The organism is Poseidonibacter lekithochrous (genome assembly GCF_018861145.1).
Taxonomy (GTDB): domain Bacteria; phylum Campylobacterota; class Campylobacteria; order Campylobacterales; family Arcobacteraceae; genus Poseidonibacter; species Poseidonibacter lekithochrous_A.
The window spans coordinates 1-44,461 of sequence record NZ_JAHKQT010000012.1; the positions used below are offsets into that span (position 1 = coordinate 1).

The 44,461-nt window shown below is 27.2% G+C and carries 38 protein-coding genes and 1 pseudogene; 5 read left to right on the plus strand and 34 right to left on the minus strand.

Annotated elements, in window-relative coordinates; all coding sequences use genetic code 11:
• From KO488_RS15435 to KO488_RS04810, 18 genes and pseudogenes are all read right to left on the minus strand, one after another.
• Positions 1-164 (minus strand): annotated as a pseudogene (locus tag KO488_RS15435) (sulfate adenylyltransferase small subunit); the annotation flags it as partial.
• Positions 165-189: 25 nt separating this feature from the next.
• Positions 190-1,287, minus strand: a complete 1,098-nt coding sequence (locus tag KO488_RS04735; RefSeq protein ID WP_216057642.1) for a hypothetical protein — start codon at positions 1,285-1,287, stop codon at positions 190-192.
• On the minus strand, positions 1,268-2,326 hold the full coding sequence (locus KO488_RS04740) for an ABC transporter ATP-binding protein (protein ID WP_216057643.1): 1,059 nt from the start codon (positions 2,324-2,326) through the stop codon (positions 1,268-1,270). Before KO488_RS04740 ends, KO488_RS04735 begins: the two co-directional genes overlap by 20 nt.
• Positions 2,323-3,105, minus strand: coding sequence for an ABC transporter permease (locus KO488_RS04745; RefSeq protein ID WP_216057644.1), 783 nt, complete (start codon positions 3,103-3,105; stop codon positions 2,323-2,325). The genes KO488_RS04740 and KO488_RS04745 overlap by 4 nt, the downstream gene beginning before the upstream one ends.
• A 152-nt stretch (positions 3,106-3,257) precedes the next feature.
• Complete coding sequence (locus KO488_RS04750) at positions 3,258-4,253, minus strand: sulfotransferase (RefSeq protein WP_216057645.1); 996 nt, start codon at positions 4,251-4,253, stop codon at positions 3,258-3,260.
• Positions 4,246-5,211, minus strand: coding sequence for a hypothetical protein (locus KO488_RS04755; RefSeq protein ID WP_216057646.1), 966 nt, complete (start codon positions 5,209-5,211; stop codon positions 4,246-4,248). The genes KO488_RS04750 and KO488_RS04755 overlap by 8 nt, the downstream gene beginning before the upstream one ends.
• Positions 5,208-6,404, minus strand: a complete 1,197-nt coding sequence (locus tag KO488_RS04760; protein ID WP_216057647.1) for an ATP-grasp domain-containing protein — start codon at positions 6,402-6,404, stop codon at positions 5,208-5,210. The genes KO488_RS04755 and KO488_RS04760 overlap by 4 nt, the downstream gene beginning before the upstream one ends.
• Positions 6,405-7,478, minus strand: a complete 1,074-nt coding sequence (locus tag KO488_RS04765; protein ID WP_216057648.1) for a DegT/DnrJ/EryC1/StrS family aminotransferase — start codon at positions 7,476-7,478, stop codon at positions 6,405-6,407.
• Positions 7,475-8,761 carry a hypothetical protein gene (locus KO488_RS04770; RefSeq protein ID WP_216057649.1) on the minus strand — a complete coding sequence of 429 codons (1,287 nt, stop codon included), beginning with the start codon at positions 8,759-8,761 and terminating at the stop codon, positions 7,475-7,477. The genes KO488_RS04765 and KO488_RS04770 overlap by 4 nt, the downstream gene beginning before the upstream one ends.
• Positions 8,751-8,876, minus strand: coding sequence for a hypothetical protein (locus KO488_RS15320; RefSeq protein ID WP_266099290.1), 126 nt, complete (start codon positions 8,874-8,876; stop codon positions 8,751-8,753). The genes KO488_RS04770 and KO488_RS15320 overlap by 11 nt, the downstream gene beginning before the upstream one ends.
• Positions 8,877-8,969: 93 nt before the next feature.
• Positions 8,970-10,229 carry a tetratricopeptide repeat protein gene (locus KO488_RS04775; protein ID WP_216057650.1) on the minus strand — a complete coding sequence of 420 codons (1,260 nt, stop codon included), beginning with the start codon at positions 10,227-10,229 and terminating at the stop codon, positions 8,970-8,972.
• Positions 10,226-11,770, minus strand: coding sequence for a sulfotransferase domain-containing protein (locus tag KO488_RS04780; protein WP_216057651.1), 1,545 nt, complete (start codon positions 11,768-11,770; stop codon positions 10,226-10,228). Before KO488_RS04780 ends, KO488_RS04775 begins: the two co-directional genes overlap by 4 nt.
• Positions 11,763-15,221, minus strand: coding sequence for a glycosyltransferase (locus KO488_RS04785; protein ID WP_216057652.1), 3,459 nt, complete (start codon positions 15,219-15,221; stop codon positions 11,763-11,765). The genes KO488_RS04780 and KO488_RS04785 overlap by 8 nt, the downstream gene beginning before the upstream one ends.
• Positions 15,214-17,874 (minus strand): glycosyltransferase family 2 protein, encoded by a 2,661-nt coding sequence (locus KO488_RS04790; protein WP_216057653.1) that lies wholly within the window; start codon positions 17,872-17,874, stop codon positions 15,214-15,216. The genes KO488_RS04785 and KO488_RS04790 overlap by 8 nt, the downstream gene beginning before the upstream one ends.
• Entirely contained in the window at positions 17,874-19,028 is a 1,155-nt protein-coding gene (locus KO488_RS04795) for a sulfotransferase family protein (RefSeq protein WP_216057654.1), read from the minus strand. Before KO488_RS04795 ends, KO488_RS04790 begins: the two co-directional genes overlap by 1 nt.
• 17 nt (positions 19,029-19,045) lie before the next feature.
• Positions 19,046-20,020 carry a sulfotransferase family 2 domain-containing protein gene (locus KO488_RS04800; RefSeq protein WP_216057655.1) on the minus strand — a complete coding sequence of 325 codons (975 nt, stop codon included), beginning with the start codon at positions 20,018-20,020 and terminating at the stop codon, positions 19,046-19,048.
• Complete coding sequence (locus KO488_RS04805; protein ID WP_216057656.1) at positions 20,013-21,887, minus strand: glycosyltransferase family 2 protein; 1,875 nt, start codon at positions 21,885-21,887, stop codon at positions 20,013-20,015. The genes KO488_RS04800 and KO488_RS04805 overlap by 8 nt, the downstream gene beginning before the upstream one ends.
• 6 nt (positions 21,888-21,893) lie before the next feature.
• Positions 21,894-23,495, minus strand: coding sequence for a polysaccharide biosynthesis/export family protein (locus KO488_RS04810; protein ID WP_216057657.1), 1,602 nt, complete (start codon positions 23,493-23,495; stop codon positions 21,894-21,896).
• Positions 23,496-23,699: 204 nt separating this feature from the next.
• Between KO488_RS04810 and KO488_RS04815 the strand changes: the two genes are divergently transcribed.
• Entirely contained in the window at positions 23,700-25,646 is a 1,947-nt protein-coding gene (locus KO488_RS04815; protein WP_216057658.1) for a TonB-dependent receptor plug domain-containing protein, read from the plus strand.
• A gap of 10 nt (positions 25,647-25,656) precedes the next feature.
• On the opposite strand, the gene KO488_RS04820 is transcribed toward KO488_RS04815, so the two are convergent.
• From KO488_RS04820 to folD, 5 genes are read right to left on the minus strand one after another with little or no spacing between them, the layout of a single operon-like run.
• Positions 25,657-26,883 carry an HD domain-containing protein gene (locus KO488_RS04820; RefSeq protein ID WP_216057659.1) on the minus strand — a complete coding sequence of 409 codons (1,227 nt, stop codon included), beginning with the start codon at positions 26,881-26,883 and terminating at the stop codon, positions 25,657-25,659.
• Positions 26,880-27,002, minus strand: coding sequence for a hypothetical protein (locus KO488_RS15325; RefSeq protein ID WP_266099291.1), 123 nt, complete (start codon positions 27,000-27,002; stop codon positions 26,880-26,882). Before KO488_RS15325 ends, KO488_RS04820 begins: the two co-directional genes overlap by 4 nt.
• Positions 27,003-27,026: 24 nt before the next feature.
• A complete protein-coding gene (gene rpiB / locus KO488_RS04825) occupies positions 27,027-27,482 on the minus strand; it encodes a ribose 5-phosphate isomerase B (RefSeq protein ID WP_216057660.1) in 456 nt (151 codons plus the stop codon).
• Positions 27,483-28,265, minus strand: coding sequence for a signal peptidase I (gene lepB / locus KO488_RS04830; protein WP_216057661.1), 783 nt, complete (start codon positions 28,263-28,265; stop codon positions 27,483-27,485).
• Positions 28,265-29,125 carry a bifunctional methylenetetrahydrofolate dehydrogenase/methenyltetrahydrofolate cyclohydrolase FolD gene (gene folD / locus KO488_RS04835; RefSeq protein WP_216057662.1) on the minus strand — a complete coding sequence of 287 codons (861 nt, stop codon included), beginning with the start codon at positions 29,123-29,125 and terminating at the stop codon, positions 28,265-28,267. The genes lepB and folD overlap by 1 nt, the downstream gene beginning before the upstream one ends.
• A gap of 158 nt (positions 29,126-29,283) precedes the next feature.
• Here folD and KO488_RS04840 point away from each other — a divergent pair, with 158 nt between their 5' ends.
• Genes KO488_RS04840 through KO488_RS04855 form a run of 4 tightly spaced genes read left to right on the plus strand, consistent with a single transcriptional unit; the run spans position 29,284 to position 31,912 of the window.
• Complete coding sequence (locus KO488_RS04840) at positions 29,284-29,820, plus strand: 50S ribosomal protein L25/general stress protein Ctc (RefSeq protein WP_216057663.1); 537 nt, start codon at positions 29,284-29,286, stop codon at positions 29,818-29,820.
• Between the two features lie 12 nt (positions 29,821-29,832).
• Entirely contained in the window at positions 29,833-30,384 is a 552-nt protein-coding gene (pth, locus tag KO488_RS04845; protein ID WP_216057664.1) for an aminoacyl-tRNA hydrolase, read from the plus strand.
• A 1-nt stretch (position 30,385) separates the two neighbouring features.
• Entirely contained in the window at positions 30,386-31,453 is a 1,068-nt protein-coding gene (locus KO488_RS04850) for an LptF/LptG family permease (protein WP_216057665.1), read from the plus strand.
• Positions 31,454-31,465: 12 nt separating this feature from the next.
• On the plus strand, positions 31,466-31,912 hold the full coding sequence (locus tag KO488_RS04855) for an NUDIX domain-containing protein (protein ID WP_216057666.1): 447 nt from the start codon (positions 31,466-31,468) through the stop codon (positions 31,910-31,912).
• On the opposite strand, the gene KO488_RS04860 is transcribed toward KO488_RS04855, so the two are convergent.
• The 11 genes from KO488_RS04860 to KO488_RS04910 form a co-directional block, all read right to left on the minus strand.
• Complete coding sequence (locus tag KO488_RS04860; protein WP_216057667.1) at positions 31,909-33,537, minus strand: N-acetylmuramoyl-L-alanine amidase family protein; 1,629 nt, start codon at positions 33,535-33,537, stop codon at positions 31,909-31,911. The two genes, KO488_RS04855 and KO488_RS04860, sit on opposite strands and share 4 nt — an antisense overlap.
• A 101-nt stretch (positions 33,538-33,638) precedes the next feature.
• Positions 33,639-34,721, minus strand: coding sequence for a nitronate monooxygenase (locus tag KO488_RS04865; RefSeq protein WP_216057668.1), 1,083 nt, complete (start codon positions 34,719-34,721; stop codon positions 33,639-33,641).
• 10 nt (positions 34,722-34,731) lie between these two features.
• The gene (gene tyrS / locus KO488_RS04870; protein WP_216057669.1) at positions 34,732-35,937 is read right to left on the minus strand and encodes a tyrosine--tRNA ligase; all 1,206 of its coding nucleotides are present in this window, start codon (positions 35,935-35,937) and stop codon (positions 34,732-34,734) included.
• A gap of 20 nt (positions 35,938-35,957) precedes the next feature.
• Positions 35,958-38,102 carry a RelA/SpoT family protein gene (locus KO488_RS04875; protein ID WP_216057670.1) on the minus strand — a complete coding sequence of 715 codons (2,145 nt, stop codon included), beginning with the start codon at positions 38,100-38,102 and terminating at the stop codon, positions 35,958-35,960.
• A gap of 36 nt (positions 38,103-38,138) precedes the next feature.
• Positions 38,139-38,354, minus strand: coding sequence for a DNA-directed RNA polymerase subunit omega (locus tag KO488_RS04880; RefSeq protein ID WP_216057671.1), 216 nt, complete (start codon positions 38,352-38,354; stop codon positions 38,139-38,141).
• Positions 38,355-38,375: 21 nt separating this feature from the next.
• Entirely contained in the window at positions 38,376-39,083 is a 708-nt protein-coding gene (gene pyrH, locus KO488_RS04885; protein WP_216057672.1) for a UMP kinase, read from the minus strand.
• Positions 39,084-39,146: 63 nt separating this feature from the next.
• Complete coding sequence (locus KO488_RS04890) at positions 39,147-40,214, minus strand: ATP-binding protein (protein ID WP_216057673.1); 1,068 nt, start codon at positions 40,212-40,214, stop codon at positions 39,147-39,149.
• Between the two features lie 16 nt (positions 40,215-40,230).
• Positions 40,231-41,154, minus strand: a complete 924-nt coding sequence (pdxA, locus tag KO488_RS04895; protein ID WP_216057674.1) for a 4-hydroxythreonine-4-phosphate dehydrogenase — start codon at positions 41,152-41,154, stop codon at positions 40,231-40,233.
• Between the two features lie 22 nt (positions 41,155-41,176).
• Entirely contained in the window at positions 41,177-41,956 is a 780-nt protein-coding gene (locus KO488_RS04900) for a pyridoxine 5'-phosphate synthase (protein ID WP_216057675.1), read from the minus strand.
• A gap of 41 nt (positions 41,957-41,997) precedes the next feature.
• Positions 41,998-43,407: an anthranilate synthase component I family protein gene (locus tag KO488_RS04905; RefSeq protein WP_216057676.1), complete on the minus strand. Its 1,410-nt coding sequence runs from the start codon at positions 43,405-43,407 to the stop codon at positions 41,998-42,000.
• Between the two features lie 13 nt (positions 43,408-43,420).
• Positions 43,421-44,320, minus strand: coding sequence for an SPOR domain-containing protein (locus KO488_RS04910; RefSeq protein WP_216057677.1), 900 nt, complete (start codon positions 44,318-44,320; stop codon positions 43,421-43,423).
• Between the last annotated feature and the right edge of the window lie 141 nt (positions 44,321-44,461).

A 44,461-nucleotide genomic window follows, 5' to 3' on the forward strand; every position in this document is an offset into this window, starting at 1 on the left:
GGGTAAAATGCTTTTTGTAATATATGTAACATTACTGAGCTATCTTTCCCTACACTATAAAGCATTCCAGGGTTTTGAAACTCTGCTACTACTTCTTTCATAATGTGCATAGATTCAGCTTCAAGCTGTTTTAAATGTGTTAATCTTTCTGGGCTTATTTCCATATTTATTTTCCTATTCTTTATTTACTTATTCTTTATGATCTCTAATAATTGAACCTAACATTGCAAATATACCATATAGTAAAAGTGTTAATATTAGTATGGTAACAAATACTTTTGGTTTATCTGGATATGTATATCCATCAGGTAGGTTAGCTTTACTTAAAATACTAAGTGTTTTATTGTTTTTCATCACATCTATCTTTGTAGTTTCAAGTTGTATTAATACATTTTTATATACTTCTGTATCAAACTCTGATTGAAGTTTTAGTTTTTCATAAGCAAAAAGAACTTTGTTTAGTCTATTGTCTTGATTTCCTGATAATTTACCTTTTAGGTTTTTCATCGAAGCTTTCATTTCATTGATTTCATTTTTCAAAGATAATAACTCATAACTATTAGTGTTTAAGTAGTTTTTCTTTGTAGAATACTCAATCGTTTTCTTTGTGATTTGAGAATCCAATTGTGAAAGGATACTATTTGACGAGCTAGCTTGAGTACTTGGATCTAGTAAAAGATGCTTGTTTTGATAATCTTCTAGTTTTTTAGAAGAATCTTCCATTTTCTTCTTTGCTGCTAAAAACTCTTTTTGGACAAACTCTAACTCTTTTTTTGCTTTTATTCTATTGAATTCATTGATTTGAAATTCTACATTTTCTACTAAAAACTCTAGTATCTCTTGAGTTCTTTTAGGTTCTATATGACTAAATGAAATATTTAGTATTCCTGATATTTCATCATAATTAACATTTAAGTGATTATTATAATACTCAAGTACTTTTTCAACAGTAGCATCACTAGATAAACGTCCTATAAAATCAATATCATCACTCTTATAGTGTTGTGTTAAGTTGAACTTTTCATCTAGCATTTTAAATACTTCAAGTGATTTTAGATACTCTTCAACTATTTTTGAATCTTGCAGTTGTGATGAGGGTTCATTTATTCCTAAAAGAGAAAGACCTAAGCTTGAGCCTGCAGTATTTTGAGACATATCTCTAACTATTAGAGCTGTTCTTGATTCATATAGTTCTGTTTTGATTAGTAAATAGTATATATTTAAGATGATAAATATAAATATAAATAAATACTTGATTCTGTTTTTTTTAAAGTTTGTGTTTTTCATAATACTCGCTTATATATTGGAATTTTGTGTTTAGTAGTTTGGAGTCGCCATCTCTTTGTATTACTTCATCTATATGGTGTAGATCTAAGTTGACATTTGGGAAGGCATTTTTGTAAAAATAGTAAGCTTCTTTTGTACTTGTGAAGACTAAACCATCAGATGCAATAATAGCTTCTTTATCATCTCTTAGCTTTTCCCATACTTTAAACTCTATCTTTTCTGAACCTTCGTACCAAAATACTTTTTTTAACCATAAATGAGAACCATTTTTTGTAAGAGCTTGTTGGATACTTTTTGGTCTTACTTTATAGTGCTTTGCTACTTCTTGAATATTTGCAAAGACTAAATCATCGTTAGAGCATATCTTTTTTGCTTGGAGTTGATTTAGTTTATTATACGCTTGAATAGCATCTTCTATATGATCATAGTAAGTAACTTGACCTTTATCTATAAGCAGTCCTACATCACAAAGTTCTCTTAGTTCGTCCATTGAGTGACTTACCATCAATATATTTGAATGTAGCATTTTTTCTTCTAGGGCTTTTCTAGATTTTTGTTTAAATCCTGCATCACCAACTGAAAGTATTTCATCTATTATTAGATAGTCAAAATCAAAGGCTAAACTCATACCAAATGTAAGACGGGATTTCATACCATTTGAGTATAAGTTGATAGGCATTTCAAAGTAGTCTTCTAACTCTGAAAACTCTTTTACATAGTTACAAACCTCTCTTATCTCATCTTCGTCTTTGCCGTAGATTCTACAGATGAATTTGACATTTTGTCTACCTGTCATAGCTGGCTGTAAACCTTTTGCTAGACCCATAACCCATGAAAAAGAGTTGTTTGATACTATATGACCTGATGTTGTGAAATCTATACCTGCTAGGATTTTTAGAAAGGTAGATTTTCCCATACCATTTTTACCGACTATTCCTACATTTACTCCACTTGGGATTGTTAGGCTTACATCTTTTAGGATGTATTTTTTCTCACCTTGAGTTTTGTAGTATTTTGTTGCGTTTATTAGTCTAATCATGATGCTATAATATTCTCTTCACTTTTTGCATATAAGTATAATCCTAAAAATAGAGGAATAACAGTCCAATAGGTCATGTATATATAATCAACATACTTAGTATCTAAAACATGAAAATAACTACCATGAAGTAGTTCCATAAAATGTACTACAGGATTATACAAGATATATACTCTAAACTCAGCAGGTAGCGAATCAACAGTATAAAAAACAGCCGAAGTAAAAAGCAAAGGAAGCATCATAAATCCTAAGATTTTTTTATATGCTTCAAAAAAGTTTCCAAGAACTGCACTAAGCATTCCTATACCAAAGGAAAAAACAGCCAACCAAAGAACTGCAAGCATCACCATGTTGAAGTCTTTGATACTCAAATCAAACTCAAAGTACCAACCTATAAAAAGTAGTATAAAAACTGCAAGTATTCTTATGAAGGTATTAAATATAAACTTTGAAATCACTATATCTATAGGCTTAATCTGTCTATAATCAAATAGCTTTTTACTAGCTCCTCCAAAAGAGCTCATTAGCATTTGAACTGTGGTTCTAAAGTAGAAAAATGCAGATACATTTATAGCTAAAAAAACTATACTATCAAGTCCTGGTATATGAAGACCTCGAAGAAAGCCACGAACTCCTGCGAAAATAAAAACTATAAATAGTACATCAAAAAAAAGCCAAAAATATCCTGACTTTTTGATACCTACTGAGTCGTACATCTCTATAAGAAATAGTGCGAAGATAGAAGACTTGAAAATGGTGAAGGGTTTTCTTTTTGTCATATAAGAACCTATTGGGAGTTATTATGCTACTTCAAGTTTTAAATATAAAACTTGAAGTTATTTTATCTAAAATAGGCTATAATATTAATTAATTGATATATATTTCACTCTGGTCATAATTATATCTAAAAAGTTTTTTATAGATATAATATTTATTTACAAAATTTATTATAAGCTTCGATTATATTTTTATCTTTCACATCTTTACGAGTCACATTAAATTTATATTCACCTTTATATTCACCTTCTAAACTATACCCTTGCATTTGTAGTTTCTTTTTTAATTCATTATAAAACTTCTTAGGATTTTCACAAAACTCTTCATAATTTACAATCATCTTTTTGTTCTCTGATACATTATTAAGTCCCGATTCTAGAGCTTTATTTATATGATAAATTTGTCCAGCAACTTGTTCATATGGATTTAACTCTTTAAGCTCTTCATATTCTGGTATTTTAAATGAGTACCATTCTTCAATGCTTCCTAATTGTTTTTCTCTTGCTTTTAGAGCTGATTCTATATTTGTAAGGGGATCTCTCTTTGTATATATAAATATTGCTTTTTCAAATATTTTGTCTAAAAAGTCAATATTATAGTTTAATATCATTCCTTTCAAAGCAAAAGGTTTTTCAAATACATCTACTATTCCTGCAAATTCTGACTTTAAAATATCTATATCTACTTTTTCAAAAAGTTCCTCTGTTGGTAAATAGTCTAATTCTTTAAAAGGTAAAAATCTTCTCCAAAAATACCAAAATTCATTGGGTGCTAATGCTCCTTTTGTTTTACCATTTTCACTGCTAAAATTAATATCACTATTAAAGTCTCTTATTTCATTTCTGTAGTTATATTCTTCATCTGTTAAAAGTCTTTGTATTTTACTAGCTATTATAGGTGTTTTATAAAACCTTGACATCATATTTGTAGGATATGCCAAGTTTAAGTTTGCTATCCATTGTAGGAATAATGTACTCCCACTTCTATGTGGTCCCATTATAAAAATCAGTGGATACTTCGGTTCTTTTATATCTAAAAGGTTCTTTTCTGTATTCCATAAATCATTGTTAACTTCTAAAAGGAAATCTTCTAAAGAACTATTTCTTTTGAAACCTTTAACTCTTTTAATCTCTTCATCATTCTTATACATTTTTATAACTTCCTTTTATAACTTCTACTATTTTATTCATATCATCTAACCTATATCTATTATCACAAGGTAAAGGTATAATTTTATTTACGAAACTTTTTTCTATTTCAGAAATATTTTTTCTTTCTAAAACTTCATTCCAATATTTAGCTATGTAAATTTTATTTTTAATAAGTTTTTCTCTTAAACTTTTATCTTCTATCATCAACGGATACACAAATGGAACAAAATCCAAATTATTTTCAATATTCAAAAGATTTATTCCTTTTAACTTATTATGTAAAAAATCAAAATTTTCTCTTCTTATTTTCTTCGCATTTTCATAATCAATAGAAGATAGAATTTTTTGAGTAAGCTTTGAGATGATTTTAATTGGTTGGTTTATTAGTTTTTGTTCTGCTTTTTGATAATTATCATAAAATGAACTTGCATCTTTATCAAGTCTACCTAAAAGTTGAATTGAATGGTTATAAGATTCATCTTGTTCTAAATCTTCATTTAGAAGTTTATTTGTACTTAAATACCCCCCATCGCAAACACCAAAAAACTTTCTTGGGCTATATATGGTATCTATATTATTTAAAGGTTTTTCAAAAAATGCTTGCGTATTGTCTATTATCAATTTATTTGAATATCTGTCAGCTAATTTTTTTATATATTTTGATTTTAAAGCAAAATAGTTTACATAAAAAAGATTTTCATCTTCTTTTAGACTTATATCTTGGATTATTTCAAAGTTTTCATCTATATTATAAAATTCATATTTTATATTTAGTTCTTCAAGTGGTTCTATAACACTGTCACATATATAGTTTGGTATATAAACTTTATTTGGCTTTTGAGCTTTTAGAATATATTTAAAACAACTTCTTCCACTATTTAGTTTCATTAAATTATTATGATACTCATCACCATTTGGTAATTCTAATTCGAAATATCCACCAATTTCTTTGATCATTCTACTATTACCTTAAGATATTTTTCCATATTATCCATTTTTTCAAGCATTTCTTCTTGAGTTTTAAATTTCATTATCATTGTTCCCAGAGTATGATTTGAACCATTAAATTTATAAACAATATCACCAATTTTTACATCTATCATTTTTTCAATAATATTCGATTTTATTTTATCACTATACCAAATATCTTTTATAATTCCATCTGTTAAAGAATGTAGCATATAGCTAGAATAAAAACTTTTTGTTTCTTTCATTTCTAGATCACTACAATCTAATCCTAAAGCTGAATCCACTGTATATTTTATTAAATCTACATTTGTTGAATATTTTATAACTTCTGGAATTAGGTTACCACCATTTCTAGGTCCAAGTTCTAAAAATGAAAAATCTCCATTTTTATTGTAATGAAAGTCAAAATTCAAAGCACCTATTTTTATGCCAAGTAAATCTAATAACCTTTGAGTTTCCATGTGACATTGTTCTAAAGTATAATTATTCATAATAGAAGGAAAACTTTCTCCAATAGGTACTAAAGGATTACATAATTTATCAAAGTGTTCATTAGCCCAACATCTAAAAGCTAATTTACCATCAACTACAAAACCATCACCTGCAACTTGATATCCATCTCTTACAAAAAATTCTTCTAATACAATTTTTTTTTCTCTTGAAAATGTAAGTGCATATTCAAAAGCTTTTGAAAGATCATCTTTATTTTCTACTTTTGTTACACCTTTACTTCCTGAAGAATCAACTGGTTTAACAATGATAGGGAAAGTTAACTCTTCTATCCAATCTTTTCCATCTTTTAGTTTATAAAAACTTTTTGATTTAGGAACAAGAAAATTATGCTTTTCTAAAAAATCTCGAAATAAATCTTTTCTAGCTAGTATTTCTACTGATTTATATGGATTTGAAGGAAGACCTAATTTATTTCCTACATATGCTTGGGTAGGAGCTGCTGGATCTGATGCATAAGCTACTATTCCATCAATATTAAGTTTTTTCGCTAACTCTAATATTGCTTCTTTATCTGTTGTACTAACATTATGATATTCATCTGCATATTTATGACCTGGATTTTCAGGAAGATAATCACAAGTTATTACATAGTGACCTTGTTCTTTAGCATATTTGATTGGTGGTATTTGAAATTTTGATCCACCTAAAAATAAAATTTTCTTTTGCATTTAGATATTTTCCTTTATTGTTTTTATAATTTTTTCATAAATCTCTTTTTCAAGTTCAAAATAAACAGGCAAACAAAGTATTCTTTTACTTATATCTCTTGATATTTTACACTCTTGTTTTGGCTCTATATAATTTAAGGTATCAAGTGATGGATAAAAATATCTTCTTGGGTTTATATCTTTTTCATTTAGTGCTTTTTGCACTTTTAAAAGTTCTGTTTCACTTTTGAATACTACGGGAAAGTAACTATAATTTTCTGTAGCATTTTGATTTTGTTCTTGAAACTCTACTAAACTTTCTAACTCTTTTTGATAATATACTATTACCTCTTTTCTACTTTGTTTTATTTTTTCTATATCATCTAAGATACATAATCCCATAGCTGCTTCAAATTCATTCATCTTAGCATTTGTTCCTAAGTGTGGAATAGATTCTGAATTTTGTATACCAAAGTTTATAAGGTATCTTGCTTTTTGAGCGAGTTCATCATCATTGATGATTAAGGCTCCTCCTTCTATTGTGTGAAATAGCTTTGTCGCATGGAAACTAAGAGTTGATATATCTCCATAATTTAGTATACTTTTATCTTTGTATTTTACATCAAAGGCATGAGCTGCATCGTATATAACTTTTAGGTTATGTTTCTTTGCTATTTGTTCTATTTCTTCTACTTCACAAGCATTTCCAAATACATGAACAGGGACTATAGCACTAGTGTTTGGAGTGATAAGTTTTTCTATATTTTTTGGATTTAGATTTAGTGTTTTTTTATCTATATCTGCAAATATTGGTAAGATATTATTTGTCACAAGAGAACTAGTAGTAGCAACAAATGAAAAAGGAGTAGTAATAGCAAAACCTTCTATATCAAGTGTTCTATATGCTATCTCTAATGCTACTGTACCATTTGAAACTAATACTACATTTTTTACACCTAAGTGCTCGGCAAGTCGTCTTTCTAGTTTTTTTAGTATTGGACCATTGTTTGTAATCCAACCACTTTCAAATATCTCATCTACATATTTTTGATATTTTTCTTTGTTTGGTAAATAGGTTTTTGTTACGTTTATCATTTTAAACTTTCCTTAAATTTCTCGTGTTTATTTATAAATATCTTTGAAAGAAAGTCATTAAACAAGGTATCATTTAGATTAGTTTGAGTAAGTAAATGTTTATAATTCTCCATACCTTTTATTTCTATTAAATCAGGATTATTTAATAACTCTTCTAATAAGATGATTCCATCTTCAAAGTTTGGTGCTTTTTTTAGTAATGGTAAACGAGCCTCGCAATCAGCTTTGTTAAACAGAACAACAGGCATTTTTGCGAGGGAAGCATTAACTCCAGCAACTCTTCCTCCTCCAGATAGAGTTGGTGGCTGAATATAAATATCAAACCTTGATATATATTCTTGTATATTTTGAATAGAACCTTTAATTTCTATAATATTATTTAATATGCATTTATCAAGTAAAGGGTTTATATTTAAATAATCACTAACATTACTATTGCCAACAATAGTCCAACTGACAAGTTTATTGGAGATTATTAAGTTCAATAATTTGTTCAATAATCTTTTATCTAGTTTTTCTAATGCTCTTGCAATTCTATTTGATCCGATAACTGATATTAACTTTATTTTATTTGAAGGCTTAGATTTGAATAGCTTATTATAGTGTTCATAATTTATTTCATACTTATTTAAGACTAAATTATATATACATTTGTATATATATTTATTACCTTTAAATTTTAAGTCAAAATGAGTGAGAACTCCATCAGAATAACTGCTCAACAAATTTTCTCGATTAAATGGAATATCAATTATTGGGAAACTTTGAAAAAGCAATGCATCTAAATATAATGTTCTTATATTGTCTCTTGCTAAAAGCAAGGTTCCAATATTAGATTCTTTTATAATTTCTATTGCTTTAGAATATGCATATGATATAGGTTTCTCATTATTATAATTTTTTATTTTTATTATTGATAATCTTAATATCTCTTCAAAAGTAAAATAAGATTTTAATAAGTAAATGGATTCTTTATCTGTCATTTTTAATTCATTTGGTTCAACAAACTTTTTATTTTTATATGAACCTGTCATAATTATTAATATTTCATTTTGTTTAGAAGCAAGCAATATTTTTTTAACAACTGAAAGAATAACCATCTTAAATGCAGAAAAATTTGAAAGAGGGATATATGACAGAATAAATGCAAATTTGTGCTTATCATGATTCATATCTTGTAAATAAGAATGAATTTTTTTTTGTGTATTTTTAAGTAACTCTTCATCTTCAAATTTATTTGAAATTGGATTATTTAATAAATGGTTTTCAATATCAATAAGCATTATATTCTCTTTTTAAATTTATTTCTTTTCTAAAGTATGATAACAGTTCTAATATAAACTCTTCTTTAAAGTTACTATTTATAGTATCTAAAAGTTTTTTAATCTTGATTTTCATATTTAATTCCTATATTTTGTGATACGATTTTCTTTTGATATCGGTATAAATTCATCTCTTTTTTTAATTATATGAATATGATTTTCAGAGATCTTATTTAAATCTAGCCTTGATTTCCTCAATTCTATTTTTTTGATTATTATTACTTTTTGAATATATGGATTCAAGAATTTCTAAACCTTGATTTAACTCTCCAATTTCTAATAATGATTCTCCTAAAAGAAGTTTTGCATGATGATGATTAGGACGATATTCTAAAAAATAATTCATATACTTAATTGTATATTCAAAATTCTTTGTTAAATATAAATTTACTGCATGTTCATATAATAGTTCAATTGAAGAATCTAAAATATCAGGGGAATGTAATGTATCTACTAAACTACTGTATTTTAAAGACTCTTCAATATTTTCTTTTCTTAATAATCTTACAAGTTCTGGATAAGATTCTGATAAATGCAAGTTATACTTTATTGATTGCATTAAGAAGTATATTGATTCAGAAGGATTTATTAACGCAAGCGATTTTCCTAACCAGCAAGCTACAAGTGATTTTATACTACGAGATTTAGTATTCTCAAAAACACCAATAGCTTGAGCTTTTGTATGATTTTTTAATATAGACATATGATATTCCATCATTAATCTATATAAAATCTCAATTTCATTTAAATTCGAATTAACTATACTATCCCCAATTTCAAATGAACTTTCTATCTTTTCTATTAAATTATTAGTTAAAAATAAGTCAGATAGTTCAAATTTATTCATAAGTACAGGGGGTATTGAATGAGTATGATTTTTTAATGGAATAATTTTTATTCTATCATCATGATTTATTTTTGCCGCAGAGAAAATATCAATTATATCTCTCTCTCCAAATATAAAAATAGCTTCTTTAAAGCTTGAACAACAAATCAAGTTATTTAAATCAGGTATCTCTAGTCCCTTCTTTTTTAGAAAATATTTTTTACTATTGCTATTTTCTAGAAATAACTCGGTTTCAATTCCTGTGCATATAATACGATCAAAATTTAAAGCTGTACCAACCAATAATGCTCCATATGCTCCCATAGAACCACCTAAAGCTATTTTTGTACCTTTTAAATTGTATTCTTTTATTATATTTTCAACAATATTGTTATAGTACTTAATCCCATCATTTTTACCTAATGGTGATTTTAAATACCATGTATTTTCTGGACAATTAAGATATAAAATATTTAGGTTAGCATCTTTAAATTGATTGCTAAATGAAAATTTACCAATAGGAACAGTTGCTGCACTAAAAACTACAAGAATATCATTAGATTCATTTTTTTTAAAAAGAAAAAAATCTTCTTTTTTAATCATGATATTTTCCACTTCTCATGCCAAATCCCAATTTCTTTAAGTTGTTTCATTTCATCTGAAAGTTTTATTTTCATATATTCCATCCATTCTTCAGGTAACTCAAACTCTTTGGTTTTATTTACTTTCTTTTCTAGATTTTCTGTAGTTGGTTCTATTTCTTCGACACCTAAAAACCTTTGTACTTCTAAAAGCATTTTTACAGGGTCTTCTCTAAAGTCTTCAAAATAAAGTATCATCAACTCATCATCCTTTAGATTTTCTTTGAGTAGTTTATAGTTTCTTGTATACTCAGCATTTATCCAAAAAAAGTGTTTGTCTAAAAGTTCTTTAAAGTGTTCAAACCCAACTTCAAGTGCTTCGTCCTCTCTATTTACCCATTTCATGTGAAACTTATAATGTGACCATAATCTTTTTAGTGGATCTCTTAGTGTATATATTACTTTTATATTTTTCCCAATTTTTCGTACATTATCCCAACCATCTTTATCCATTTGGCAATAAAGATTAGAAAAATCTGCATTAAACTTCCTGTCTTTATTTAGTGAAAAAAGACTTTGATACCAATCATTATCTATCTCTTTTGGTCTTGCATAATTAGAATACCAATAAATCTCTTCCATATTTTGAGAAATAAAAGCTGGATTACCTTTTGCATATTTCTCCATTATGGGTTTAAATTTTAAAATTCTATTACGATGATTTAATTGATTTTCTATACCTACTTTATTTGCAAAATAGTGTATCTCTTTTTCTGGCGTAAAATAAATCTCAGGATGGTCTTTTAGTTGCTCATACAACCAAGTTGTTCCAGCTTTCATCGCACCAACACTTAAAAATAAATTTTCAATCATAACTTCCCTTTTTTCTTTTATTTTATATAAAACACTAAAACGATTATATTTATCATGTTTACAGTTTATCTCTTCTCTTTGTTCCAATTTATCTTTCGAAAGATCATATGGGCTAATATCCAAATTTATAAGATGAAAATACCAATTTGGGATATTATTATTTTTTTTTATATTTTCTTCATCATGATTTTTATCAATATCATAAGTAGTTGTAAGAAAATATTTTGAATCTGCTGAATATATTTTATCTAATACTTCTGTTATTATGCTAGGTTTCATATGAAATAAAACATCCCTACAAATAATCAAATCAACTTTTGGATACTCTTCAGTAACAATATCTTTTAGTTGAAAAGTAGTATTTTTATTTCCATACTTTTTATTTAATTCGTCTATTAATTTAGGATGAGAGTCCCAACCAATATAATTAAAATCTTCAAATCCTTTTTCTTTACGTATTTGGTCTATAAGTATAGAAAACCAATTCCAATCTCCACAACCTAAATCAAGAAGAGATTTAATATTATATTTTTTTACAATTTGAAGTATAAATTCTGATACTTCTTTTGTGTTATTTATATAACTTCCTGGTCCAGATGCAGATTCTCTATGTCCGACTTTTTTTTCATTTAATCCAAATTCAACAAATTGTTTTGCAGAATCAAAATTTGTATTGTTTTTTTCAATCATTTAAAAATTTCTCTAAACTTTTCACTTGTTCTTCTACTATAGATACATTTCCTTTTGGTGCTAGGCTTTTGTATCTTATCCAATCTTTATCTATCTCTTCTAGTGTATTTTCTATTGCTGTTTGTGTTGGTTCTATGACAAAGCCATTTTCCCCATCACTTACATCTTCCCCAATTCCACCTAAGTTACTAGCTACTATCCAACATCCACAAGCGGCTGCTTCTCTTGTAACTAGTCCAAAACTTTCAGGCCATATAGAAGGTGCAAAAAGTACATCTATTTTACTATATAAAGCTACCATTTCGTCTTGATTTTGTCTTCCTATAAACTTCACATCTACTTCACCCCATTTTTCAAAAGAGATATATCCTTCATCTTTTGAGTGGTCTACTATAAGGTATTCTTGGTTTTCAGGTTGTAGTTTGATAACTGCTTTTTTAAGTATATCAAAACCTTTATGAGAACTCATACCTCCTATATGACCACATACTACTTTTTGAGTATTTGAGGTGTCTTTTTCTAGCCATTTTATCTTACTAGAGATTCCATTTTTAGTTACTTTTATATCTGGTATTCCATTTTTTCTATATATATCTGCAAAAGATTCAGATACAGTTAGTATATGCTGTGCATCTAGTAAAAGTGACTTTAAATATGCAGATCTTTCTATAGACATATCCAAAGTCATATTTTCATTAAGTACTCTTTTGTAAAATGGATCTGGATGACCATCTGGATAGACTTTGTCATTTTTATCTACTAAGAACTGATGGTCAGATATCCACCATGCATCATGAGCTGTGATTATATATGGTATTTTCATATCTTTTGTAGCTTCTACTATAGATGCAGTTAATCTTTGAACACAATGAAAGTGAACTTTATCAGGAGCTTCAAGCTCTAAAAACTTTGTAAACAAATCATACATATTTTCATCTTGTGGGTGCCAATCCATATGTTCTCTATATAATATATTTGCTTTATAAACTCTAGCACCTTTGTAGTTGTATGCAGACATTTTATATGGTTCTAAACACTCAATTTCAGAGGTAAATACACATATTTCATACTCGTCTTTGTATTTGTCTATTAGTAAATCAAAGTTATCAGCTACTACTCTTGTAGCTCCACCGATTGATTCAGGTGGGAAAAATACATTTACCAAGGCGATTTTTTTTCTTTTTTTATCACGTTTTGTGTAGTTTTTATCTACTAATAAGTTTAAGTTTTCACTTAGTTCTAATCCTAGAGATTCTATACTATATTCGTCTTTTATTCTTTTTGCTACATTTGAGCCTATATTTTTTCTAAGTGTTTTATCTTCTATTAGTTGTTTTATATTTATATACCATTCTTCAGGTGTATTTGCTATAAAGCCATCTTCTCCTTCTTTTATGACATCTAAATAATTTTGTGTACCACTTACTATAGAAGGTATATAAAAACATCCCGCTTCAAACCATTTAAGCTCACTTTTTGTATCTGTTATCTCATCTTTATGTAAGACTGCAAGATTTATATCTGCTTGTTTTAAGTAGTTGTAGTATGCTTTTATATTAACTTTTGGCAAAGTAACAACTTGCTTAGTGTATTTGTCTAAAAATTTTTTTGGAAGAGTTAGATGTCCTACTATTACCATTCGTAGATGTTTAAACTCTTTGAAAAGTCTTTCCAATGCTGGCACAACTAAGTCAATAAAGTCTTGATTATGTGCTAGGGTACCACTTCCATAAAAAAGATCAATTGTGTTTTTATTAGCTTTCTCTATCTCGCTCACTGTTGAAAAAGAGTCTAATCCATTTCTATGAAGTAAGCAAACTTTTTTACTCACAATACTTTGAAGTTTTTCTTGTAAAGGTATAGTTGAAGCCATACCATATTGACAAAGCTTAGCTATTGAGTTCATCTTTGTCATACCTAAAGTTAAACTATGATAGGCATCTATATCAACATTTCCTCCGTAATTTTTAATATCATCAGGATAAATAGGATCAAATAGTAAATCATCTATTTCATATATTGAGATTTTATTTAGAGCATTTACCTTTGCAAGTGTTTTGATGATATTAACTCTTGAAGGAACTCTGTAAAATATCACTATATCAAAAAATGGAACGATATCTTCCTTTTCATGAAGCTTTGTCCAGTCTATTGTCTCTACATTGTAATTTTGTGCTTCTAACTGCTCAACTTTTTGATCTATTCTATATCTTACACATTGTTCTACATGATAATCAGCTATTATTAAAACATTTTTTTTGTTTATAGTGTTATATTCTTCTAGTTTATCTTCACCTTTATATAGCTTAAAATATGTTTCATAAGTATATTTTGTCACATCGTTAATACTATTTAATAACATCGTTCTATCTTGGTTAATAAGATAATTATTGTAATAACTATGTTTTTTTTCTTGATAATATTCTTCCAATAAAAAACTAATTTTTTGTTTATAGTGTTCTGCAGATGTAGGTATAGCTAATACACCTTCTAATAGTGTGTCTATAGCATTTTCTAAATCGTTTAAATTTTCATAACAAACAGCAAGGTTTTCATAGACAAATTTTAATTGTTTATTAAGGGATAATGCTTCTTTATAATAAAGAATTGCATCTTTATAATTTTGATGTTCAAAATTTATATTACCTTTGTATTCTAAGACTTTATGGTTTTTTGCAAAGTATAAAGATAGATTAAGATACTTATCAGCTACACTTATATTTTTCATAATAAGAAAGTTTTCTGCTAAAAGTAAATAAAATTCGCTATTGATTATATTGTTATTTGAAATCTTTAATGGATTAAAGTTTATACCAGTTATATTATCTATAAATGATTTCATATTAATATCTATAGTATTAAAACTTTGTAATGTTTTATAAAAATCATTTTTTAAATATCTATTTAATTTAATAATTATTTCATCATTAAAATTTCTAGATTTTAATAAATCTATAAAACTGATAGACCTATGCTCTTTTTCTCCATATCTTATATAATGAAATAAAAGATCAAAGTTTTCATCATCTATTGCTTCTAAATCTTCATAATAGTTTTTATAAAACTCTAAATCAAAACCATTTTTTTGTAGTTTTTCGTAGTATTCTAATTCTTCATCACTATATTCATCTTCTGTATCTTCAATATCTTTATCAGGATTAGATTCCTTTTCATTTACAAACCTATTTTCATCTCTTCCAAATAAAATATAATGAATAAAAGGATAGCTTTCATCTTCTTTTACATCAGTGTAAAACTCTCGATACCAAATAGGATCAAAGTGTTCATTTGGTTTTCTGTCTTCTTTCATACCTTTTTGAATATAGTGCTCCAATGGTGTTATATCTGCTAATCTAACATCACGATATGTTTTTAAGTAAAAGTTTTTATCAAATAATCCACTTTTCTTTATAAGAGTTTTTATATCTACTTGTTCTTTATTTTTAGGCATGTATTTTCCCTTTTATCTCAAAGTTTTCTTTTGTCAAAGTTAAGTTGATATTATAAAATGGATCTCCATTTTCAAGTATATCTTTATGTCTGTTTTGCATAAATTTCACTTCCTTATTAAATCTTTCTACTTTTTCAGGATTGTCTTCTGTTCCTCTTGATATTGATTCATGATGATAAGCTTCACAATAAGGAGTATAAATATTTTTATATCCTTTTTCTTGCACTCTTAGACAAAAGTCTACATCATTGAAAGCGATTTTTAAATCCTCTTGATTTAGTCCTTTTACTTCGTCATAGATTGATTTCTTTATCATTAGACAAGCTGCTGTTACTGCTGATATATTTTGAATTATAGATTCTCGTCCCATATATCCAGGAGTATTTTTATCTAAATGTTTGAAATTATGCCCTGCTAAAGTCAATATACCCATTGTAACACCTGCATGTTGAATAGTATCATTTGGATAGTAAAGTTTCGCTCCAACACATCCTATATCTTTTCTTTGTGCATGCATTAGCATTTCTTCTATCCAGTTTGTAGAAATGATTTCTATGTCATTGTTTAAAAGTAAAATATATTCACCTTTTGCATGATTGTTAACGGCATGATTATTAATATCTGAATAATTAAAAGGTACATTATACTCATAGAAGTTTATTCTTCTATCTAGTTCTTTTATTCTATTCATTTCATCAAATGTTTCTTTTTCTTGACTATTATTACTTATTCCAATTATTTCAAAATTTTTATATGTAGATTTTTCAAGAATTGACTCAATACACATTTTTAATAATTCTGGTTTATCTTTAAAAGGTATGATAATACTCACTAGTGGATCATCTATGATTTTATACTCAACTTTATAAGTCCCTGGATATTTTCCATTAAATACTTCTGCTTGTATATTTCTTCTTTTCATAGCATTTTCTAGTGCCTTTTTCCCTGCTTCTTGAGCATAAGATTTATCACTAAATTCAGCAGCAGTAGATCCTGGAACCTTTCTCCAATGATATAGTACTTTGGGAATATGAACTATATTATTTGTATGTTCTAATACTTTTAGATATAAGTCATAATCTTGAGATCCTTCTAATCCGACAGCCCATCCTCCAACTCTTTCAATAAGTGACTTTCTTATCACCCCTAGATGACTTATATAGTTTTGAGATAAGAACATATCAGGAGCAAAATCAGGTTTAAAATGAGGCTCTGAATATGAATCATCCATTTCTAACTTATCTTCATCACTATAAATAAAGTCAGCATTTGTTTTATTTATAGTTTTTACTACTTCATATAGTGCATTTGGTGTTAGTTCATCGTCATTGTCCATTAGAGCTATATACTCACCATTTGCAAGTTTTAACGCTGCATTTGATGCACCTGATATATTTACGTTTTTTTCCAAAAACTTAATCTTGATTTTATCATCATTTATATTTTTTAGATAGTTTATCGTCTCTTCTTTTGTACTTTTATCATCTGCTATACATAGTTCCCAGTTTTTATACCACTGATTATGAAGTGATTTAATAGCTAAATCAATCCATTTTTCATCTACATTATATACAGGCATGATAATTGATATTAGAGGTTTACTAGAAAAACTGTTTATTTCACTAATTATTTTATTGTTTATTATAGGTTCTTTATATATATATGTATATGTATTATTAGGAATAGGTCTTATTCCATTTAACATTTCTTTTAAACCATGGAGCAAAAAATGCTCGTATGGAGAAGTTATAGTATGACTTTTAACAGCTTCTAAAACATCCTCAAAATATAATAAATAGATTGATTCACTAATCAATGGAAGTTCTTTATGAATTTTTCTTTTCCCAAATCTAACTTCTGTTATACCATGTTGAATAAAATGCTCAAAGCCATTTTGTATTTCTTTTTTTTCTATCGCTTTTTTTACATCATTATTTACCATTAAATATGATTCTTCATCAAAATTGTTTTTTAATTTTTCTATTAATTCTTTTGTTAATTCAAAAGGATAATATCCCCCAATTTCTCTTTCTAATAATAAAAATTCTTTGTGTCCATATTCTAGAAAATGGTTAAAAGCAGAAGTATAAACATCATTTTTATTATTAGTTATATATTCTTCTTCATTAAAAAATGGATACTCTATACCTAGTCTTCTTTTTCCTGATTTTATTTCATCATATCCAAATGATATAAAGTGAGATTGTGCATCAGGTATAAGACCTTTTTCTATATCTTTTTTTATATCAGGATTAACAGATAAATAGCTATCACTATTTATATTTTGAAATAATTCTTTTTTTATAGAAGATTTTATCTCTTCTTGCTTATTTATCTCATCTTTTTTTTTGTTTAAAAATTCTTTTTCATTTCTTGCTCTATTTTCTTTTTGACCAAAAAGTACATAATGATTAAAAGCATATATATCGCTTTCTTTTACATCTTTATAAAATTCTTTATACCAAATTGGATCAAAATCTTTATTTGGTTTTCTATCTTCTTTTATTCCATATTTAACATAATGGTCAATTGGTAGAATATCAGCAGCTCTAACATCATGATATGTTCTAAGATAAAAAATCTTGTCAAATAAATTGTTTTTTTCAATACGTTTTTTTAGATTTTTTAATCTTTTCTTTTCCTTGTTAAACATTATTTACCTCTTAAAGATTTCTGTAATTTTCTAATAGGCTTTGTATATAGCCAAGATTTAGATTCTTTCATTGATAGAAAGTCTTTTAGTATTTCATCAATATCTTTATTTAAACTTTCTATTTCTTGTACTAGTTTTATATTTATATCTTCTTGTGTACTTAGTTTGTTTTTTAGATCATTTATTTCTTGTGTTTTGTTATTTATTATTGATTGTTTTGATTCTTTTATTTGTTCTAGATCACTTAATATTTCATTTATAGTTTTATTTAAATCAGCTACTTCTTCAGATTCTAAATTGCACTTATTTTTAAATTCTTTCTTTGCTTTGTTTAAGTTTTGGATATCAATAAGAAGATCTGAATTTTCTTTTTTTACTTTTTCTGAATCATTTTGTATTTTTTTTAAATCATTTAGTAGTTCATCTATATTTTTATTTAGAGCTTTAATCTCTAAAACTCTTTGATTATAGTCGTTTTCTAGATTATCTTTTGAAATATTGTGCTTAATATTCTTATCTAAAAACTGTACTATTTCTTTTTTCGTAGTATCTTCAATATCAAAATTTGTAAAACTTAAAAGTTCTTTTATTGTAGCATCTTGTTTTTTTATAAGATCATCGAAGAATATAGTTATTCGATTATATTTTCTACTTAGATACTCTGCATTTAAAAAATACTTACTCCATAGTAGTAGGGATTTTTCTTGAGAAAAATTATTTTTTGTTTTTAAAGATTGTGCCACTTCTATTGGATTTTTACGAGCTAGGATTACTTTTATATTTATATCTTGTTTACTACAAGCTTCTTCCCAAAGAGGAAATAATAGGCATATTTTTGGATCTTTTATTACGAAGTTTTCACTATATTTAAACTCATTATCTAAAAGTTTTGTTATATTGTTTATATATATTTCTTTTTTTTCTATAGATATTTCATTTATATTAAAATTATAATCATCCCATGATGATTTATTTTCTTTAAGTATATTTTCATTTAGTTCATAGATGAAGTTGTTTTCATAATACCCTTTTGGATTATTTTTATCGCCTTGCATTAAATTTGAGCCAAAATCTAATCCCATGATATTTAAAACACCACTTAAAGATGATGCTCCACTTCTATGCATTCCTAATATAAAATATGCTGTTTTCATATACTTTCACCTATCTCTTATTTTTTAATATTATTTATTTTATATTCGAAACCTACGAAACCATCTCTAGGAAGGTTATGTTGTACCATACCAGGTCTAAAACTTTTAGCTTTTATATTAGAAGTATTATTTTCTATTTTTATTGTAACTTCTTTGTTATTATCTCTTTGAAAAGCTATTCCTCTTGTCAGCTCTGGAGTTTTACTTTGTATATATTTATATGTATAAGGTTCTCCCTTTTCTAAACAGTTTTTATGGTTTTCAAAAAGTTCTTTTGCTTTTTTATAAAGTTTAATATCTTCTTTATTAAGCTCTTTTATTCTTTCAATTATTTTATCATCTAGTGACTCTTTGAAAGTGTTTGATTGTTTATTTATATTTGTCTTCAATAGTTTTATATCTGTATTAAAATAATGATTTATTATTTTTATTGATTCATCATACTCTTCTGTCAATCCTATAAAACCAAAAAGCTCCAATGGCTTCGCTGCTAAGTATTTTGACTGTATGTTTTGAAATCTTTTTTCTTCTATAAACTCTTCAATACTTTTTTTATAATTATGACGTGTTTTAAAATGTGTAAAATGAGAAACCACTTGAGATATAGGTTCTCTTACAAATGTAATCACATCTAAGGTATTAAATATATGCATATATTTACCAACTGAGATATGTCCTGATAAAAATACATTATTATGCTCTTTAAAACATTGTTTTAATTTATAAAAATCATTTTCTTTATATACAAGATTTTTTATTAACTCTGAAGTATCAGTAACTTTTTCTCCATAATCAAAAAAAGTATTTTCAAAACCAAATTCTACTTCTGCTGACTTACGAAAGCTTGTGCCTGCAGTTTTTGGAATATGTACAAAAAAAATATTTCTATTATATCTAGGTTCTATTTCTTTTTCTTCTTCTTTTTCTTCTTCTTGTATTACATCTGAAGTTTCTATTTCTATTTCTTTCTTTTTAAATATTTTTTTAAACAAATTTTTCACCTATTTTTAGAGTAAAGTTTTCATGTTTTAGTGTAAGGTTATTATTATAATACTTATCTTTTAACAAAATATTTTCCCACTTATTTTTCATATATCTTACTTCTTTATTGAATCTTTTTATTTTCTTAGGATTGTCTTCTGCACCTCTACTTAAAGATTCATGATGATATAGTTCAACATAAGGAGTCCATAGATTTCTATATCCACATTCAAGAAGTTTTAGACAAAAGTCTACGTCATTGAAAGCTACTCTTAGATTTTGCTCTTCAAGACCATTTACTTCTTGGTATAATTTTTTTTCTACTACTATACAAGCTCCAGTTACTGCAGATAGATTTTGTATTATTTTAAGTCTTGAAAAATATCCATTGTCGCCTTTTTCAAAATATTTATGGCTATGTCCTGCAACTCCACCAATACCTAGTATCACTCCTGCATGTTGAATTGTGTTATTATCATAGTATAACATCGCACCAACTGCTCCTATCTCTTCTCTTGTAGCATGTGATACCATTTGTGTAAGCCAGTTTTCACTTATAACTTCTACATCATTATTTACTAAAGCTACAATTTCCCCAGAAGAGTAATTTACCGCGTAGTTATTTATTGCTGAGTAGTTAAATGGTTTATCATATTTTATAACTTGTACATTTTCAATATTAGAAATGTCCTTTAAATACTTTAATATCTTTTTTCCATCACTTCCATTATCTACAATTATTATCTCATAGTTTTTATAAGTTGTTTTTTCAAAAATACTTGAGATACACTTACTAAGTAAAGTGTATTTATTTTTTGTAGGTATTATAATACTTACTTTTGGTTGATTTTCAGCAATTGGATAAGCTATTTTATATGTATTTACAAGTAATCCATCTTTTACAAGAATATCTTTATCTTTTTTATGAAAATAGTCTTCTAGTGCTTTTCGTCCAGCTTCATGTGAATAGTCTTTTTCATTTGCATTTAAAGCTGTTGAACCCTGTATAGCTCTCCAATGATATAGCACTTTTTCAATTCTATCAATTTGATTATAATTTATTTGATTTATGTATCTTAAAAATAAATCATAATCTTGACTTCCTTCATATCCTTTTCTAAATCCACCTATACTATCTACTATACTTTTTTTAAGTAATACTAAATGGCAAAGATAGTTTTGAGAGAAAAACAAATCAGGGTTCCATCCTGATTTAAAGTGAGGTGAAAATCTATTGTTTTTTTCATCTATTTTATCTTCATCACTATAGATTAGTTTTAAATCATTATTTTCATTTAGTTTTTTTGCCATTTCATATAAGGCATTAGGTGAAAGTAAATCATCATGATCTAATAAAACTATATATTCTCCCCAGGCTAATGCTAAAGCACTATTTGAAGCTTCAGATATATGGCCATTTTCTTTTCTATATGTTACTTTTATATTAGGATATTTTACTTCATATTCTTTTAGGGTTTTGATTGTATTTTTATTTTGTGACGCATCATCTGCTATACATAACTCCCAATTTGTATATGTTTGTGCTAACACAGATTCTATCATTTCTACTAGATATTTTTTTTCTGTGTTGTATGTTGGTGTTATTATTGAAATAAGGGGTGTATATTCTAATTTACTTGTTTCTAAAATATCTATTTCATTTGTTTCTATCCAATTATCATAGGTATTTCTTTCTTTTGTAGGATTAGCTACTATTGTATTTGAAGATTTTTTATATTCTACATTTAATCTACTCATCATAGGCTTTAGACCATCTTTTTTGTATTTTATATATGCTTTCTTATAAATACAAAAAGGATCACCTTTAAGAGTATCTTTATATACTATATACAGAACCTTTCCAATAGTCTTTATCATATCTTATTATAACCTTACTAGTACACCAGCACCAACAGCTATTTGGTACAGTATTTGAGTTATACTTTTTATGATTGGTACACTTTTTGAGTCTAATTTGCCTAGTACTAGTACACTATCTCCTGGTTCTATAGTAAGTTCTTGATTTGAAAATAAGCTATTATCATAAGTACTTACACTTCCATCTTGTTTTATCACTAATATATTGTCTTCATCTGCACGAGAACTAAGTCCTCCACATTGTTCTAAGTACTTTTCTAAGCTCATTTCTTTTACATAAGAAAGAGATGAAGGTATTTTTACTTCACCTTGTACTGTTACTACATGGTTTCTTTTTGGTATATATATTTCATCTTCATCTTCTAAAACTATTTGAGAAAAGTCACTGTTTTTATTTAGGACTACTCGTCCTTTTGGTTCAACTTTTTTTGCTCTTTCGATAAATTCAAGAACAGATTTTGATTCTTGTATTCTTATAGTAGATTCTTCAGTAGTGATTGAGCCTGTTTTTAAAACTGACGATTCTAATTCTTGTAAGCTAGCATCGATTAGTTCTTTTTGTAGTTTAGCTACACTTTTTCTAAATAAGTTTATATTTTGCTTTGAAGATAATTCTGAGAAATTTAATGTAGAAATTAGTTCTTCTAGAGTTGTGCCTTTTTTTACTATGATATTATTAAGACCGTTGTGTTCACCATCTATTTTAATTTCTATTGTTTTTGTATTATTATTTGATACAAACTTTATGTGTTGGTTTGCCTTTATTTTGATATTTTTATTATTTATAGCGTACATTTTCAATATTTTTTCATTTTGTGCATCAAAATCTGATATTATTACATCACTAGCTTCTGTATAAGGTTGTACAAGTTTAACTATAGTTCTAATATTTAAATAACCATTAGTTTCTATTTTTAGTGGTCTTTGAACATCTCCATCAACTGTAATATATCCTTTTAGATATTCTATATTTACAATATCTCCTGTTTTAAACTGTATTAAGTCTAGTTTACCACTTAATAAGTATTCATAAAGGTCTATATTAGAAATTACTTTATTGTCTCTAATTATAGATATGTTTCTAAAACTTCCGTTTGGTGCTATACCTTTTGCTTTATCTATAAATTGTAATATAGAATCAGATGATAATCCTTGATAAAGTCCAGGTTTTACAGCTGCACCTGATACGAAAACAGATACAGGTTGAAAATTGTCAAGATTTGCATAGATATATACATTGTCTTTATACGTTTTTTTAAGAGTTTTTTTGATTTTTCCAGATAAGTCTTTATTTTTTACACCTAATAGCTTAATCGCTCCTACTTTTGGTACGAAGATATTACCTTGTTCATCAATAGTAAGCTTCATATCTAAATCAATTGCACCCCAAAGTTTTAGGTTGATAGTATCTGAAATATTTAGTAGATACTCAGGGTTATATCTGTGTTGTGAAGATTTTGAAAACTCGCCGTTGAAAAGATTCTCACCAAATGTTCTTATTTGTTTGTTATCTTTTAGTATTATTTCTTCTTTTTTACTCTCTTCACTTGGTATTTCAAGTGCATTTGAAAAGTAGATTAAACTTAGTATTAAAAATATTATCTTCATATTACTCCCTATGATTTTGTAGCTAAAAGCTTGATGATATAAGCCATTATATTATTGTGATTAATAAGCCAATTATAGAGGATTTATCGTTTACTTATACTTAAGTAATGGGAATGTTTATTAAATAATCACAAAAAATCATAAGTTAACAAAAAATTAACAGCTCTTTGCAATAATTACACAAAATTATTTTAAGGAACCTTTATGAAAAGAATTATCTCTTTATCTTTATTATCTGCTAGTGTTGTATTACAAGCAAATGAAACAACTGTTTTAGATCAAATTAGTGTAGTTGAAAAAGCTAATGGTAAAATAGTAAAAGATATTAGTAACGAGCAAATTAAAAGTGCTGATTTAGCTGAAGCTTTAACAAAAAATATATCATCTATTTCAATAGTTAGAAGAAGTGGTATTGCAAATGATATCATTTTAAGAGGGCAGAAAAAGGATAATATTAATATTCTAATAGACAATGCAAAAATATATGGTGCTTGTCCAAATAGAATGGATCCTGTAACTTCTCATGTTTTATCAAATAATATTGAAAGTGTGAAAGTTATAGAAGGTCCTTATGATGTTGAAAACTTCGGAACCCTAAGTGGAAATGTAATAGTAAAAACAAAACAACCAAGTAAAGATTTAAAAGCAGAAGTAAATTTAGGTGCTGGAAGTTTTGGATATAAAAAAGCTAGTGCAATGCTTAGTGGAGGAACAGATAAGTTTAAACTTCTTGTATCAACTTCAATAGAGAAGGGTGATCAATACGAAGATGGAGATGGAAATGACTTCTTAGAACAGCAACTTGAAAAAGGTGTTATGACAGGGAATCAATACTCAAAAAGTGATTTAGAGGCATATGAAAAAAAGACAGTTTTAACAAAGGCTATCTTTAATATTACTGATGATCAAGATATAAAACTATCATATACAGCAAATAGAAGTGACAATGTACTTTATCCAAATACTCCAATGGATGCAGATTATGATGATTCAGATATTTATACTATTGGATATACAGCAAGAGATTTAGGTGCTTTTTCAAAAGAATTAACTTTAGATTATTATTATTCTCATGTTGATCATCCAATGAGTACAAAGCTAAGAAATAGTGGAAGTGAAAAATATATGACAAATCATATGAAATCTTCTATTTGGGGAAGTAAATTAAAAAATAGTCTTGAAGTTGCTGATTCATTAGTAACTATAGGATTAGATACAAGTGTTAGAAATTGGAGAGGTAAAAAGTATATGACTTCTTCAATGACTGGAATGCAAATGCCATCATTTGCTAGTTTAGATTCTACTGATACTACAAATAAAGCAGTTTTTACAAGTATTGAAAAATCATTTGGTAAACTAGACTTAGAGATGGGTGCAAGATATGATTATACAGATATTGATTCAATAAATGCAGATAAAACAGATAAAAAATATACTTCTTTAAATGCAAATATCTTTGCTATTTATAATGCAGATGAAAATACAAAATATTTTGCAGGTATTGGAAAGTCTTCAAGAGTTCCAGATGCAAGAGAACTTTATATGGGTGCAAATAATGATTTGGATGATACAAAAAACTATGAAGTGGATTTAGGGTTTGATAAGACTATTGGCAATTTTAATATTAAATCAAAGGTATTTTACTCAGTATTAAAAGATTATATTTATAATACAGGAACTTTTGAAAATATTGATGCAAATATTTATGGATTAGATATTAGTGGGTTTTATTATATGAATGATAAGTTTTCTATTGATTATGGAGCATCTTATCAAAGAGGGGAAAAAGATGATTCTGCTATTGATAAAGATTTAGCCGAAATCCCACCATTAAAAGCTAATATCGCTTTTAACTATGAAGAAAAAAACTCTAGATACACAGCTGAAATCATGGCAGTTGATAGATGGAATACTTATGATAGTAGTGCAAAAGAACAAGAATTAGCAGGATATGCACTTGTAAATTTAAAGTATAGTAATCAACTACATAAAAATTTTGGTTTAACATTTGGTGTTGATAATGTATTTGATAAAACATATGCTTCAACAAATACATATCAAGATGTTACATATGTTGAAACAGGTGGAGATAGAGTATTATTAAATGATCCAGGAAGGTATTTCTATGCAAACTTAAAATATAGCTTTTAAAAGCTATATTTTAATCAAAATCCATTCTAACTTGAGTTTGACCAGTTGTTCCAAAGTCATGGTCTATTTTAGTGGCAATCTCTTTAAAATCAATTCCTTGAATTTCTTTCAGACTTTTTAAAATCTCTTTTTTACCATTAATTAATTCTTTAGATTTTATTCCATGTGAAAGAGAAAGACTAGCTTCCACAAAAGCTGATAATTTATCACATTGTTTTAAAGCTAAACCATCTATTGCATTGTATTTATCTTGATTGTATTTTGATACATCTTCTACTATTTTGATTTTATCTTCATATATTTTATTTTCAAACTCTTCTTTTTTACCATCATAAAGTCCTAAAATATACGAAAATTCATCATGTAATTGCTCTGGTATATTTGGCAAGATATCATCTTCTATTTTTTCTAATTCATACTCAGCAATAATATCAGATAATTCATCTACACAGTATTTTACAGGAGTGATAATATCTCTTGTTAAGGCTTCTGGTAAATCATGAAATAGGGCTGTAAAAAAGTTGTTTTGGATTCTTTTATCACATGCATTTACATCAATTGAGAAGAAGTATCCAAAAATAGCAACGGTTAACATATGACCTAAAACAGATGTTTCAGGAACTCTTGGAGTTTGAGCCCATCTTTTTTGAAATCGCAGTCTGCCACTTAAATCTATAACTTTTGCAAGTTTTTTATTTAGTGCAATTTTTCGCACTCCAATTAATTCATAATAATCTTCAATCTCTTCATCAACACTTTTTTTAACATCTTCAATATCTGTTAAAAACTGGCTTGTTTGATAAACTATTGAAAATTCCCATTTTGTAGCTAAATAAGAAGCTGCTTTTAGGATAAATCTTTCTTTTTTGTATATTTCAGGATTTTCTAAATACTCTTGAAACTTTTGTAAAAAAGTTCCATTGTCTATACTTTCAAGCGATGGAGATAGTTTTGAGATGACCCAAGTATTTATTTCTTTAGATTTTTTTTGTAAAGCTTTTCTAAATACATCAGGTCTTATATCAGTTACAACTACACGTCGTAAAAACTCAAAAATACCAGCTTCTATTAAGTGTGTATAATTTATATTTTTTTCTAATTTTGCAATAAAATATGCAATGATAAATTTATGAGCTTGTTTATCAAGCTCAACTAATTCTACCATTCTTGGATAATCATTCCATCTTTGAATTGAAGCAGATGAAAAAATAGAGTCAATAATTTTAGAATTTATCAACTCTTATCCTTTGGCTTTTTATCATCTTTTTTATCAGAAAAAAACATCATTTTTTTCCCAAGAAGCATCAATGCTACAATAATAAACATCATTAAATATATTTGCCAAGGCTCTCTCATGATAATCCTTTATTTTAAATATTATTAAACTCTACAACTTCCTATTTTACTAATTGCATTAATTTTTTCAACTCTACCTTCATGTCTTCCACCTGCAAATGATGAATCATTCCATGCATCTACAATAGCTTCAACCATTCCAAATCCTGAAACTCTCTCACCTAAACAGATAACATTTGCATCATTATGTTCTCTTGCCATTTTAGCTGAGTATTCATTATGACAAAGTGCAGCTCTTATTCCATCAAATTTATTTGCAGCCATACTCATTCCAATTCCTGAACCACAGATTAAAATACCTTTGCTTCCATCTTCTTCTAGAACACTTTTACATACTTTAGAAGCATAATCAGGATAATCAACTCTATCTTTTGTATTTGGTCCTAAATCAATTACTTCATGACCTCTTTTTTCAAATAATTCTTTTACGTATGCTTTTATATCTATTCCTGCATGATCTGCGCCAATATAATATTTCATCTAATATATTCCTTTTTCATGATCAAGTTTGATTTTTGTATCCATGTTTTCTTCAATAGTATCTACTTGTTTTAACACTCTATCCCATCTAATTTCTTTATCTTTATCCCAAGAAAAATAGATAAGCCATGGAGTTCCAACTACATATTTATAAGGAACCGTTCCCCAAAATCTAGAATCATTTGAATGGTCTCTATTATCACCCATCATAAATGTTTCATCTTCAGGTACTAAAATAGGTATCATATTAAATAGTTCTTGTGGATTCAAGCCATTATTTACAACTGTTGGATCATTATGAATTCCAGGATGGTCTTTTTTATATGGATTTACAACCCATAATTTATCTCCAATTTCAATAATACTATCTTTATCAAAATTAGCTTTAACATATTCATTTCCTTCTTTTGGATGAAGTAATAAATTTTTATCTTTTAATGCAACAATATCACCACCCGTCGCTACTGCTCTTTTTACATAGTGAATAGTTTCATTTTTTGGATATCTAAAAACTACTATTTCTCCACGTTTAGGTCTTGGACCTTCGATTAAGTGTCCATTGTCATTAAAATCTGGAAGCATTTTTACTTCTAACCATGGAATTCTAGGAACTGGTAATCCATAAGAGAATTTTTTAACAAAAAGCATATCCCCAATTAAAAGAGTATTTTTCATACTTCCACTTGGAATTACAAAGGCTTGAGCAATAAATGACATAATAACAAGAACTATTACAATAGTTCCAGTCCATGACGAGGACCAGTTATAAAATTTTTTAAACATTATTTACTTTCTCTAGTTTTTCTCAAATTTGCAGCTTTAACTGTATTTTTAAGAAGCATTGCAATTGTCATAGGTCCAACTCCACCTGGAACTGGTGTAATAAACGAAGATTTAGTTTTACAATCTTCAAAATCTGCATCACCTGTTAATTTTCCAGTATCAAGTCTATTTATTCCTACATCAATAACTATAGCACCTTCTTTAATCATATCACCTTTTAAAAGATGAGGAACACCAACCGCGATTACTACAATATCAGCAGCCAAAGTATGTGCTTTTAAATCTTTCGTTCTTGAGTTACACACAGTTACAGTTGCTTTTGCATTAATTAAAAGTGAAGCCATTGGTTTTCCTACAATATCAGAACTTCCAATTATACATACATTTTTTCCAACTACATCAATACTATATTCTTCAAACATTCTCATTACACCAAAAGGAGTTGCTGGTAAAAATGTATCAAGGTCTGAAACCATTCTTCCTACATTGTAAGGATGGAAACCATCTACATCTTTTAATGGATCTATTGCTTCAAGTACAGTTGTTGTATCAATATGTTTAGGTAATGGTAATTGAACTAAAATACCATCTAATGATGGATTTTCATTCATTCTTTTAATAGTTTCAAGAAGTTCTTCTTGAGTAATACTATCTGGCATTTCATGTACTACTGAATAAATGCCTGCATTTTTACACGATTTTGCTTTACTTGCTACATATGTTGCACTTGCTGCATCACTTCCAACTAAAATAACAGCTAAACCAGGAGTTACATGCTTTTGTTTTATAAGTTCTTCAACTTCAACTTTTACTTCGTCTTTAATTTTATTAGATAATGCTTTTCCATCTAGTATTGTCATGGGATTTGAACCTTCTATTAATATGTTTTATATGTAGAGATAATATCTAAATTACATTTACAAAAAGTTAAATTACAAATATCTTTAAGTATTAATATAAAATTTAGTAAAACTTAAATATAATTGCGCCCTAAAATAAAAATACAAAAGGATCGTTTATGTTAGAGGGTATCGTTAGAGATAGTATGACAAAACAAGCAACTAAAACTTTAAGAAGAGATGGATATATTATTGCAAATATCTATGGAAAAGGTTTAGAAAATGTTTCAACTGCATTTAAAAACAATGAGTTTATCAAGTTTTTAAGAAATAAAGAAACAATCGCATTTGATGTAACTGTTGCAGGAACAGTTTATAAAGTAGTAGTACAAGAGTACCAAAAATGTCCATTAACTTCAACTTTATTACACGTTGATTTAATGGTTGCACAACCAGGAGTAAGAGCATCTTACAAAATTCCTGTTGTTACTACAGGTTTAGCAGTTGGGATTAAAAACAAAGGTCTTTTAATGATTCACACTAAAAGAGTTCCAGTTAAATGTACAATTGAAGATTTACCAGAAAACATTACAATTGATGTAACTGATTTAGATGTTGGAAACAATGTTTTAGTTAGAGACTTAACTTTAGGTGATTCAGTTGAATGTTTCTTAGACCCAAGAGTTCCAGTTGTTGGTATTATTAAAGCTAAGTAATTTAACTTTATAATGCATTTAATAATTGGTCTTGGAAATATTGGTGAAAAATACCAACTAACAAGACATAATGTAGGATTTATGGTTATCGATGAGATGACCAAAAATCTTACAACTTCAAGTATAAATAAATCAAACTTTCAATCTACACTTTTAAAATCAGGTTATAACTTATTTTCTAAACCTACTACATATATGAATAATTCAGGTGAGGCTGTGGGCTCTATTATGGATTATTATAAAATACCTCTTGAAGATATTATTGTTATACATGATGATTTAGATTTACCATTTGGTACAGTTAAGTACAAAATAGGTGGAGGTCATGGTGGACATAATGGATTAAGATCTATTGATGCACATTGCGGAAAAGATTATATTCGTGTACGAATTGGAATTGGAAAACCTCAAAATAAAACTGATGTTGCAAATTATGTATTAAGCAACTTTTCAAAAGAAGAATTGAATAAACTACAAGATATAATAACTCATACTATTAAAGCAATCACTGCGCTTAAAACTGAAGAGATTGATCAGGTAAAATCCAAATTTACATTGAAGTAAAATGAGCATATTAACACAATATATTTTAAAAAAATATTTACTAAATTTTGTCATTGTTCTAATTTCTTTAGAACTATTTTTTGTAGGAATAGATTTTTTACAAAACTTTAAAAAGTTACCAGATTCTGCTAACTTACAACTTTTATATTTACTATATAATGGATTCTTTACATTAACATTAGCATTACCTTTGTCTATTGTTTTTGGCTGGATAGTTACACTAGTAATATTTATTAAAAACAATGAATTAGTTGCTTTTAATGCACTTGGAAGTAGAAGTAAAGATATTTATGCACCAGTTGTTAAAATATCAATATTTTTAATTACTTTATTAATTTTATTACAAATTACTCCTTTGGCTTATTCCTATGAGCAAAAAAGAAAAATTTTGCATAATGAATATTTTACAAGTACAAAAGCAGATATTTTTTTAAAATATAATGATAACTATGTATATTTCAAAAAACTTTTACCTTTAGAACAAAAGGCTGAAGATATACATATTTATAAGGTTGAAAATAGAGATATTGTTCAATCAATTGTTGCAAAAAATGCATATTTTCAAAATAATAAATGGTATATTGTAGATGCTAAAATAATGAATAAACCATCCAATATGGATGGAGAAACTGCAAAACTTGAGATTAGATATGAAAAGTTTTTGAATACATTAGAAGGGTTTAAACCTAAAATTCTTGATAATGTTTATGAATCTAAATCAAACTTCTCAGTTCTTGATGCCGTTTCTGCATTGATATTATTATCAAACCAAGATATAAATACAGATAAAATTAGAGGAGCTTTATACAATCAAATAATAGTTTCATTCTTTGTAATTCCCATACTATTACTTGTATTTGCATATGCATCATTAAATAGTAGATTTTTTAATGTTGGAAAGTTTACCTCATTTTCAATCTTTGGAACACTAATTGTTTGGGGCGTATTTTTTATGCTTTTTAAGTTTACAAGCGGTGGAATAGTTATACCAGAAATTTCAATTTTATTGCCATTTATTCTATGGATAATTGGTTCTTTAATATTTTATAAAAAGAAAATAGATTCTTAAAAAAGGTTGATTGTGAAATCTCATACAAAAGCATATGGCGTTGTTCCTTACTTAGTTAGTAAAAATGATATAAAAGTATTATTATGTAAATCAGTTTTAAGTAAAAATAAATGGGGTTGCTTAAAGGGCATGAAAGAAAAAGATGAAAATCCATTTCAATGTGCTCAGCGAGAACTATTTGAAGAGAGTAGTATTAAAGTTGAAATAGGCCTTTTTGAAGACTATTTTGAGCAAGTAAACCTAGAAAAAGATATTGCTGTTTGGTTGGTAAATGCTTCAAATATTGAAGGTTTAGATGAGATGTTTTTTGAAGAAAAATTAAAAAGTAATTATCTCTCTTGGGAAAATTCAAAAGTTAAGTTTTTTTCTTTAGATAAGTTACCAACTATAAGAAAAAAACAAATAAATTTAATAAATGATATTAAAACCTTTTTAGAAAATAATAAACTGTCTTTTTAGTCAAATCTTGCTTTCATTTGAAAGTATGTATCAATTCCATTAGCCATACCTTGTGCTAATAGTTTTTGATAAGAACTGCTGTATAAACGCTTACTTTCAATAGGATGTGAGATGTAACCCACTTCTACAAGAATTGAAGCTTGTGGAGCATCTAGAAGTACCCAAAATGGTCCTGGTCTTGAACCTTTATCATTTACCTTATATTTTTTACCTACAGATGCTAGCATCTCTCTTTGAACGTCTATTGATAAAAGTCTTGAATGTGTAATTTTTGGTGCATTTAATGATGAAAGAAAAGCCTGAGTACTTGAGTTACTCATTTTTCTTATATCAGATTTATTTTCTTTTGCTGCAACTCTTTTAGCCCTTTCTGTTTTTGCTGGACTTAAATAATATGTTTCAATACCACTTACCTTTGCTGCATTCTTTTTTGCTACAGAGTTTGCGTGAATTGAAATAAATACATCTGCATTTTTCTTTAAGGCTAAGTCAGTTCTTTTACCAACTTTTATAAAAGTATCTTTATTTCGAGTAAGATAAACTTTATGACCTCTTTGTTTTAAAATATTATATAAATATTTTGCAATTTTTAGTGTTACTACTTTTTCATATCTTTTATTTGGTCCTACAGCACCTGGATCATGCGCCCCATGTCCTGGATCAATTACAATAGTTTTGCTATGAAAATTTGGGTAAGGTTGAGTATTATTTATTTTTTGAGAATTAGTAATACCAGAAATTTTTATTGTTAATTTTCTTTTATTTAAAATATAATATACTTTTAAATCTTTTTTATTAGAGATTCTAATTCTTGTTGTTTTACTATTTTTATCTGAAACAATAATTCTATTTATTCCATCTATACTTAGTTTTATCGGTTTTGTATATTTAAATTTTCCAGTTAAATCAAAAACATCTTCATAGTTACCATTGTTTTTATACGCAACATATGACAAATCTTTTTTTGAAAAGTTTTTATTAAACTCTATTTCAATTGAATTATCTTTTGTATTTATTGATCTGATTTCATTTTTTGTATCTATATAATTATTAGATAGAGTTTCTTTTGTAGTAGTTTTAGGTTTTACAACTTTTTTTACTTCTTTTATTGTTTTAGTGGCCTTTGTTGCATTTAAATCACGTATATTTATAATAAGTTGTTTATCTTTGATTGTATAGTATGTCTTTAGATTCTTTTCATTTGCTAGTACAATTCTTAATGTTTTTGCTTTAAATTGACCTATAGTGATTTTTTTTATATTATTAATTTTAAGTACAGTTGGTTGTGCATCTTTAAAATTACCATTAATATCAAAAACATCTTTATATATATTTCCTTGATGAAGTTCAAAAAATTTAACATAATCTTTTGATATCTTATTATTAAAATTTACAATTATTGAATCATTTTTAGTATAAACGGAATTTATTGAATAATTAGAATTATTTGATACTTTTGGTATAGATTGTTTTGTAGTTTTGTTTTCTCTTTTAAGTAAAATTTCTAATTTTTTTTCATCTGGAGTAGTGTTTTTTTTAAGTTTTTTACCTAAAACAATAATTTTTTCAAGCTGATTAATTTTTTCTTGAGAGTCTTTTCTTAAAACTGCTTTTAAGTAGCTCATTTTGGCCGAACGATATTCTTCTTTTAAATCAGCAGCACAAAGCGCTGAGATTGAAAAGCTAATATATAGAAGAATTAGAATAAAAAATTTATTAAAAATTTTTATTCTCCTTGCGTTAATTTTTCGATTAATTCTTTTACTGAAATAATTTTATTTATTCTATATCCATTTGCGCCAGTAAAAAACAGTCCGGTTTCTTCATCGCCATTATAAGCAGCGCCTAATCTATCTGCAATACAATATCCTACTGCTTTTGCTTCAACACCTCTATTACAAGGAGCTACACAGTTAGAAATACATTGTACTTTTGGTGCTGTATTATTTTCCATAGAGAATTGTAAATTAGTTTTCACAGATCTAGCTGGTAATCCAACAGGAGATTTCCCTAATTTAATATCTTCTTCTTTTGCATTTAATAATACATTTTTTAAATTTGGATGGGCATCACATTCGTATGTTGCAATAAATCTTGTAGCCATTTGTACACCAGTACAACCCATAGCAAGATATTTATCAATATCATTTTTATCCCATACTCCACCAGCTGCAATAATAGGAATATTCTCTCCCCAGTTTCTTGATTCTTCAATAACAGGGCCAACTATATTTTCTAGTTGGAATTCTTCCTTAAAGCAATCTTCGTATTTAAAACCTTGATGACCACCACTTAATGGACCTTCAACAATAATTGCATCAGGAACTCTATTATATTTTTTCCATTTCTTACAAATTAATTTTAATGCTCTTGCACTTGAAACAATAGGAACTAGTGCAACATCTGGATACTCTTGCGTAAATTCTGGCATATTTGTAGGAAGTCCTGCTCCTGTAATAATAATATTAATTCCAGCTTCACAAGCATCTTTTACCATTCTTCCATAATCATTACATGCATGTAAAATATTACAAGCTAATGGAGCATCTCCACAAATCTTTCTTGCATTTGCAACAATTTCAAAGAATGATTCTCTTGAGTAAAAGTTTAAAGCATCTTTTGGTTTATCTTTTCTCATTACAACGTGAACATCTTCACTTTTATTTCTGTAATAACCTGTACCAACTGAAGAGATAACACCAAGGCCACCTTCTTTAGATACATTTCCAGCTAATTGATCCCAACTTATTCCTACACCCATTCCACCTTGGATTATAGGGTGTTTTATTTCATATTTACCTATTTTCAAAATTAGCCCTTTATTTTATAATTATCTTAGCGAAATTCTTTTTACCTTTTTGTAAAATATACTCACCGATTTGTAAATTTAATTTCTCATCTACAACTTTTTCTTGATTTATTTTAACTGCACCTGCTTTTACATCTCTTCTAGCTTGAGATGTAGAATTTACAAGTTTTGCATCAACTAGTGCTTGACAAATCCAAATTTCACCTTCAAAAAGGTACTCATCTATATCTGTAGGGATATCTTTTTTAGCAAAAACTTTTTTAAATTCGGCCTTTGCTTCTTCACCCATTCCAGCTCCATGAAATCTATCAACAATTTCCATTGCTAAAGAATCTTTAACATCTTTTGGATGTAAAGTTTTATTCTCAACTGCTATTTTTAATTCTTCTATTTCTTTTAATGACTTTGAAGATAAAAGTTCAAAATATCTCCACATTAACTCATCTGAGATTGAAAGTATTTTTCCGAACATATCAAAAGCTTCATCAGTAACACCAATATAGTTACCTAATGATTTAGACATTTTTTGAATACCATCTAAACCTTCTAATATTGGCATCATTAACACAGCTTGTTGTTTTTGATTATATGCTTTTTGCAAAGTTCGTCCCATAAGAAGATTAAACTTCTGATCTGTTCCACCTAACTCAATATCTGTTTTCATAGCAACAGAATCATAACCTTGAAGTAATGGATATATAAACTCACTTACTGCAATTGGCGTATTTGATTCATATCTTTTTGAAAAATCATCTCTTTCAATCATTCTAGCAACAGTTAAATTTGATGCTAATGAAATTAATCCACCTGTTCCTAATTCTTTTAACCATTTAGAATTAAACATAACTTCTGTCTTTGATTCATCTAAAATTTTAAATACTTGTTCTTTATAACTTTGTGCATTATCTAAAACGTTTTGTTCACTTAAAACTTTTCTTGTTTCACTTTTCCCTGTAGGATCTCCAATTGTTGCTGTAAAATCTCCAATTAAAAATTGAACAATTCCTCCGAATTTTTGAAATAGAGCTAGTTTTTGTATTAAAACTGTATGTCCTAAATGCAAATCTGGAGCAGTTGGATCAAATCCTGCTTTAACATAGAAGTTTTCACCTGTTTGATAATATCTAGTAATCAATTTTTCAATTGCCTCGATGTCAATTATTTCAGATGTACCTCTTTGAATTTCTTGTAATGCTTCTTGAACTTTATTTTCCATTAATTATTATAACCTTTATACTACTTATTATAGGCATCTTTTTTTGAGAAAAATTCTATAACTTTTACTTTTTTTTCTACTATTCTTCTTACTTCTTCAATATTAGATTTATTTATTTCAAATTCAATATCACAATATTGTCTATATGAATGTTGTTGTCTACCATATTCAACTGAAAGAATATATCCTTCATATTGTGACATATAAGTAAGAACTCTTGCTAGTTCACCTTTTGTATTTGGCATACTAACTACCATTTTGTATTGATACAATGTATCTTTTGTCCATTTACAAAATAGCATTTGATGTTTTGTTTTTATTTTATCATAGGCTTTATCACACATTTTGTGATGTATAACCGCTTCATTTCCATTTCTAAATGCTACCATATCATCACCAAACTTAGGGTGACAACAATGGTCAAATGATACAGAATTTATACTAAAATTTGAATATATTAGGATGTTATCAAATTTAAATTCTTTAACTTTACTAGTTAAGATTTTAAACCTTGTCATAATCCCTCTGTCTTTTATAATCTTTTTCTCAATAATCTGCTTTGTATGCTTAAAATAATCAAGAACTTCAGCGATTTTATGAGGAGTATCAAGCTCATATTTTCTAGAAACATCTACATTATATCGTGAGAAGACAGTATCAATTATATTTCTTCCATACATATCATCAATCTCTTTTTGTCTTTGTGCACATAAAAGTTTGATTTGTTTTTTTGCTCTTGATGTTTGTACCATATCAATCCACGAACATCTAGCTATTGGTATATCACCTGTTTCAATATTTACAATATCAGTACTTTTTAACTCGGTTAACAAAGGTTTTCTGATTTTATTTATAATACAAGATGTAGCATGTTTTCCAACATCACTATGAACTGCAAAGGCAAAATCATAAGCCGTTGAACCTAGAGGTAAATTATAAATAGCACCTTTAGGTGAATACACAACTATTTCTTCTGTATATAAATCATCTTTTGTTTCTTGATAGAATTCTTCAACATTTTCATTAGAAAATTCTAGTGATTTTAACCAGTTTAAGTTTGTTGTTTGTTTTGCTCCTGATTTATACTTCCAGTGAGCTGCAATACCAAATTCAGCTACTTCATTCATTTCAAATGACCGTATTTGAATCTCATATATTTTAGAATTATAAAATACTGTTGTGTGTATCGTTTGGTAACCATTTTCCTTAGGAGTTGATACATAATCTTTAAATCTAGAGATTAATGGCTTATATTCAATATGAATAGAACCTAATACTTTATAACAGTCAATATCATCATCAACTAAAATTCTAATAGCAAAAAGATCGAGTACTTCATCAATAGAAATACCTTTTCTTTGCATTTTTAGATAAATAGAATAATGATGCTTGATTCTACTGTAGATTTTAATTTTGTCTAAATCAAATCCATTCTTTTCTAACAGTTTCTTTGTTGTTGAAATAAAACTATTAAAAGTAAGTTGCATAGCATGCTGTTCTTCTATTAAGAAATCATCAATTTTTTTATACTCTTTTGGGTAAATATAATAAAAAGCTAAATCTTCTAGAGCATTTTTTAAATTAGAAATTCCTAATCTATTTGCAATTGGAACATACACAACGAGTGTTTCTTCGGCTATTCTTTTTTGTTTATTGCTTGGAAGGGCATCAAGTGTAAGCATGTTGTGTAATCTATCGCATAATTTTACTATTAAGACTCTAACATCATCAATTGATGCAATTAGCATTTTTCTAAATGTAAGTGCTGAAGAGATTAATTTTGAATCATTTGTACTATCTGATGCAATAAATTCAGTTTCTCGTATTTCTACAATTTTAGTAAGCCCATCAACCATATGAGCAATATCACTTCCCCATCTATCTTTAACATAATCAAGTGAAAAGTTTGTATCTTCAACGACATCATGAAGTAGGGCAGTTGCTATTATTGATTCTTCATTTGAAAAGTGAGCAGTTATACTTGCTACTAATATTGGATGAACACAATACGGTTCGCCACTTTTTCTATATTGACCTCTATGAGCTTCAATAATAAAATCAATTAAATCTTTTAATTTGGGAGTTAAGGTAGTTTGAGCTTCAAGCTCTTTGATAGCATCTTCAACATTATTTATATGTTGAACTTTTTTAATAAACGGATCCATAGTATATGACAGGTTATAAAAGCTAAGCTTTTATAACTAATCTCTGTCTACTAAACCTTCAATAACTAATAAACCACTTGCAATTTCATCAATAGCAATATCAGTATATTTCATTTTTTGAGTGTTTTGTTCTAATAAAGGTTTAGCACCTTTACTTAATTCGTCAGCTCTTTGACCAACAGCAATAGCTAAAATATATCTATCATTATCAACTTTTTTTAAAGCTTTTGACATTCTTTCTTCTAATCTCATATTATTTCCTTTTTATAAGTTCTATTTTACGATTGAACACTTACTTGTATCACCATTGATGATTTTAAGTAAATTTCCTTTTTCACTCATGTTTGCTACAACGATTGGTAATTTATTATCTTTCGCTAATGCGATTGCTGTATCATCCATAACCTTGATATGGTCTTCTAAAGCTTGATCATAAGTAATTGTATCTAGTTTTACTGCATCATCAAATTTCATTGGATCTTTATCATAAATTCCATCAACTTTTGTAGCTTTGATTAATAAAGAAGCTCCAATTTCTGTAGCTCTTAATGTTGCTGCTGTATCTGTAGTAAAGTATGGGTTTCCCGTACCTGCACTAAAAATTACAACTCTATCTTTCTCTAAGTGTCTCATTGCTTTTCTTACAATAAATGGTTCAGCTATTTGTTCCATTTTAATTGCAGTTTGAAGTCTTGCACTTAAACCTTTGTGTTCTAATGCTTCTTGCATTGCAATACCATTAATAACAGTACCAAGCATTCCCATATAGTCACCACTAGTTCTTTTTATAATACCATCAGCTGCTGCAGTAACACCTCTAATAATGTTTCCTCCACCAATTACGATACCAACTTGCACACCATTATCTATAAGTTCTTTAATCTCTTCAGCAATATAATCTAGTATTTTTGTATCAATACCATAACCTTCTTCTCCAGCTAGCGCTTCGCCTGAAAATTTTACAAGTACTCTTCTATCCATCGTGTGTCCTTTATAGTTTTGCGATTTTATCTTATTTTTGTTTAATTTCTAATTAATATTAATTTAACTAAGGGCCCATTCATAAAATGGTATAACATTTATTTTAAAATTTGAATGATTAATTTTCTCATCATTTGATACAGTGATGATATTTAATTCTTTAATTTCATACTCTTCCATGATTTTATATATCTTTTTTAATGTTGCATTTACTAAAAAAGTATTGAAAAATGGTATCCCAACTATGGCTATTTTCTTTGATTTAATATAAAAATCAATATTATCTAGGTAATAAATTTCTTTATATTTATCAACTAATTCTAAAAAAATCATATTTGCAAATTCATTTTTAAACTTTTTATTATGAGAGATTGCATTTAAAAAAGAGTGATTATATGAATATATTTTTTTTGTAGCTTTTTCTTGATTATATTTCTTTAGAAAATAAATTGTTTTATTATTTTCAAGAAGTTTGCAAGTTTCATAAAACTTATCTTTTGATATTTTTATCTTTGTTTTTAATGTTGAAAATAGTTGGTATAAAGATTTTTTTTCATCAATATTTTCAAATAAAAGCTTTAGTATCTCAAAATGTGTATCATTCAAAGCTTGTAATTTAATTATTTCTTGTAGCCTTTGAACTTTTTTATGTTCATCTATATTTATTATTTCAGGTAAGTTCCCATATTTAAAAAAATTATTAAAACTTTGTGTAATATTTTGATGTCTAATATCTTGAAGTAAATATTCTTCAAAATCTAAAGCACTAACTGTGATATTTTTAAAACCACGTATACTTTTTGGTATATCAGTAGAGATAATGATATTATCGCAATAAGGTAAATCAAATTCAAAAGAGAAGTTTTCTAGAACTAAAACTTTAATTTGATTTTGTCTTAAAAATAAATCAATATTTTTAATTACTTCATTTATATCATTTCTTGAATCATTGAAATCAATATAAATATAATCTTTAGTTTTAAAATTTGACAAAAAATCGTAAATAAGATAACTTTTTCCTGTTTTACTAGCACCTGTAATAATAGTTTTAGGATGAGTTATTCTTATTTTTCTTTCCATAAAATTAATTTTTGAAAAGTTTAATTCATAACAATTTTCAAGTGTTTTCAATTATAATCACTTAATATTATTTATTTTCTGCTAAAGATATTGCCTCTTTTATAGCATTTATGTAACTTTTTAAGTTGATTTTTTCATTTTTATATGCAATATTAAACGCAGTTCCATGATCAACTGATGTTCTAATAATTGGCAAATTTAAACTTACATTTATACTTTCATCAAAATAAAGAGCTTTTAAAGGAGCTAATCCTTGGTCATGATACATTGCCACAAAATATGTGTAGCTTTTTCTTGACATTGGTGAAAATGCGATATCTGGAACTAGGGGACCTATAAATATTTTTTTATCAAGTTCTTTATTTGCATTTTTAATAGCTTTAAATATTTGTACTTCTTCATCACCTAAAACGCCATTATCACTTGCATGTGGGTTAAGCCCTAAAACACCAATTTTTTTAGATTTTACACTTTTTTGGAAATCAATTAAAAATTTAGTTAAATCTTCTTCTATAATTTTTTTTGGAACCTTCTTCAAGGGAATATGCTCCGTAAACAATCCTACAAACATCTTTTTACAACCAAGCATCATTATTGCATTTTCACCAAAATAATCTCTTAGTACTTCTGTATGGCCTTTATATGATATCTTTGCTTTATTCCATGCTTCTTTATTGATAGGAAGTGTACATATAGCATCAACTTCTTTTTTATCTGCAAGTTTAATTGCATCCATAAAAGAATCAAATGAATACTTACCTGCTTTTTTACTTACAAGCCCTGGTTTTATTACAAAATCACCTTTTGTATCAAAAGTTTTAAAGTCTTTTGGAATATCTATTTTTAATTCTTTGCAAGCTACTTTAAGCATTTGTTTATTTATACAATAAATAGGTTTGCAAATTTTCGTGATTTGAGTATGAGCTTTTATGGCAATCTCAATTCCAATACCATTCAAATCACCAATACTGATTGCTATTTTTGGTTTCATTTTGAACCTTTTATATTATTTATTATTCTATTAATTCTTTCATATCTAGTATTGCATTTTCTAATCCTGTAAATACAGATCGTGCAATTATACTTTGCCCAATATTTAATTCACTTATATGTTTTATTGATGAGATTAATGTCACATTTTGGTAGTTTAATCCATGACCAGCAGCTACTTTTAATTTCTGTTTTGTTGCAAACTTTGAAGCTTTTTTTAATTCTTTTATTGAACTTTTTAATTTCTTTTTTAATTCTTTTCTTGGAAGTTCTAATTCTTTAATTGTATGATGAGTATTTCCAAGTTGTGAATTTAACATCGCATAAACATTTGCAAATGAACCTGTATGAAGTTCAATCCATTCTACATTTAAATGTGCAGATAGTTCAATAACTTCTTTGTTAGGGTCTATAAATAAAGATACTTCAATTTCATTATCATGTAATTTTTTTATTACATTTTGTAACTTTTCAAAGTTACCTTTTACATCTAATCCACCTTCAGTTGTAACTTCTTCTCTATTTTCAGGAACTAAAGTAACACGTGCTGGTTTCATTTTACAAACAATATTTATAATATCACTATTTATTGAACACTCTAAATTTATAGGAAGTGTAGATTGTTTACATATAATTTTTGCATCATTATCATGAATATGTCTTCTATCTTCTCTTAAATGTATAGTGATTTGATCTGCACCTGAAAGTTTACAAATACTTAATGCATCAACAGGGTTAGGGTCGTTTATTTTTCTAGCTTCTCTTAAAACTGCAATATGGTCTATATTTACGCCAAGTAACATATTATTTCCTTTAGTTTGTAAAATTTAAATTAAAAAGTATGTTAAGCTAGCTCTTTTAATGTAGCAATATTTGCAGCTAGCTTATTATGAACTTCTTGATATTCATCTTCTGGTTTAGAATCAGCAACAACTCCAGCTCCAGCTTGGAAAATCACAGTATCATCTGTTAGCATTGTAGTTCTAATTGTAATTGCAGAATCCATATTTCCATCAAATCCAAAATACGCGATACTTCCTGAATAAAAATTTCTTTTTATTCCCTCAAATTCGGCAATTAATTCCATAGCTCTAATTTTTGGAGCTCCTGTCATCGTACCAGCTGTAAAAGTTGCTGCAAATAAATCAAACATGTCATATTTATCATCAATAATTGCTTCAACATCAGATACAATATGCATAACATGTGAATATCTCTCAATTCGCATTAAGTCAGTTACTTTTACAGTTCCTGGTTTTGCAACTCGTCCTACATCATTACGTCCTAAGTCAACAAGCATTAAGTGTTCAGCTCTTTCTTTTGTATCATTAATAAGCTCTATTTCCATTTCAATATCTTTTGATAGTGTAGAACCTCTTTTTCTTGTACCTGCAATGGGTCGTAAAAGTAAGTGTCCATCTACAAGTTTAATCATAACTTCAGGTGAAGATCCTGCAATTGAAAAGTTTTCAAACTCCAAAAAGAAAAGGTATGGACTAGGGTTTTTACTTCGTAGTGATCTATAAAAACTAAAGTGATCAACTTTTGCTTTTTGAATAAATCTATTAGACATTAAAATCTGGAAAACATCTCCTGATTTTATCATCTCTTTTGATTTTGCAACCATTTCAAAGAATTTCTCTTTAGAGAAGTTAAACTTTCCTTCATCTAGAAGAACAGCTTTTTTAGGTGCTTTATATGAATATGGAGTATATAAAGATTGTTCAATTTTTTCTAATTCATCTTTTTTATCTTCAACTGACGTAAGCATTACAAGCTTTGAAGTTTTATGTGAAAATCCTAATATAATATTAGGTCTAATTAAATCTAAATCAGGAATATTTAATTGATCTATTAGATTATTCATAGGTTTTTTTAGTTTTGGTTCAAACTCTTTACCTATGTCATATCCAATATTTCCAATAAAGCCATCAACTAAACCAATTCCAAGTTCTTTTGCTTTTATTTTATACTCTTCTTTGTCAAACTTCTTATAATATTCTTGTAAAAATTTTAATGGATTAAAGTTTACTTCAGTAACTTTTCCTTCTTCATTTTTATAAAAACATATATTATTCTCATACCAAACTCTCTCTCTAGCTCCAATTACTATAAAAGAGTAGTTCCCATCACTTGAGTTAATTGTACTTTCAAAAAGAAAAGTAATTTCATCTTTGTAAGATTCTTTTATCTTTTCATAAATTGAAACAGGTGTAAATTGGTCTAAAAAAAGTTCTTTACTGTAAAAATTCATATGTTTTCAACTTTTAAAATTTAAGAATATAAGCACTTGATAAGTTAAGCTTTTTCTTAATGTTTTCTATATTACCAGTTGCACTTGCTCTTGATGAATATGGGCCTATTAAAACTTTATTATAAAGTTTTCCTTTTACTTCAACTTGATGAATCTTATATTTTAAATTTGCATTCTTGATTTTTGAAATATATGAGTTTGAAGGTTTTTTAGAAAATGCTCCAATTTGAACAAAATAGCCTTTAGGAGAACTACTTGAAATATCATTTACTAAATCCTTAACAGATTGTTTTGGAGCTTTTTTAACCACTGGTTTTTTAGGAGTAACTTTTTTTGGAACTACTTTTTTCACTTCTTGTTTTTTAGGTTTTATTTCTGCTTCAATTTTTTTGATAGTTTCATCTAAAATATCATTCGATGTTTGTTCTTCTTCTTGAATAGGTTCTTTTTTCTCATTGATTGCATCAATTTTTTCTTCAGAACTTATTTCTTCATTTTGAGTATTTTTTTGAATTCTTTCATTCATTATTTTTTGAAAGTTTTCTTCAATATTACTATCATCATTTAATGTTTTAGTTTCTATTGGATTAGTTTTATTTGTAGTAAAAGAATCTTCTTTAGAATCATCAGTTAAAAGGCGAATAACTATAATTGTAAGTAAGAATAAGATTACTAGAATAAGACCTAATATTAAATATTTTTTCTTATTATTCTCTTCATTAGAACTTGGTGTATCAAGCATAATATTACCAAGTTCTGTATCAACAGGTTCATTAACACTTTCATTATGAATAGTAGTGTTTTCACCTATTGTAGTTTGAACTTCTTCTAATTCATTTAACTTTTGTTCTAATTCTTCTCTTTCTTGTTGAAGTTGAACTTTTTTTATAAACTCTTCGCCTTTTATTTCCATAACTGATCCTTATTGAATAAAAATTTTAATAATTAATTATTAGTAAGTAGACTGATTGTAAATAACAAAATCAGAAGCTAAAACTTTTAGTTCAGCTTTGATTGTTTTTTGTAATTCAGTATTCTCAATATCATCTAATAC

What these genes read in the sequence shown, in the direction of transcription:
- KO488_RS04810 (WP_216057657.1), bottom strand. Translation starts at nt 23,495, where the DNA reads ATGAAGATAATATTTTTAATACTAAGTTTAATCTACTTTTCAAATGCA.
- lepB (WP_216057661.1), bottom strand. Translation starts at nt 28,265, where the DNA reads ATGTTTAAAAAATTTTATAACTGGTCCTCGTCATGGACTGGAACTATT.
- KO488_RS04760 (WP_216057647.1), bottom strand. Translation starts at nt 6,404, where the DNA reads ATGCAAAAGAAAATTTTATTTTTAGGTGGATCAAAATTTCAAATACCA.
- pyrH (WP_216057672.1), bottom strand. Translation starts at nt 39,083, where the DNA reads ATGGATAGAAGAGTACTTGTAAAATTTTCAGGCGAAGCGCTAGCTGGA.
- KO488_RS04860 (WP_216057667.1), bottom strand. Translation starts at nt 33,537, where the DNA reads ATGAGCTACTTAAAAGCAGTTTTAAGAAAAGACTCTCAAGAAAAAATT.
- KO488_RS04850 (WP_216057665.1), top strand. Translation starts at nt 30,386, where the DNA reads ATGAGCATATTAACACAATATATTTTAAAAAAATATTTACTAAATTTT.
- KO488_RS04790 (WP_216057653.1), bottom strand. Translation starts at nt 17,874, where the DNA reads ATGTTTAACAAGGAAAAGAAAAGATTAAAAAATCTAAAAAAACGTATT.
- KO488_RS15325 (WP_266099291.1), bottom strand. Translation starts at nt 27,002, where the DNA reads ATGAGAGAGCCTTGGCAAATATATTTAATGATGTTTATTATTGTAGCA.
- rpiB (WP_216057660.1), bottom strand. Translation starts at nt 27,482, where the DNA reads ATGAAATATTATATTGGCGCAGATCATGCAGGAATAGATATAAAAGCA.
- KO488_RS04880 (WP_216057671.1), bottom strand. Translation starts at nt 38,354, where the DNA reads ATGAGATTAGAAGAAAGAATGTCAAAAGCTTTAAAAAAAGTTGATAAT.
- folD (WP_216057662.1), bottom strand. Translation starts at nt 29,125, where the DNA reads ATGACAATACTAGATGGAAAAGCATTATCTAATAAAATTAAAGACGAA.
- KO488_RS04735 (WP_216057642.1), bottom strand. Translation starts at nt 1,287, where the DNA reads ATGAAAAACACAAACTTTAAAAAAAACAGAATCAAGTATTTATTTATA.
- KO488_RS04805 (WP_216057656.1), bottom strand. Translation starts at nt 21,887, where the DNA reads ATGATAAAGACTATTGGAAAGGTTCTGTATATAGTATATAAAGATACT.
- pdxA (WP_216057674.1), bottom strand. Translation starts at nt 41,154, where the DNA reads ATGAAACCAAAAATAGCAATCAGTATTGGTGATTTGAATGGTATTGGA.
- KO488_RS04770 (WP_216057649.1), bottom strand. Translation starts at nt 8,761, where the DNA reads ATGCTTATTGATATTGAAAACCATTTATTAAATAATCCAATTTCAAAT.
- KO488_RS04775 (WP_216057650.1), bottom strand. Translation starts at nt 10,229, where the DNA reads ATGATTAAAAAAGAAGATTTTTTTCTTTTTAAAAAAAATGAATCTAAT.
- KO488_RS04840 (WP_216057663.1), top strand. Translation starts at nt 29,284, where the DNA reads ATGTTAGAGGGTATCGTTAGAGATAGTATGACAAAACAAGCAACTAAA.
- KO488_RS04815 (WP_216057658.1), top strand. Translation starts at nt 23,700, where the DNA reads ATGAAAAGAATTATCTCTTTATCTTTATTATCTGCTAGTGTTGTATTA.
- KO488_RS04745 (WP_216057644.1), bottom strand. Translation starts at nt 3,105, where the DNA reads ATGACAAAAAGAAAACCCTTCACCATTTTCAAGTCTTCTATCTTCGCA.
- KO488_RS04750 (WP_216057645.1), bottom strand. Translation starts at nt 4,253, where the DNA reads ATGTATAAGAATGATGAAGAGATTAAAAGAGTTAAAGGTTTCAAAAGA.
- KO488_RS15320 (WP_266099290.1), bottom strand. Translation starts at nt 8,876, where the DNA reads ATGAAAATCAAGATTAAAAAACTTTTAGATACTATAAATAGTAACTTT.
- KO488_RS04795 (WP_216057654.1), bottom strand. Translation starts at nt 19,028, where the DNA reads ATGAAAACAGCATATTTTATATTAGGAATGCATAGAAGTGGAGCATCA.
- KO488_RS04900 (WP_216057675.1), bottom strand. Translation starts at nt 41,956, where the DNA reads ATGTTACTTGGCGTAAATATAGACCATATTGCAGTTTTAAGAGAAGCT.
- KO488_RS04780 (WP_216057651.1), bottom strand. Translation starts at nt 11,770, where the DNA reads ATGATTGAAAAAAACAATACAAATTTTGATTCTGCAAAACAATTTGTT.
- KO488_RS04765 (WP_216057648.1), bottom strand. Translation starts at nt 7,478, where the DNA reads ATGATAAACGTAACAAAAACCTATTTACCAAACAAAGAAAAATATCAA.
- pth (WP_216057664.1), top strand. Translation starts at nt 29,833, where the DNA reads ATGCATTTAATAATTGGTCTTGGAAATATTGGTGAAAAATACCAACTA.
- KO488_RS04910 (WP_216057677.1), bottom strand. Translation starts at nt 44,320, where the DNA reads ATGGAAATAAAAGGCGAAGAGTTTATAAAAAAAGTTCAACTTCAACAA.
- KO488_RS04905 (WP_216057676.1), bottom strand. Translation starts at nt 43,407, where the DNA reads ATGAATTTTTACAGTAAAGAACTTTTTTTAGACCAATTTACACCTGTT.
- KO488_RS04740 (WP_216057643.1), bottom strand. Translation starts at nt 2,326, where the DNA reads ATGATTAGACTAATAAACGCAACAAAATACTACAAAACTCAAGGTGAG.
- KO488_RS04875 (WP_216057670.1), bottom strand. Translation starts at nt 38,102, where the DNA reads ATGGATCCGTTTATTAAAAAAGTTCAACATATAAATAATGTTGAAGAT.
- tyrS (WP_216057669.1), bottom strand. Translation starts at nt 35,937, where the DNA reads ATGGAAAATAAAGTTCAAGAAGCATTACAAGAAATTCAAAGAGGTACA.
- KO488_RS04755 (WP_216057646.1), bottom strand. Translation starts at nt 5,211, where the DNA reads ATGATCAAAGAAATTGGTGGATATTTCGAATTAGAATTACCAAATGGT.
- KO488_RS04785 (WP_216057652.1), bottom strand. Translation starts at nt 15,221, where the DNA reads ATGCCTAAAAATAAAGAACAAGTAGATATAAAAACTCTTATAAAGAAA.